General features: G+C 45.2%; 47 protein-coding genes and 2 tRNA genes (1 of these 49 running past the window's edge). 43 read left to right on the top strand and 6 right to left on the bottom strand.

The window, feature by feature from the left end:
* The 5 genes from ONB37_15960 to ONB37_15980 form a co-directional block, all read left to right on the top strand.
* Window positions 1-875 (top strand): hypothetical protein (locus ONB37_15960; GenBank protein MDZ7401652.1); only part of this gene is annotated, 875 nt, incomplete at its 5' end.
* A 180-nt stretch (window positions 876-1,055) separates the two neighbouring features.
* Entirely contained in the window at window positions 1,056-1,247 is a 192-nt protein-coding gene (locus tag ONB37_15965) for a hypothetical protein (GenBank protein ID MDZ7401653.1), read from the top strand.
* Window positions 1,248-2,117: 870 nt separating this feature from the next.
* Window positions 2,118-4,139 carry a hypothetical protein gene (locus ONB37_15970; GenBank protein MDZ7401654.1) on the top strand — a complete coding sequence of 674 codons (2,022 nt, stop codon included), beginning with the start codon at window positions 2,118-2,120 and terminating at the stop codon, window positions 4,137-4,139.
* 103 nt (window positions 4,140-4,242) lie between these two features.
* Window positions 4,243-5,217, top strand: a complete 975-nt coding sequence (locus ONB37_15975; GenBank protein MDZ7401655.1) for an ABC transporter ATP-binding protein — start codon at window positions 4,243-4,245, stop codon at window positions 5,215-5,217.
* A 345-nt stretch (window positions 5,218-5,562) separates the two neighbouring features.
* Entirely contained in the window at window positions 5,563-6,954 is a 1,392-nt protein-coding gene (locus ONB37_15980; protein ID MDZ7401656.1) for a class II fumarate hydratase, read from the top strand.
* Window positions 6,955-7,185: 231 nt separating this feature from the next.
* Here ONB37_15980 and ONB37_15985 read toward each other — a convergent pair whose 3' ends face one another.
* A complete protein-coding gene (locus ONB37_15985; GenBank protein MDZ7401657.1) occupies window positions 7,186-8,781 on the bottom strand; it encodes an alpha-amylase family glycosyl hydrolase in 1,596 nt (531 codons plus the stop codon).
* 228 nt (window positions 8,782-9,009) lie between these two features.
* Complete coding sequence (locus ONB37_15990; GenBank protein ID MDZ7401658.1) at window positions 9,010-11,232, bottom strand: S9 family peptidase; 2,223 nt, start codon at window positions 11,230-11,232, stop codon at window positions 9,010-9,012.
* A gap of 578 nt (window positions 11,233-11,810) precedes the next feature.
* On the opposite strand from ONB37_15990, the gene ONB37_15995 reads away from it, so the two are divergent.
* The 10 genes from ONB37_15995 to ONB37_16040 all read left to right on the top strand — a co-directional run bounded on the left by ONB37_15995 (window position 11,811) and on the right by ONB37_16040 (window position 22,403).
* Window positions 11,811-13,343: a T9SS type A sorting domain-containing protein gene (locus ONB37_15995; GenBank protein ID MDZ7401659.1), complete on the top strand. Its 1,533-nt coding sequence runs from the start codon at window positions 11,811-11,813 to the stop codon at window positions 13,341-13,343.
* 296 nt (window positions 13,344-13,639) lie between these two features.
* Window positions 13,640-13,984 (top strand): integrase core domain-containing protein, encoded by a 345-nt coding sequence (locus ONB37_16000; protein ID MDZ7401660.1) that lies wholly within the window; start codon window positions 13,640-13,642, stop codon window positions 13,982-13,984.
* Window positions 13,985-14,458: 474 nt separating this feature from the next.
* Window positions 14,459-14,842, top strand: coding sequence for a hypothetical protein (locus ONB37_16005; protein MDZ7401661.1), 384 nt, complete (start codon window positions 14,459-14,461; stop codon window positions 14,840-14,842).
* 175 nt (window positions 14,843-15,017) lie between these two features.
* The gene (locus ONB37_16010; protein ID MDZ7401662.1) at window positions 15,018-16,550 is read left to right on the top strand and encodes a hypothetical protein; all 1,533 of its coding nucleotides are present in this window, start codon (window positions 15,018-15,020) and stop codon (window positions 16,548-16,550) included.
* Between the two features lie 79 nt (window positions 16,551-16,629).
* Complete coding sequence (locus ONB37_16015) at window positions 16,630-17,637, top strand: hypothetical protein (GenBank protein MDZ7401663.1); 1,008 nt, start codon at window positions 16,630-16,632, stop codon at window positions 17,635-17,637.
* A gap of 8 nt (window positions 17,638-17,645) precedes the next feature.
* Window positions 17,646-18,659: a hypothetical protein gene (locus ONB37_16020; GenBank protein ID MDZ7401664.1), complete on the top strand. Its 1,014-nt coding sequence runs from the start codon at window positions 17,646-17,648 to the stop codon at window positions 18,657-18,659.
* Between the two features lie 73 nt (window positions 18,660-18,732).
* Complete coding sequence (locus ONB37_16025) at window positions 18,733-19,659, top strand: ribokinase (GenBank protein MDZ7401665.1); 927 nt, start codon at window positions 18,733-18,735, stop codon at window positions 19,657-19,659.
* Between the two features lie 254 nt (window positions 19,660-19,913).
* Window positions 19,914-20,180, top strand: coding sequence for a hypothetical protein (locus ONB37_16030; protein ID MDZ7401666.1), 267 nt, complete (start codon window positions 19,914-19,916; stop codon window positions 20,178-20,180).
* A 268-nt stretch (window positions 20,181-20,448) separates the two neighbouring features.
* Entirely contained in the window at window positions 20,449-20,682 is a 234-nt protein-coding gene (locus ONB37_16035) for a hypothetical protein (GenBank protein ID MDZ7401667.1), read from the top strand.
* 158 nt (window positions 20,683-20,840) lie between these two features.
* Window positions 20,841-22,403 carry a T9SS type A sorting domain-containing protein gene (locus ONB37_16040; GenBank protein ID MDZ7401668.1) on the top strand — a complete coding sequence of 521 codons (1,563 nt, stop codon included), beginning with the start codon at window positions 20,841-20,843 and terminating at the stop codon, window positions 22,401-22,403.
* Window positions 22,404-22,488: 85 nt separating this feature from the next.
* On the opposite strand, the gene ONB37_16045 is transcribed toward ONB37_16040, so the two are convergent.
* Window positions 22,489-23,286 (bottom strand): MBL fold metallo-hydrolase, encoded by a 798-nt coding sequence (locus tag ONB37_16045; protein ID MDZ7401669.1) that lies wholly within the window; start codon window positions 23,284-23,286, stop codon window positions 22,489-22,491.
* A 116-nt stretch (window positions 23,287-23,402) separates the two neighbouring features.
* The gene (locus tag ONB37_16050) at window positions 23,403-23,963 is read right to left on the bottom strand and encodes a hypothetical protein (GenBank protein ID MDZ7401670.1); all 561 of its coding nucleotides are present in this window, start codon (window positions 23,961-23,963) and stop codon (window positions 23,403-23,405) included.
* A 176-nt stretch (window positions 23,964-24,139) separates the two neighbouring features.
* Between ONB37_16050 and dcd the strand changes: the two genes are divergently transcribed.
* The 26 genes from dcd to ONB37_16180 all read left to right on the top strand — a co-directional run bounded on the left by dcd (window position 24,140) and on the right by ONB37_16180 (window position 50,129).
* Complete coding sequence (gene dcd, locus ONB37_16055; GenBank protein MDZ7401671.1) at window positions 24,140-24,679, top strand: dCTP deaminase; 540 nt, start codon at window positions 24,140-24,142, stop codon at window positions 24,677-24,679.
* Window positions 24,680-24,743: 64 nt separating this feature from the next.
* Window positions 24,744-25,418, top strand: a complete 675-nt coding sequence (locus ONB37_16060; GenBank protein ID MDZ7401672.1) for a cytochrome c biogenesis protein — start codon at window positions 24,744-24,746, stop codon at window positions 25,416-25,418.
* 379 nt (window positions 25,419-25,797) lie between these two features.
* Window positions 25,798-25,872, top strand: a tRNA-Arg gene (locus tag ONB37_16065).
* A 93-nt stretch (window positions 25,873-25,965) separates the two neighbouring features.
* A complete protein-coding gene (locus ONB37_16070; GenBank protein MDZ7401673.1) occupies window positions 25,966-26,640 on the top strand; it encodes a tetratricopeptide repeat protein in 675 nt (224 codons plus the stop codon).
* A 114-nt stretch (window positions 26,641-26,754) separates the two neighbouring features.
* Window positions 26,755-27,213, top strand: a complete 459-nt coding sequence (locus ONB37_16075) for a ribosome maturation factor RimP (GenBank protein MDZ7401674.1) — start codon at window positions 26,755-26,757, stop codon at window positions 27,211-27,213.
* 34 nt (window positions 27,214-27,247) lie between these two features.
* Complete coding sequence (gene nusA / locus ONB37_16080; protein ID MDZ7401675.1) at window positions 27,248-28,510, top strand: transcription termination factor NusA; 1,263 nt, start codon at window positions 27,248-27,250, stop codon at window positions 28,508-28,510.
* Between the two features lie 96 nt (window positions 28,511-28,606).
* Window positions 28,607-31,462: a translation initiation factor IF-2 gene (gene infB, locus ONB37_16085; protein MDZ7401676.1), complete on the top strand. Its 2,856-nt coding sequence runs from the start codon at window positions 28,607-28,609 to the stop codon at window positions 31,460-31,462.
* A 117-nt stretch (window positions 31,463-31,579) separates the two neighbouring features.
* Complete coding sequence (locus tag ONB37_16090; GenBank protein ID MDZ7401677.1) at window positions 31,580-31,861, top strand: DUF503 domain-containing protein; 282 nt, start codon at window positions 31,580-31,582, stop codon at window positions 31,859-31,861.
* A 298-nt stretch (window positions 31,862-32,159) separates the two neighbouring features.
* A complete protein-coding gene (rbfA, locus tag ONB37_16095; GenBank protein ID MDZ7401678.1) occupies window positions 32,160-32,513 on the top strand; it encodes a 30S ribosome-binding factor RbfA in 354 nt (117 codons plus the stop codon).
* The gene (truB, locus tag ONB37_16100) at window positions 32,510-33,196 is read left to right on the top strand and encodes a tRNA pseudouridine(55) synthase TruB (protein ID MDZ7401679.1); all 687 of its coding nucleotides are present in this window, start codon (window positions 32,510-32,512) and stop codon (window positions 33,194-33,196) included. Before rbfA ends, truB begins: the two co-directional genes overlap by 4 nt.
* 29 nt (window positions 33,197-33,225) lie before the next feature.
* Entirely contained in the window at window positions 33,226-34,158 is a 933-nt protein-coding gene (locus ONB37_16105) for a bifunctional riboflavin kinase/FAD synthetase (GenBank protein MDZ7401680.1), read from the top strand.
* Between the two features lie 81 nt (window positions 34,159-34,239).
* Window positions 34,240-34,509: a 30S ribosomal protein S15 gene (rpsO, locus tag ONB37_16110; GenBank protein MDZ7401681.1), complete on the top strand. Its 270-nt coding sequence runs from the start codon at window positions 34,240-34,242 to the stop codon at window positions 34,507-34,509.
* A 308-nt stretch (window positions 34,510-34,817) separates the two neighbouring features.
* Window positions 34,818-35,768, top strand: a complete 951-nt coding sequence (locus ONB37_16115; protein ID MDZ7401682.1) for an ABC transporter ATP-binding protein — start codon at window positions 34,818-34,820, stop codon at window positions 35,766-35,768.
* Window positions 35,768-36,556: an ABC transporter permease subunit gene (locus ONB37_16120; GenBank protein ID MDZ7401683.1), complete on the top strand. Its 789-nt coding sequence runs from the start codon at window positions 35,768-35,770 to the stop codon at window positions 36,554-36,556. The genes ONB37_16115 and ONB37_16120 overlap by 1 nt, the downstream gene beginning before the upstream one ends.
* Complete coding sequence (locus ONB37_16125; protein ID MDZ7401684.1) at window positions 36,553-38,097, top strand: GldG family protein; 1,545 nt, start codon at window positions 36,553-36,555, stop codon at window positions 38,095-38,097. Before ONB37_16120 ends, ONB37_16125 begins: the two co-directional genes overlap by 4 nt.
* A 10-nt stretch (window positions 38,098-38,107) precedes the next feature.
* The gene (locus ONB37_16130) at window positions 38,108-39,439 is read left to right on the top strand and encodes a DUF4340 domain-containing protein (GenBank protein MDZ7401685.1); all 1,332 of its coding nucleotides are present in this window, start codon (window positions 38,108-38,110) and stop codon (window positions 39,437-39,439) included.
* A 51-nt stretch (window positions 39,440-39,490) separates the two neighbouring features.
* Window positions 39,491-41,569, top strand: coding sequence for a polyribonucleotide nucleotidyltransferase (gene pnp, locus ONB37_16135; GenBank protein ID MDZ7401686.1), 2,079 nt, complete (start codon window positions 39,491-39,493; stop codon window positions 41,567-41,569).
* Window positions 41,570-41,938: 369 nt separating this feature from the next.
* Window positions 41,939-43,060 carry an alanine dehydrogenase gene (gene ald / locus ONB37_16140; GenBank protein MDZ7401687.1) on the top strand — a complete coding sequence of 374 codons (1,122 nt, stop codon included), beginning with the start codon at window positions 41,939-41,941 and terminating at the stop codon, window positions 43,058-43,060.
* 84 nt (window positions 43,061-43,144) lie between these two features.
* The gene (locus ONB37_16145) at window positions 43,145-43,348 is read left to right on the top strand and encodes a hypothetical protein (protein ID MDZ7401688.1); all 204 of its coding nucleotides are present in this window, start codon (window positions 43,145-43,147) and stop codon (window positions 43,346-43,348) included.
* A gap of 87 nt (window positions 43,349-43,435) precedes the next feature.
* The gene (locus ONB37_16150) at window positions 43,436-44,206 is read left to right on the top strand and encodes a polysaccharide deacetylase family protein (protein ID MDZ7401689.1); all 771 of its coding nucleotides are present in this window, start codon (window positions 43,436-43,438) and stop codon (window positions 44,204-44,206) included.
* 69 nt (window positions 44,207-44,275) lie between these two features.
* On the top strand, window positions 44,276-44,635 hold the full coding sequence (locus tag ONB37_16155; protein MDZ7401690.1) for a MerR family transcriptional regulator: 360 nt from the start codon (window positions 44,276-44,278) through the stop codon (window positions 44,633-44,635).
* A 92-nt stretch (window positions 44,636-44,727) separates the two neighbouring features.
* A tRNA-Pro gene (locus tag ONB37_16160) sits at window positions 44,728-44,802 on the top strand.
* Window positions 44,803-45,062: 260 nt separating this feature from the next.
* A complete protein-coding gene (locus tag ONB37_16165; protein ID MDZ7401691.1) occupies window positions 45,063-46,085 on the top strand; it encodes a C-terminal binding protein in 1,023 nt (340 codons plus the stop codon).
* A gap of 638 nt (window positions 46,086-46,723) precedes the next feature.
* Window positions 46,724-46,999 (top strand): hypothetical protein, encoded by a 276-nt coding sequence (locus ONB37_16170; GenBank protein MDZ7401692.1) that lies wholly within the window; start codon window positions 46,724-46,726, stop codon window positions 46,997-46,999.
* 626 nt (window positions 47,000-47,625) lie between these two features.
* Entirely contained in the window at window positions 47,626-48,711 is a 1,086-nt protein-coding gene (hisC, locus tag ONB37_16175; protein MDZ7401693.1) for a histidinol-phosphate transaminase, read from the top strand.
* A 14-nt stretch (window positions 48,712-48,725) separates the two neighbouring features.
* A complete protein-coding gene (locus tag ONB37_16180; protein ID MDZ7401694.1) occupies window positions 48,726-50,129 on the top strand; it encodes an amino acid permease in 1,404 nt (467 codons plus the stop codon).
* 839 nt (window positions 50,130-50,968) lie between these two features.
* Here the strand turns inward: ONB37_16180 and ONB37_16185 are convergent.
* Both ONB37_16185 and ONB37_16190 read right to left on the bottom strand, forming a co-directional pair.
* Window positions 50,969-51,373 carry a hypothetical protein gene (locus tag ONB37_16185; GenBank protein ID MDZ7401695.1) on the bottom strand — a complete coding sequence of 135 codons (405 nt, stop codon included), beginning with the start codon at window positions 51,371-51,373 and terminating at the stop codon, window positions 50,969-50,971.
* A gap of 791 nt (window positions 51,374-52,164) precedes the next feature.
* Window positions 52,165-53,550: a sodium:alanine symporter family protein gene (locus ONB37_16190; GenBank protein ID MDZ7401696.1), complete on the bottom strand. Its 1,386-nt coding sequence runs from the start codon at window positions 53,548-53,550 to the stop codon at window positions 52,165-52,167.
* Window positions 53,551-53,947: 397 nt separating this feature from the next.
* Here ONB37_16190 and ONB37_16195 point away from each other — a divergent pair, with 397 nt between their 5' ends.
* Entirely contained in the window at window positions 53,948-55,357 is a 1,410-nt protein-coding gene (locus ONB37_16195; protein MDZ7401697.1) for an SPFH domain-containing protein, read from the top strand.
* Window positions 55,358-55,781: 424 nt separating this feature from the next.
* A protein-coding gene (locus ONB37_16200) for a pyridoxal phosphate-dependent aminotransferase (GenBank protein ID MDZ7401698.1) crosses the window boundary here: on the top strand, window positions 55,782-57,671 show its 5' portion. Its footprint extends 471 nt past the window's final position; only the first 1,890 of its 2,361 coding nucleotides appear in the window; the start codon lies at window positions 55,782-55,784; its stop codon lies beyond the right edge, outside the window.

Consider the following 57,671-nt stretch of genomic DNA (forward strand, 5'->3'; position numbering starts at 1 on the left):
CTTCCCCTGCACTGGAACTGCCAGCCATCGTCACCCACGAGCTGAACAAATTATTGCCAGGCGAAAAGCTGGAGAGCGCCATTGAAAAAATCGTCTGCGGCTACCTGCATGCGACATTTGAACCAATGCAGATTGATATCCCAAGCTTTCAACAGGAATCGTTGGATAATGAAAAAGTCAAAAATATCATCGATCTCCTGCCGCAGGAGAAGGATTTAGCCGATTGGCTCTCGCCCAAAAATAGCGCCATCCTGTTTGAAGTGCTGAAGCTGGACAACCTGCCCCTGGAGTCGGTCGTGCGCCTGTACAACAGCCTGCCCCGTTTCCCAGCAATTCGCCAGCGGGCAATCGCCGCCATCTATAAAGAACTGAACACCTTTGACGAAACCGAAGTGACCGAGCAACTGAACGATCCTTCTGAGGAGACGTTCTTCCTGAAAAATGTACTAAGCTTGAATTCAATGAACAAATCTCCGTTCCTTCTGCCCGAAGCGTTCAGCCAATTTCTGCCATTTGCAGTAGATCAGATGAGTCACCACCTGCTGGTGCAGCAATTGGTGCGGATGAACGAGCAGCACAACTACCTGCCCCCAGACTTTTCCCACTTTTTCGACGCCACGGTTCGGGATCGGCTCACGCAATTGGAAAACAGATTTGCCGAAAAATTGCCCTCCTGGGATAAAGATCGCAACCTGATCTCCTGGCACATCAACAAGATCATCGAAGCCGAGCCCGCCAGGTTCATCATCATCGACGGCTTGAGAGCGGACTTTTACGCTGTCCTGCGAAACCAGCTCTGCCAGCACGCAGGACTGCACCTGGTGGAAGAAACTTTCTGCCTGTCCCTGCGCCCCTCGGACACGGAAACCTTTTAGCAATTCCTCGACGCCCATCAATTCTCCTACCTGAAAAGCATCGAGCGTGACTACAACCTTTCCCGCTTCAAAGAGCGCTTTTTAGCCCCGCACGAAGAACCGAATTTCTATATCATCAATTTCCTGGAAGAAAAACTCCACTCCGACAAAGGCAACCTCATCGATTTGCTAACCGAATTCATGGAACGATTGAAGGCATTCCTGTTCTCCATCCTTTCCCAATTGAAACAGGACGATGTGTTTTATCTCTCCAGCGATCATGGATTTGTCAAAAGAACCGATTATCGTTATAAAGATACTCCTCGGGATGGGCATGAAGGGGATGGGGTGTGGGAGAGGATCTTGGCGGTGGGGAAGTTTAAGAAAATTTGAAGAAAGTATTTTTCAGAGCTGGTATAAGATAAAAATTTGGTTGTAGTGAAGTTTGGGAGTGATGGAATATTCGGCATATTAGCCTCTCTCAACCAAGAAAAATGTGTTGATTTTTTGGTTTAATTTTGCTATATAAGGGGGCCGAAAAAGTTAAGAGATAGCGCACAAAAATGGTCGTTATATCACATCCGAAGCAGGGTTTTGGATAACCAAGTGTTCCTTTCAAAAAATCGATGCGCTGTCAAAATATGCACAAAATTTTTGTCATTGAACTCTTTCTTGTCAAGGAAATCAGTTTTCGAATTGCTATTGATTTGCTGAAAACAATCGGTGATGATTTTCTGCACTTTTGGGACAAAAACACAAAACCTTGTTTTCAGAATTCAGTCTATGAAATCGGCGATGCGCCATAAGTAGAATTTCTAGGAAAAAGTCACCTCCAATTTGTTGGGCCCCATAAACATCCGCAGATGTGATAAATTGAAATTGCAAAAATAGCTTTTCGTATAACTAAAGATGTTAATGGCCATTTGTCAAAAAGATGCATATGGGATAAAAATAATTACATGCAAATGATACGATTTCCAGCTTTGATCCAACCAATATCTGTCCATTTCCTAAGAATGATCTCATCGCAGTTGACATCTCGCACGGAACTTAATTCAGTTTTAAGCTTCTTTGGAATAATTTCTGCGAATCCGACAAGCATTTTTCAATCTTACAGAACAAACGATTATTTAGTCTTATGGCTTTTCTATTAATTTCAGCTTATCTTCTTTTGTTCGGTGGTTTATGATATAGGAGTGTTAGTGAGCTAAACAAGATTTAATTACCGTGAGCAAATTGATTCTGTTAGGAAGGATTAATGCAATGATTGATGCACAAGAACATTTTCACTTCGATGATCCTCGACAGGGACCAGTCGATGTCCGAACGAGATTGGCTCGAGTGAACTATTTTTTTCTAGGCAATGGTCATATCCAAGCGGCCGTTCAGTTTGCTCCTGCGGGCGAGGGCACGCGCTTGGGGCTATTGATCATGAATCCAGATCGGCTGGGCAAAAAGCGCCAGGCACTGACAATGCATCCAACAAGTGGATTGCAGCAAACGATGCTTCAGTTGGCAGCCGAAGGTAATGACGAAAGGCTCGATCCGCAATCGCTTCAGGCCAATTGGCATCTGGATTTTGGTATACCAGCGGTCGAGGCGAAGTGGAAGAGCAGAAATTTCCAAGTGATCGAGCATTTTTACTGTCCAGATCAATTTACCCCAGTGCTTGTTCGAGCAATCAGGGTAACAAATATCTCGGGCTATGAACTGAATGTTTCATTGAAAACTGGGGTCTTGGATCAAGAGATCGGACTCGAAGCAAAATTGCAGCCCAATGAGACCCGTCAGCTTTGGATGAGTTATACGCTGGAACAAAATGGAAGCGCTGTTCGGGTAAAGCTCGGCGATCATTGGCCAATTAGTGCTGAAGCAAGGTCCTATTGGGAAAGAACGGCGCAATTTGATAGCAACTCAGAATTATTAAACCACTATTTTCAATCGGCCAAAGTACAGCAAGCTACCACAATCTCCAGTCGTGCTGTGGTTGATGCCAGCATTTGGCAATACAATGGCGAGTGGGTGCGCGATCATTCCATGATGGCGATCGGTTTGATGCTGGCGGGACATCATGATCTGGCTCGTCACTTGTTGACTCGGCTATTCAGCGATTTTGTGACTGAGCAGGGAGATACAGTGGATTCCAGCCAGAAACGACATTTGGATGAAGTGGAATTGGACCAGAACGGAATTCTCATTTATGCGTTGAAACAATATGTGGCATGGACTGGGCAGACGGATTTGGTTCGCGAGCTCTGGGACAGGATCAAAATTGCCATAGAATTCCCATTGCAGAATTATTTTCGACACGAACCATCGGGGCTGTTGATGAACCAACGGGAATATTGGGAGCGCCATCGGATTCACGGCATCGAAACGGGGATGGAACTGGCCTATCAATTTTGGGTTTCCATGGGATTAGCCGCGGCTGCTGATCTGGCCCGATTGATTCATCGGCATGCCGACGCCGAGCGCTGGGCACGGGAAGCTGAGCGGATCAAGCAGGCGATGCTCGCAGATGCCAGATTTAAATTATCAGACCACAGGGGATTGATCAAACGTCGGAAAGCAGATGGAACGATTCAGGAGACCATCACGGCTTTGCCCGAAGCGCAATTGCCGAACGAAGTGCCGCTGGCTGGTCCTGGGGTCCATTGGCTGAATCCAGATACCAGTTCGGCCCTACCGATTGCATTTGGTTTCATTGACCCAGGCTCGCCACTATCTGAAGCAACAATGAACAATTTGGAGACGCTCTGGAATCAGTCATGGCAGCTCGGCGGCTACGGCCGTTATCATGTGAGTTCAGAGCCTGATTCCCCCGGGCCTTGGCCATTTGCCTCGTTGTTCATGGCTCGTGCATATGTGGAAATGGCGCATTATGATCGCGTTTGGCGGATCCTGAATTGGCTCGATACCTTGCCTGGCAGCCGTTCTGGTTCGTGGTTCGAGTTTTACGGGCCGAGACTCGCGCCGCCATTTCCCCAGGTGGGGATCACCCCATGGACCTGGGCTGAAATGCTCATGCTATTGGTCCATCATATCATCGGTCTCCGGCCTGAATTAAGTTGGTTTTGGCTCCGACCACGGCTGCTACCTGGCCTCAATCATATCGACGCAGAATTCCCGCTGGGACATCAGCGATTGCATTTGAAAATCCAACGAGCCAAGCATGAAGGCAAAGCAGGATTTCGATCGAATTGCCCAATGATCGAAATCTCAAAAAACGAAGCTAAATTTTTGTGCAATGGCAGCGATATTTGGATCGAGGCAATGACCACATAAGAATGATTTTTGGATATGCTTTTTTGAGTCCGTTTTCGGTGAATTTTTTAAAAATCTCAATACTGAAACCCTATCAACCATAGCATCATGAGGATTGGATAATATGCCGAATAGCTGCTTGCTTGAAATAAGAAATCTGAAAACCTATTTTTATACCTCGGACGGATTGGTGAAAGCGGTGGATGATGTGAGCTGGGAGGTGGGTGCTGGCGAAGTGATTGGATTGGTTGGGGAATCTGGTTGTGGGAAGAGTGTCACAGCTTTGTCGATCTTGCGTCTAATTCCAGATCCGCCAGGCAAAATCGTCGGCGGAGAGATTCGGTTTCAAGGATCAAATTTGCTATCGCTATCCCTCGATGATATGCGAAAAATTCGCGGCAATGATATTTCAATGATTTTTCAGGAGCCGATGACGTCGCTCAATCCAGTTTTTACCATCGGGGATCAGATCGCTGAGGTGCTCGAACTGCATCAAAAAATGAGCAAAAAAGCTGCCATGGAAAAGGCGGTGGAAATGTTGAAACTGGTCGGAATTCCTTCACCCGAAAGAAGAGTGAAAGAATATCCTCATGAATTGAGCGGTGGCATGAAACAGCGGGCGATGATCGCCATGGCGCTCGCCTGCAATCCAAAGGTGTTGATCGCCGACGAGCCGACCACGGCGTTGGACGTCACCATTCAAGCACAGATCTTGGATTTGATGCTAAAACTCAAGATGGAATTGAACACAGCGATAGTGTTGATCACTCACGATTTGGGCGTCATTGCGGAGATGGCCCAGAAAGTAGTAGTTATGTACGCCGGCAAAGTGATGGAACAAGCTGAAGTCACCGAAATTTTTGATCGTCCCCTCAATCCCTATACGCAGGGTTTGTTGAATTCCTTGCCCAAAATAGATACTGCTCGCAAGCAACGGCTGAATGCCATTCCTGGTATCGTGCCGAGCCTCTACGATTTGCCCAAGGGGTGCAAATTCTCGCCGCGTTGTCAATACGTGATGGAAATTTGCCACCAGTCTGAGCCGGATTTGAAAGAAGTGAACCCAGGACATTTTTCAAGATGCTGGCTGAACCAATAAATGGGTATCGGGGCAAGTGGGTAATTATTGAGTATTCTATAATCACACAATTAGGGAATCTGAGGGATCCGCTGGTGATCAAAGCAATTTTTAGGGGACCGGAATGACGAAATGGTAGAAATACAGACCCATTTAGCTTGAGAGAAATTTGAGCAAGCTGGCTTTGTGCCAGCTTTTTCATTTCTAATTTTGAGTACTGAACACTGCTTACTGAATACTGAATACTGATTACTGATTACTGGTTACTGATCTTTCATCACTGATTATTAGAAAACCAGGAACATTATTCTTTCTCAAAAGTGAATAAGTCTAATTTTCCTAACAATGAGATAAAAGGAAGTATCGATGAACGAGTATCGAATCGAGCTGGATTCGCTGGGCGAAGTAAAGGTTCCGCTGAATGCTTATTATGGTGCCCAAACACAACGAGCTTATGAAAATTTTCCGATCAGTGGCCATCGCTTGCCGCGCGAGTTCATTCGGGCGCTTGGGATCATCAAGCGAGCGGCGGCTGAAGCGAATATGCGATTGGGATTATTAGATAGAAAGATCGGCAATGCAATTGTCGCAGCAGCCAATGAAGTAATAGATGGGAAGTTCGATGATCAATTCGTGGTGGATGTCTATCAGACTGGATCAGGGACCTCCACCAACATGAATGCCAATGAGGTGATCGCCAACCGTGCCATTGAGCTTTTGGGCGGCAAAATTGGAAGTAAAAATCCCGTTCATCCCAATGATCACGTCAATATGGGGCAATCCAGTAATGATGTGATCCCGACAGCCATTCATATTGCGGCACTCGAGAGTATCGAAAAAAATTTGCTGCCAGCGCTACAAGATTTGCAAGAGGCGCTTGATCAAAAAGCTCGAGAATTCGATGATGTAGTAAAGATCGGTCGCACCCATTTGCAGGATGCGGTGCCCATGCGTTTGGGCCAAGAGTTCAGCGGCTATGCATCGCAGATCGCTCATGGCATTCAGCGGATCATGAATGCCAAAATGAATCTGAGAGAGCTGGCATTGGGGGGAACAGCCATTGGTACCGGGTTGAACACCCATAAAAAATTCCCAGAATTAGCAATAAAAAAGATCTCGTATTATACTGGCATAGCGTTTTGTTACAATGTCAATCGATTTGAAGCAATGGCCTCGCGGGATGCGGTTGTTGAAGTGAGCGGGCAATTAAAAACAGTGGCGGTTAGTCTGATGAAAATCGCCAATGATCTGCGCTGGCTTAGCTCTGGGCCGCGCTGCGGAATTGGAGAAATCACTTTGCCAGCATTACAACCAGGCAGTTCAATTATGCCCGGTAAAGTCAACCCTGTGATACCAGAATCGATGATGATGATTTGTGCATCAGTTATCGGGAACGACACTGCGATCACCATCGGTGGGCAACATGGCAATTTCGAATTAAATGTGATGATGCCAATGATGGCCTATCATCTGTTGGAATCGATCCGATTGTTGAGCCATGGCTCGCGGAATTTGGTAGATCGATGCATTCGGGGGATTGTGGCCAATCGCGAGCGCGCTGCTTCGCTGGTTGAAAACAGCCTGGCTATGGTGACAGCTTTGGTCCCGAAGATCGGCTACGACGCTGCTGCCAAAATCGCCCAGCAGGCCTATGCGACGGGTAAGACCATTCGTCAGGTCGCGTTGGAGATGCGTTTGCTCCCTGAAAATGAATTGAATCGTTTGCTCGATCCCATGCGGCAAACTTATGGGGAGTAATGGATAAACCTGGTTCGATCGCGCGGCAGAGCAATGATTGAATTCAAATGATGGAATAGCGGAATCATGAAACGCTTGAATACTTTTAAAGCTAATGTATCTTTCCTCAGCTTTTTAAAATCATCTATGCTATCAGGAAATGAAAGATCCCAAGGAGTGTAGACCGAAATAGCGACACAATTTTGATTTCTGGTTGTTTTAAAATATTAAGTTCATAGTATCCCAGCCGCCTTACAGTTTAAACACCGCTGATGAAATACCTTGCATTCGAAGCCTTATCGAATTTTTGCTTAAGAAATCGATAGAGGCATCCCCAATCAGCAATTCGGCCTGGGAGAGTTTTTCCAGTGGAACGGTCAAATCGATTGGACGATCTGCAGGGTGAATTGCTATTAAGAAGCGCTCATCCCCAGTACCTCGCAAATAAACGAACGGATATTGAAATGGCTTGGCATGGACCAATTCCAACCCTCCATTACCTTGCAGCGCCGTGTATCGCTTGCGCAGTGCAATCAATTGCTTGACGTGATGGAGCAGGGAATTGGGTCGCTTTTTTTGGTCTGCGACAGTTGGCCGATTGGGATCAGGGTCAATGGGTAAATAGAGCTGATTGGACGCTGCACTAGAGAACCCTGCGTTTATTGAATTGTCCCATTGCATTGGCGTTCGCGAACCGGTTCTAGCATACCCCCCTTCTTTCGATGGCAATCCTTCGATGTAGCGCATCCCAATTTCATCGCCATAATAAATAAAAGGCACGCCAGGAAAGGTCAACAGGAAAGTGAAGATCACTTTGAGATCTTGCTCGCTCCTGCCGGCGCGAGGACGTTGGAAATCGTGGTTGGCGCTGGGAATAGAAATATAGCCATTGGGACAATTGACCCAATGTTTGAGATATTCTCCAAGAAACTCCGTGACGCTACCCTGTCCGCGGGCGTCAAAAAAAGGATTTTTGCCCTTAAAACATCCATACTCATTGAAAAAAAGCGATGGATAGCCTGGCGCATTGAAATGGAACATGAAATCCACATGGAATCCAGCGTCGATTGCCAAGCGTGGATAACCCCATTCGGCGATCAGTGCAGCATGGGGATAATTTTGATCCATCCAGTGACGAACTTCGCGCCAAAGCTTGGTGATTTCAGTTTTATCAGGATCGTTTTTAATTAATGATTCTGCCATGTCAACCCGAAAGCCATCGGCGCCAAGATCCAGCCAATATGCCATGATCTTGTATAGCTCTTTTCTGGTGGCCTGTGGACCAGGCGCAGTCACTGGCTGCTGCCATGGCTGCTTCGGATCTGGGTGGGCATAGCCATAATTTAGCGCGGGTTGACAATAGAAGAAATTGGCCGCATAAGCGCCGTCGCGCTCCGCATATCCAAGGATAAATTTCATTTTGTCCTCAACGCGATCCCAGGTGGAGTCGGTCCAGATGTACCGATCTGAATATTCGTTTCGCTCATGACGACATGAGGCCTTGAACCAAGGATGCTCGATGGAAGTATGTCCTGGAACAAGATCGAGGCAGACCCGAATCCCCCGACGATGGGCCTCGTCCAACAACCGTTTTAAATCCTGATTGGTCCCGTAGCGCGGCGCTATCTGATAATAATCGGCAACATCGTAACCCGCATCCTGGAAGGGAGATACAAAACACGGATTGAGCCAGAGAGCATTCACTCCCAGCCAGTCGAGATAATCCAGTTTTTCGATGATTCCTTCCAAATCGCCAATCCCGTCCGCATTGGAATCATAAAAGCTCTGAGGATAAATTTGATAGAAAATCGCTTGATTGAGCCATTCAATTGCATCCTGTTTTATCATTAGATCGTTACCTTTATTTATAGATGTGTCATTTAACGGAATTAAATTGTCTCAAACGACGAATGTTCGTTCAGAAAAAATTTAAATCGGTGTCCCAAAAGCATCATCATATATCGACTGAAAAAAAACAACCACGCGTTCGTCTGAACGATCCAACCGAAAATATCATATTTTTTGGCAGAGATTTTCGCACAATTTTGCAAATGAAGCTTTGAAAGAGAACCGTCATCACAAATTTTTCAGCCAGAATTCCAGCATGGTTTTGTACAAATGGATCCTTGCTGGCCGATCGGAGATACCGTGCTGTCGCATGGGGTAGATCATCATATCGAACATCTTGCCGGCTTTGATCAGTTCATCAGCAAATGCCCAGGCGTTCTGAATATGAACGTTATCATCATAGGTACCATGAACCAATAGCAGTCGGCCAGAGAGATCTTTGGCGCTTTTTACGAAAGAAGTTCTCTCATAGCCCTCAGGATTGTCTTCAGGCCGTTTCATTGTTGCTTCGGCCCATTTACTGTCATAGTAGTGCCAATCCGTAACAGCCGCGACCGCGATACCAGCTTTAAATTCTTTCGAATGGGTCATAGCGTTCAAAGTAAAACTTCCGCCGCCACTCCAGCCCCAAATGCCCACGCGTTCGGGATCGATCCACGATTGGCTTTTGAACCATTTTACCGCATCGATCAGATCATTCAATTCTCCCTCGCCCGAAGCATTATAGAGAATCGTGTTCTCCAGCTTCTTACTGATCCCAGTGGCGCTGCGATTGTCCACTTTGGCGACCAAAAAACCATGATCCACCAAGATCTGGTCGTAATAGATCGAACTGCTCCAAGAATTGACCACGGTTGGAGCAGATGGACCGCCATATACTTCGAGGATAATCGGATATTTTTTGTTAGGATCAAAATCACTGGGTTTCAGCAGCCAAGCTGGCAGAGGAAAGCCGTCTTTAGCGGGAATAGTGAACAGCTCAGGGGTTTGAATCTGAAATTTTGCGATCATCTCTGGTTTTGAATGACCTAGCTCTTTAACCAATTTGCCAGTGCTTTTGTAAAGCTTTAGTGTGGGAAGTTGCGAGACGCTGGAATGTTGATCCAGATAAAACTTTTGGCCTGGGCTAAAGGAAATTACATGCACCCCATCCTCCTGAGTCAATCGCTGCATTCTAGATCCGTCGAATTTGATACGATACAGATGTCGCTCGATGGGAGATTTTTCCATTGCGGTGAAATAGACGGTTTCATGTTTTTCATCGATCGCAACGACAGCCTGGCCTACCCAATAAATTCCAGAAGATGCATGGACCGACCAATCTCCTTTGGTTATCTGGTTTATCAGTTTGCCGTCCATTGAGAAACGATATAAGTGATCATAGCCATCTCGCTCAGAGGCCCAAATGAAATGCGGACTGGTTTTCAAAAAATAGAGATCGTTGTGAATATTGACCCATCCTGGATCTGTTTCGGTTAAAATATGAGCGGCTTTGCCAGTATAGCGATCGACAAAATAGAGATCCAGCTTGGTCTGGTCCCGATTCATGGTTTGCAGGCTAAATCTTTTGTTATCTGGCAGCCATTTTATGCGAATAATATATTCATAGCAGCTATCAGCCAGGTCCACCCGGGTTGTTTTTGGCGCATCGATTTCGATCACTCCCACGCGGACAACAGGATTTTTGCCCCCAGCTTTGGGATAGCGCTGTTTCAATAGTGATGGAACATTAGGTTTAAAATCGACGAAATGAACGACGCTGACCGGGGATTCATCTGTTTGGAGATAAGCAATGGCTTTTGAATCATCAGACCACCAGTAACCAATATCTTGCCGGCCGAAAATTTCCTCCCAATAGACCCAGGAGAGCGTTCCGTTCAGCAAGGTTTCAGAACCATCGTTGGTCAGGCGCTTTTCACTCTTGTTTTTGAGATCATAAACAAATAAATCGTTGTCTCGCACAAACGCCAGCATCGCTCCATCGGGGGAAAAATGCACCGATTTTTCTTCAGTCGCAGTTTTCGTGATCTGTTCAAATTGAGCGCTCTTAAGATCGAGCAAAAAGATATCACCATTGATGACATAAAGCGCTTGTCTCCCAATGGCGTCAAATTCATCGGGGAAACGCACGGATTTTGGTGCATCTTCCCCAAGGAGTGTTCTCAGGCTTTCCAGCGCTCGTTCGCGATCAAGCATGGGAATTCGTTGGCCCGATTTGGGATAAAAGCGCTCGAATGTTCGCAATGACTCTGGTTGGGAATTATCCAGTAACACCAGCGTTTCATCGCTCAGCCAGGTAAAAGATGGCAGCGCAGTAACCTGTCGGCGCTCTGGGCCATAGATCCATTCCACGGTTAATCGGTCCGATTCTTGACAAAAAATAGAATAAGAGATAAGAAGAGAAAAAAGCAGCGTTGCTTTAACAGCGGATTTGATGTGAAGATTTTGCATTTGATTTTCCCTTTAAGAATATAATTTAACCTAAAACAAAGTGTACAAATTGAGAATATATGACTATCACTCCAGCTAATGCAGAAGTCTTGTTCATTCTGATCAATTGAAAGCAAAAAGACGCGTGCCGTTGCAAAAGTAAAACATGGTTTTATAATTTGCCTCGGTTTATTTTTCTTATCATGGTGTTGAATGCTGCGCAATTGGATGATCAAAGAAAAACACTTGAAAATATAAAAAGTTTTTTTAAATTAAACAACAATCATTATTGCTTTTTATTGAAACAAGTCCTAAAATGAATAGATTTCCTCGTCCGATCTTTGATATTCAAGAAGGTCAAATTAGATAGGATTAAGAATTTCAAAAATAGATGACGAATCTTGATGCGATTAATAATCAAGCCCTAAATAGCCATTAACCCTGTGAGTCAAGCCTCAAGAAGATTGGTTTCACTTACGACATGCCAGCATTCTAATATTTATCAAAGCAAATCATACCGGTGATTGGCTCAAGAATACCAGATCGCAACAAGTCAAGAAAATAGTAATTTCTCGATAATTAAAAATGGAGGTACTGAAATGAAGGGTTGGTCCGTTTTTTCCGTGCTTATTATTCTTATCTCTTTTAATCTGAGCATGGCATCTGCTCAAATCTTAACTTGGGAACGCCAATATGGCCAACCAAACCGCGCTGAACTCGCATGGGACATTGTAGAAACGGCGGATAATCACTTTGTGATTTGTGGTTATACTTTAGGAAAATCCATATGGGATTTGGATGGTTGGATCATCAACATCGATTCCTCTGGTGAGCTAGTTTGGACAAAGCAAATTGGGAGCCAGGGAATAGGAGCTGGCACGGATTTCCTTACCTGTATTATTCTAAATAATCAGAATGAACTTGTCTTGACAGGAAACCGATATACCTTTCGTTATGGCAAGCAGGTATGGTTTCTGAAGATCAATACCAATGGTGAGGTACTTACTGAAAAATTGATAGGAGGCAAAGCAGAAGATAATGGCCATAAGATCATTCAAAATCATGATGGGAGCTATATGATTATTGGTGACACAGAATCCTTTGGTACTCAAAATGGGGGAAAAGATATCTGGCTGCTGAAGTTAAACTCTCAAGGCGATACATTGTGGACGAGAACTTATGACCTGGGAGCTGCTGATATGGCGACGGGAATTATTCCATTCAGAAACAACCAATTTTTGATCGCTGCGGTGAGCTGTACTGATGATTGTGGGGGAATGTTCCAACAAGGATTTGCGACCTATTTTGTAATAGACTCGGTTGGCAATACACTGAAATCGATTAATTTCGCTGAAGGTCCGAAGAATAAGTTCTCGGACACTTATCCCACTGCCGACGGTGGCGCAATCATTACTGGTGCGACCAGTAGGAATGATAAATTCCCAAGCGAGGATATTTGGCTTGTGAAATTGGATTCCAATGCGGATATAATATGGGCCAAAACCATTGGAGCTTATCGGAGGTATGACGGCGGGCATAGTATTATTCAGAGCAATGACGGCTGTTATTATTTGGCTGCTTACTCACAAACCTTTCAGTCACCTGATATGGACTTTGATAACTGGTGGTTATTAAAATTAAATGCTGCTGGTGATACTTTGTGGACACGCTGGTGGGGAGGTCCATCGAATGACGCTCCTCATTCAATTATTCCCACTTCGGATGGGGGAATCATTTTGGCAGGCTGGCGGGATGCCAATTCGAACCCACTTTACAGTCTATCGATCGGGAACGCTGATTTCTATGTCATCAAGATCGATCCGAGGGGAATGATAACGGGTTTCAGAGACGTTTCCTCTCAACCACCCGCCTTGTTCGATTTATATCAAAACTATCCCAATCCGTTCAATCTCACCACAACGATTCGCTTCTCGCTTCCTCAGCGTAACTATGTCACATTGAAGGCCTTTGATGTTGTTGGCAGAGAAGTGGCAACGTTAGTGAGCGGAGAATTGAATCCTGGCGAACATGCGGTCGACTTTAATGCAACAGATCTGGCAAGCGGTGTGTATTTTTACAAATTGCAATACGGAGAGTCGGTAAAGACGAGAAAGTTACTGCTGATGAAATAGATTTAATATAGTTATTGCGAGCGGCTTGTCCAGCGAATGCAGGCCTATATTACCCATCAGGGTTATTCGGTTAATATCAAGCGCATCAAACGCTTGCTGCGGTTAATAGGGGTGAAAGCGATTCGTCATAAGCCTAATATGAATAAACCACAGCACGGTCATAAAATATATTCATATTTAATAGACTAGCAATCAATTACTGACATCAATCAAGTTCGAGCAGCGATACAACCTATTTTCCCATGAAATCAGGCTTTTGATATTTAGTGGTCATTGCGGACTGGTACATTCGTTAGGTGTTGTCCTGGCAGCTTTCCATTAGTCTTGACTCCACTTTTTATGTGGATCTATTGGACGAAGCCTTGGAATGCGGTTGTCCCGAAATTGTTAACACGGATCAAGGCAGGCAATTTGCCTGTGACAGCCATAACAGTCACGTGACTGCGAACCGAATTAAAATCAGTATGGGTAGCAAAGGCCGAGCCATTGACAACGTTCTCAATAAACGGTTATGGCGAAGCCTCAAATATCAATACGTCTATTTCAAAGCTCCAGAAGCTGGCGAAGAACTCGATCATGGATTAGATGATTATTTTAATTTTTACCATAATGAGCGCGCCCATCAATCATTAGGTTATTAGGTCCCAAGCGCCATTCATTATAAAATATATAAAAATTGCTTGACAGATTGGGATAAAATTGCTAAATTGAGGCCAAGCCCATAATATCGCGCATTACGGGATGAATGATTCGTTCTAAACTTTTAACTTATTTTTCCTCTATTTCTGCCCACACATTAGGGAGTTCTGAAGAGGCGGGTATGAATTACATTCTTTCAGTTCGTACAGGGGCTTAAAGCGAAATAGCAGTCATGGACCATTTAATCAATCAAATATATTTCAACAGGTCAGACAGTTGGTTGAAACGGCATGGCGAATAGAAAACGATCTTCCCATGCGTGTGACAGGCCAGGAGGGACTTAAGGATATACGGATAGTTGAAGCTATAGAAGAATCATTAAAAAACTGGGGGACAAGAACTTTCATTTGGAGATATTCTTATTGCCTGTTTTTGCAATTCCATTTAATACCAGTCTAACCCGATAACCTGAACGTATGAAAAAAGCAAGCATTCCTTCAATATTCTTTCCGCTGCCAGCTTTGATCGTTGCTTCTCTTTTCATTGCAAATCAAAGTTTTGTAAATAACGGTAACCCTTTAGAGAAATTAGAATCATCTGATTTTCTCATCATTTATTCCCATGGGCTTCCATCCAAAACTATCTCCGAAATCAGACCTGAAGAGGTGGAGGCTTTAACTACGGCAACTCCCTTGGATATCAATAAAAAAACTATCGCTAAGCAAGTTAAAGTGGAATTTAGGTTCAGCGGCTATAAAACACAACTGGCAGTACCTGGAGAAATAAATCACACGAAAGATATCTTGCATTACAAAATGCTGATAATAAGAAGCGGTGTCAGGTTCTGGAATATGACCTGAGAAATGAAGCGAATGATTGATATTTTCCTGGGCAGGATTTACATGGCTTCAAAAATGGTAAGAATTAAAAAGTTTGTGCATGAGATGGAGTCCAGTTTTCGGAATAAATCATTTAATATATGACAGAGTCAATTTGAAGAAACATTAAAGTTTATTAACCATAACTAGGTTTATTATGAAACATGTTATCCGTCTTTTAATTCCGGTTTGGATATTGTTTGCTTGTGCTGGCATCAGAAGTGACAAAACCAGTGGAATCCAAACCATTCATCCAGTTGAAATCGATGATCCGATTGCAAATCCTTTTATGGGCTGGGGATTATGGGCCGGCTCACATGACTTCGGCGGACCTCATGGCAGCGGAGACTCGGAAAGAGACTATTCTGTTGCGGAAAATACAACAGGATTCGGGGATGATGCCCCTCTATTCAGTTGGATAATTGTTGACTGGGACTGGAGGAGGCTGGAACCCAGGGAAGGGGAATATCACTGGGAAAGTTTTGACTCTGTCATTACTTACTGGTCTCAGCGGAACAAGCAGTTTGTAGTCAGATTCTGGCTTACCGACAATCCCGGATGGAATGGAGTAGAAGGCGCACCTGTGCATCCCGAATGGATCTATGAGAAAGGGCTTAAGTATGTTACTTATAAAGGAGAAGCAGGGGTCATTCATCGCCATCCCGATTATAACGACCCGTCGTTCAGAAAAATATTTCTTCCTGCCCTCGAAAATCTTCTGAAAGACTTTGCCCGCCGATATGACAAACCAGGTACACCAATTATTTATCTGCAGACCCAGGGTTATGGAAGCTGGGCAGATAATGCAACATGGTATTCAAGATACAAGTTTCCCTCGTTACAGGAGAAACATGACCTGCTTTACGATATTATCAGGTTGTACCAGGGGGTTTTTAGACACATTCGTCTCATGCAGTTCGGAGGAGGCGACTGGGATAAGAATGAGCTTAGTTTCAATGATGACCATCTTTATAGAAAAGGCCTTGAAAATGTGCTGGGGAAGAAAGATAATTTCGGATTAATCTGGACAGGTTTTATAGACCATATTGGACGCCAGGATTATGAAAGAGACATAATGGAAACCTATTGGAAAACAAATCCGATTATTGCAGAGGGAAATTGGAATTACCGCGACATGGTCAATCTGAGAACAAAAGGAACACTGGAGGAAAACCTTGAACTGGCACTTGACTGGCATGCTAATTTTACTCATTATTATATGGCTGCTGAAAGCTACAAACTTGCGATGCAAAGAGACAGGAAGGTACTGGAAAAAGGACTGAAAAGCGGCGGTTTGGGATACCGTATAGTTCCTGTCTTAATTTCTTATCCGGAGGAGCTTGAAGAAAAACACATTTTTATTATAAAAACCAGTTGGGTAAACAGAAATGTGGGAAGATTATATGAGCGGAGATTGCTTAAAATATTTTTTACTGATGATACTGGCAAAGATGCCTGTACATTTCTTTATAAAGGATTTAATATTACTCAACTGGTTCAGGGAGAAACTTACTCGATTATCGGTTCATTTCCGACAGAATATAAATCCCTTAAGCCTGGCAGATATAATGTATTAATTGCGCTGGTTGATGAGCAGGAAAAAGCGGATATTCAACTGGCAATTGAAGGAAATGACGGCAATAACAGATATAAGGTCGGCAGTATCAATATCATTCCGACAAGGGAATAAAAGAAATTGCCATGAAAGTAGCTATTATACATTGACAAAAATCCCAACTAATCACTGACAGAATATAGGGCCAATAAATATGGAACAACTTCTATCCATTCTGATTATATTTCTTGCTGGAATTTTTCAGGGATCTTTCATCCTGCCCATGACATTGGTAAAACAATGGAAATGGGAAAACACCTGGCTGGTATTTTCATTCTTTGGAATGATTGTACTGAATCTTATTATGGCCGGGATTTTTATCCATGAATTATCCCGCGTTTATGCTACAGCTCCATTCAAAGATTTATTTCTGCTTGCCCTTTTCGGATTGGGGTGGGGTATGGGAGCTGTATTGTTCGGTATTGGCATGGATAAACTGGGTATGGCACTGGGATACCCCATCATCATGGGCCTGGTTGCCAGCATGGGAGCGCTGCTTCCCCTGTTTATACTGCGTTCAGGCGATATACTGAAACCTTCCAGTCTGATGCTGATTATCGGAGTCATTACCGCCGTTATAGGTATCATTTTATGTTCAAAGGCAGCTAACCTGAAAGAAGGGAGTGCAGCCGAAAAAAGAAAAAATGAACGTCTGACCGGCGGTATAATAATCGCCGTTGCAGCCGGATTATTGAGCAGCCTCCCTAATATCGGGTTTGCGTTCGGTTCAACCATTGCACAGTCCGCAATTGATGCAGGAACATTTCCAGCTATGGCAGGAAATGCTGTGTGGGCGATCTTTTTTTCCATAGGGTTTGTTCCCAATCTTGTTTACACCGTATTTCTGATGATCAAGAACAGGACCCTTGGCATGATGATTTCAGCATTTAATATCAGGAATATCGGACTTGGTTTACTGATGTCGGTTTTGTGGATCGGCAGTTTTTACCTCTATGGCTATGGTTCCTACAGTCTGGGCAGGCTGGGAAATATCGTAGGATGGCCATTATTCATTTCGCTTTCTATAGTTGTCGGTAACTTGTGGGGAATATGGCGTGGTGAATGGCGAGGCAGCCCTGTTAAGGCCAAAGTGAGACTTAATATCGGACTTATAGTCCTGGTCATCGCCATGATTCTTTTCGGAGTCAGCAACCTTTTATAAAACGGGAAATGAGTAAGAGAGTTTTAATTAAGAAGCTAATTGCCGGTAAGCCAGTTGAACGGTGCGGATTATGGATCGGGAGTCCCAAACAGGAAACCGTTGACATGCTTAATCGGGCAACAGGCACAAAGGGTGAAGAGGCTTTACATCTTTTTTTTGATGATGATGTGCGGTGGATAACGCCCCAATATGTTAAATCAACTTATCAGCATCCTTCGGGAATTGCCATGCGATACTGGAAAGATGTTAATCCGCATGCCATGGCAGGGGGGTTGCTTACTGGTGCCGAAACAACGAAAGATGTGGATGCCCTGATATGGCCAGAGGTTCAGTATTTGAATTTTGATGAAACACTAAAGAAACTGGAGGCGGTCGGAGATGTGTATCGCCTGTCGGGCTTTTGGGCACCTTTTTTCCACGACCTGACCTACCTTTTCGGAATCGAAGAACTGTTAATAAAAATGCTGGTTCAGCCCGAACTGGTAAATCGTGCGCTGGAACATGTTTGCAATTTTTACCTGGAAGCTAACGAATTGTTTTATGCAAAAAGCAAAGGTGCAATCGATGCTCTGTTTTTTGGAAACGATTTTGGCGGACAAAACGATCTGTTGATGGCTCCTGAACAATTTGAAGCATTCTTTTTGCCATGGATAAAAAAGTTTGCTGACCAGGCGCACCGCTTTGGTCTGCAGGTTGTGCTTCACAGTTGCGGGTCGATCTACAGGATTATTGACAAACTTATAGCAGCAGGAGTGGATGCGATTCATCCGATTCAGGCAAAAGCTGCCAACATGGATGCAGATTATCTTGCTGCAAATTTTAAAGGCAGAATAGCCTTTATCGGCGGAATTGATACTCAGGATATTCTTCCTCACGGAACACCGCAGCAAGTTTATGACGAAGTAATCAGAGTCAAAAAGCTGCTTGGCAATAACATTATTATCGGGCCAAGCCATGAAGCTCTTTTGCCTGATGTTCCATTTGAAAATATAAAGGCCATGTGTGATGCGGCAAAAGCTTGAAATATTTACCAATAACCTCAGGATTGAAGAATAAAAAAATGATTGCAGATTCTAACCATCAGTTGGTGCTCAGATGAATAGAAAAAAAATAGTTGTGGTAGGAAGTTACATTGTCGCCCTGGTCATGGAAACCGACCGTTTCCCTGTAAAGGGTGAAACCCTCATGGGCAGGAATTTTAGGCAGACATTCGGCGGGAAAGGTTCAAATCAGGCAGTGCAGGCTGCACGTCTGGGAGCCGATGTTTTTTTTGTCGGGAAAATCGGAAATGACTCATTCGGACATGATTTTTTGAACCTCTGTAAAAAGGAGGGAGTGAACCATGAATATGTTTTTGTTCACGAAAGCCTGCCGACAGCTACCGGGTTTATAATCTGTGCTGGAGGTCATAATATTATTACCATTGATATTGCAGCCCTGAACGATTTTAACAGCAGGGATATTGACCGTGCATCTCATCTTTTTACGCTGGAGAGTGTTACTGTTATACAGCTCGAAATTCCTCTGGAAACAGCCATCTATGCTGCAAAAACAGCCAGAATTAATAACTCGGTTGTTGTTTTAAATCCGGCACCTGCCAGAAACCTGACTGGAATGGATCTTTCCTGTATTGACTTCCTCACTCCAAATGAAACAGAGGCACGGATCTGTGCAGGTCTGGCTCCTGATGACCCGTGCAGTGACTATGAAGTTGGTAGGAAACTTCTCGCTCTTGGATGCAGGAACGTGATTATTACTCTTGGCGAAAAGGGTAGCCTATTGCTGAACCGGAATGAAGAAATCATGATTCCTGCTTTTCATATTCCTCAGGTTGTAGATTCTACTGGTGCAGGAGATGCTTTTAATGCTGCTTTTGCGGTCGCAATTGCTGAAGGGCTAAGCGAAAAAGAGGCCATGCGCTTTGGAAACGCAGCCGGAGCACTGTCCTGCACCAAGGCAGATACTATACCATCATTTCCATCCCGAAAGGAAATTGAACGATTTCTGAATAATATGCATTAAATAAAAGCCTTCTACATGACCACTGTAAGTCGCATAAAGACCAAAATGTGGGGCAATTGCATTTTACCGACTATTTTATTTTGTTGATGTCGATAATCAGAATTTATTTTCATAATGCCCATTGAGACCGACGTTGAATGCCTTCTGGTGGAAGAAGTTTACACTCACTGGCAAACCACAGGTGATGAGGCTTATCTTAAGCGTTGGCTACCGGTGCTTGCAAAAGGAATGAAGCACGAAATGTCCGATCCTTCATGGAAGGTAAGATCCGGTGGATGAAGTCGCTGCTGGAAAAGTATGATATTGATGTGCCCATCTGGAACATCGAGGGAGGCGGCCCATTCAAGCTCAGGCAGGGACGGCGATCCGCCCATGGCGATAGTGCTTTTGGCTGTTATACGGATCAAGAAAATGCCGAATTTGTAGTCAAGATGCATGTCATGGGCGCGGCCAATGGCATCGAACGGTTCAACTGGGGCGTCAGAGAAGGTGCGGAAAATGGCTACTGGAATGGTCCCTGATGCAACATGGCGCTGGTCAAACTGGATGGACAGAAAAAGCCCTCCTTCTACAGTTTTTAACTCTTGCGGGAGAAATTCAGGGACTTTACCGCGGTGAAGGATTTGAGCCGGGATAGCATTAAGCTGTATGAGTTTACGATCGGCAATCAAAGAAAATGCATCGCCTGGCTGCGCAATACTTCTTCTCTTGTGAATGTCGATCTGAGCTCTCTACTTACTGCTTACTGCCGTTGGTTCAACGCTGAAGATCGAAGATTTTGTTACCGAATTGAATTCGGATGGTTCGCCTATTTTCCATGAGTCGATTTTAGCACCTATCCAGGCCGAGCCTCTGAGCAATACACCGGTCATGTTGGGCAATCCTGCTACTCATGTCAGTTATACCTCCAATGAGCCGCCGATGAATTTTAAGCTCGATCAAAATTTTCCCAATCCATTTAACCCAGCTACAACGATTCGTTTTAAACTACCCCAGGGTTCGCAGGTGACCCTGAGAGTGTAAAATGTTCTAGGAAGAGAGGTAGCGGTGTTGGCAAAAGGTAGATCAGGTGCCAGCTACCATTCACTACGATTCGATGCGAAAGACTTGCCCAGTGGAATTTATTTTTACTGCTTAATGACACCTATGTTTACCCAAACTAAAACCATGGAGCTTATCAAATGAACAAACTTTTTTCACGAACTTTGTTCCTATTGATCGCGCTTTTCTGGAACTCGATGAGCTACGCCCAATGGATGACGCATCACCAGGCTGTGGCGCAACCGAACGTTCCTAAACCGACGGTCAATTTGCCCATGACCGATCCGCGCTTCGGAACAACGCTGATTCGGATCACCGATGCTCGGGCATCGGGTTACGCTGGCGTTGTGCCCCAATACTCGAAACGCCAGGCCTGGAATGCCGATGAATCCCGCTTACTGCTATTCACCAGCGATGGTCTTGCGCTCCTCTACGATGGCGCTACCTATCGATTCATCCAGGTGCTCCATGCCGTTTGGGGCGAAGATGTGTTCTGGTATCCGATTGATCCAGCCATAATTATCTTAGCACAAGATAATGCGCTTTTTGCCTATCATGTGGAATCGGGTAGTCTCAGGCTGCTCTGTTCCTTTCCCGAATATACATTCATTAACACCCGTGGGGAAGGAAATTTAACCCGCGATGGCCGCTACTATGCGTTTGTCGGTCAAGTCTATGATGAAAACGTCCAGGTAACCTATTTCAAAGATCTTGTAGTCTATGATCTGGTGGCCAATCAGATAGTTGCGAAACTCAGGCTACCAGGGACATTGACTGATTTCGACTGGGTTTCGATTTCTCCTTTGGGGAATTATGTGGTGGTGGACTATGCGACCAGTAATACAGGTCGGTTCGAGGGGGTGGAGGTTTATGATCGAAATTTCAATTTTCTCTGGCAAAAACCATTAGGTGCAGGACACAGCGATCTTGGTATCGACGCCAATGGCGATGAAGTGCTGGTGATGGCTTATTATGACGATCAAACCAACAGCAACTTTATCAAAAAATATCGACTGGCTGATGGTCAGGAAACCTCATTGCTCGAGGTTTCCTGGCAATTTGATTGCCATATCTCCTGCCAGAACCAGGCTCGCTCCGAATGGTGCTTCGTCAGCACGTTCGATGGCGAGGCGCTCTTGACTGACGACAGCCTTTCCTGGCTGCCCTTCGAAGACGAAATCTTTGCGTTGAAGCTAGACGGAAGCGGCGAAGTTCAGCGCGTCGCCCATCATCACAGCCGCCGCTTTTCACCGACTACCCCGGATCGCGACAACAGCGTTTACTGGGCAGAACCGCATGCCACGGTAAGCCGCGATGGTGGACGCGTCCTTTTTGGCAGCAACTGGCGCGAGGATATTGAAAGCGATTCCAGCGTGGATAGTTATGTGGTTGATTTTCGTGCCTGGATAGGCGTTGCCGAATCGATGCTCTTGTTACCCGATGAAATATATCTGGCGCAAAACTACCCCAACCCATTCAATACCAGCACAGTCATCAGTTATCAGTTGCCAATATGCAGTCAAGTGGAACTGAGCATTTTCAACCCGTTTGGGCAAAAAGTTGTAACGCTGGTTTCAGAGAAACAATCGGCAGGCATTCATAAATTCATCTGGGATGCTAAAGGGTTGACAACTGGAGTCTATTTCTATCGGCTTGAAGCAAACGATTATGTGCTGGTCAAGAAAATGATTTTGATAAAATGATTACAAAACGACTACTACCCTAAAAAATTGAAGGTTGTGTTTCAAAAATTAGAGTCCAAGTAATGAGAAATTGGCACAATTGATTCTATAATTGATTTAAATTAAAACTCATTCCATCGCTGGCAGCAATGACAGGGACTTCAATTTTTTCAGTCATTTTCTTTGCCACTTCCCAAGGTTTGGCGTGGATCATGGTCATACCAAAATGGGTGATAATGGCAAATTTTGGTCGAATTTCTCCGATAATTTTTTCAGCATCGGCAACAGTCAAATGAAGAATTCCTCTCTCGCGATCATTTTTATCCTCATAGCGAACCACATGCAAAATTAACAGATCAGAGTTTGCATAGGCATCAATGAGGCCAGCGAAATAAGCACTGTCTACGATATGAGAAATCACACCTAAAGATGTTATGATTTTTAAACCATAGGTTTCTACTGGATGATCATGAGCGATGGGGGTTACGAGCTTTATGTTTTGGGTTATGTTAAATTCGGCTCCAGTGCTCATCAATTCAATTTTTGAAAGATACGGGCGAACATAGCTGAAAATCACTGGCTCGCCAGAGAGCGCCTCCGAGGGTACGACAACGATCCGATCTTTATGTCGGCCACTATCGGTCATTGCTTCGATCATCACATTCATATCAGTTGAGTGATCGATATGGCAATGCGTGAGCACGATCGCTTTCAATTTTTCTGGGCATAATTTTGGACGACTCGCACAGCATTTTACAAGCGTTCCTGGCCCTGGGTCTAGCAGAACGTCGTCTCCTTTGATGTTCATCCAAATACCCGCAGAACTCCGCAATTGCCGAGCAACTACATACCGAGCACCTGCAGTGCCGAGGAATTTAATAAAATTACTCTCCACCTTCGCCATAATTAAGATCAATTTATTTGATAATTTTTGATGGCGACTAATTGCAAATTAAAATTGGTAGATTCCAAATAATGAAGCTGCTGTGAGAAATGGTTAACTTGATTACTCTGAAGTGATTAAGCAGTCATTTTCTCTAATTTTTGAATTCTTTGCTCGTGGTCTTCCAAACGAAGCACGTGGCGGTTCAAAGCACTATCTACCGCTGCTCTTTCGGTTCGATGATTGGTAAGTTCCTTGAAAACTTTATCAACAGCATCGAGGACCAAATTGAATTTCGTGTCGAATTTTTCTTCAAGTCGATCGAGCCGATAATTGATTACCTTAAGCTCATTTTTAATGGCTTCGATGTCATTCGTGTTTTTTAAAACTTGGGTTGCAACAACCTCTAAAGCTTCCCTGGTTGCCAGCTTAGCGACTTCCTGTTTAAGTTCTTCCTTGGTTGCCAGTTTAGCGACTTCCTGTCTGAGCTCTTCTTTGGTTGCCAGTTTAGCGACTTCCTGTCTGAGCTCTTCTTTGGTTGCCAGTTTAGCGACTTCTTGTCTGAGTTCTTCTTTGGTTGCCAGCTTAGAGACTTGATGGTTAAGCTCCTCTTTCGAAGCTAGCTTCTTGGTTAAGCGATCTTCAAGATCGAATAGATCTTTTTGAGTGACAGGCTTTTCTTGTGTGGGATATTCCATCTTAGATGACCTTCGCATTTCTAACAATGAAATGACGGGAGGATTTAATTCATTAAAAGATAAATCAATTTATTCAAAAAGTCAAGGTATTTTTGCATGAACTTTTAGCTTGCTTTTATGGTAAAAGATGCTTAATTTTAGACGATTACTAAATTTTATAGGAGAAAAATTTTGTAATGATCCTTTCAGACAAAACCATTCGACAATATTTAAAAGATGGAAAGCTGGTTATTGAGCCACTGGAAGATATCCAAATTCAACCAGGCTCAGTTGATTTCCGTCTGGGAAATCATTATCTAAAAATCGCCCAACATCGGACGGCTATTCTGGATCTCGTCACAAGGCCAGAATATGAAGAACTCATTCAGGATGAGGTGATTATCCCACCGCACTCCTTTTTGTTAGCGACGACGCGAGAATTTGTGAAATTGCCGAATGATCTAACTGCCTTTGTTGAAGGCCGCAGCTCCATCGGTCGCTTAGGATTATTTATTCAAAATTCTGGCTGGGTCGATCCTGGGTTTGAAGGGGAAATCACCATCGAATTATATAATGCGAATATTCTGCCGATAAAATTGGTCTCAGGGATCCGTATTTGCCAACTTGTGTTTGCGAAATTAGATCAACCTGCCGCAAATCCTTACAGTGGCAAGTATCAGGGACAGCGAAAGGCGACCGGCAGTCGAGTTATGGAGGATGTCGAATTCCATAAATAGCGCATAGATCAATATTGAAGCTGAGCGAATCAAAATCAATCTTTAAAAAATTTTGGTGAAAGAGATGGTTATTAGAAAAGTTGTCTTATTCATCAGCCTGGTTTTGATGGTTTTGAGTATTACTGCGGTTTTCTATTATGCACCAATTGAGCGGACAATGGGGGTTGTTCAAAAAATATTCTATTTTCATGTTGCTTCCGCGTGGACTGGTTTTTTAGCATTCGGAGTGGTTTTCGTTTGCAGCATATTATTTTTGTGGAAAAAAAGAACACATTTCGATCTTTGGGCAATTAGTTCTGCCGAGATCGGCGTAATTTTTACCAGCTTGGTGCTCATTACAGGGCCGCTGTGGGCCAAACCAGTCTGGAACACTTATTGGACTTGGGATCCACGATTGACTACTACCCTAATTCTCTGGCTTATTTATTTAGGCTACCTTTTACTTCGAAAGATGATCACATCACCTGAGAAAGCTGCGAAAATCGGTGCAGTTTATGGGATCATCGGTTTTATTGATGTGCCCATTGTTTATTTATCGATCCGATTGTGGCGCACATTGCATCCTGGGTATGTCATGATCATGGCTGGTAAGGGCGCTGGTTTGGATCCCCACATGTTTCAGACTCTGATGGTTTGTTTGGTCGCATTTACATTTCTGTTTATCACGCTATTGATCTTGCGGGTTGACATTGAGAGACTAACAAATCGTATTGAACAAATAAGGCAAATTTCTCATTAGAGGGTAATAATGAACAATATTACTTTTTTAATTTCAGCCTATGTATTGCTATGGGTTATCCTATTCGGTTACGTATTTGTGATGTTCCGTCGGCTGAAAAAAATAGCTCAGCAGATAGAAATATTAAAGTCAGAAGATGCTAAAAACAAATAATTGTCTGGTATGAAATTTCGCTTCATGTTTACAAACAGCTCATTTTAACAAAAGGAAGCTTGGGGAGAAAGATAAGGATTCCGTGGCCTCCAGACGCTAAAGCCCCAAAAGAAAATAAAAATAGCAGATGGAAAGCCATAGATTTCCTAAATTCAAAACATCAGAAAAAAGGCTTGACAATTTGAATTGAATTAAATATATTTGACGGTTTTAATATGGGAAAACCGCCCCTGTAGCTCAGTTAGGATAGAGCAGCGGTTTCCTAAACCGCGTGCCGCAGGTTCAAGTCCTGCCAGGGGCACTCTCGATTAAATGGCAAGCGCATGCTGAATTGAGCCTGGTTGCCCTAATTCATAAATAAAAATTATCGATAAAATGAAAAAGGACCAATGAGATGTTAAAAGCACGAAAGCGGATTACAAAAAGACAAATTAAAGAGGATAAGTTTGTCACATTTTACTTTAAAGCCCAAGATTTTATTCAGCAAAATTTGAATAAAGTACTGATTGGCTTAGGAGTCTTTGCTGCGATCATTTTAATTACGTTGTTGATTATCCGCAGTAAGCAGTCCGCAGAACTAAATGCCTCTGTTAAGCTTGCTGAAGCAAATTCCAAATTAATGCGAGGTGAATTGCAGCCAGCCATTGATATTTTGCTGAACATGAGCGAGGATTATAGCGGAACGCGAAGTGCTGCTCGCGGTGTATACCTGTTGGCCTACTCTTACTTCCAAAAAGGTGAGTTCGACAACGCAGCCAAATATTTTAGAAAGTATCTGGACGATTATGGAGATGATCCCATCCTTAGCAGTGCTGCATACTCCGGTTTAGCGGCTTCTTTGGAGCAGCAGGGAAAATTTCAGGACGCAGCCCAAAACTATGAAAAGGCAGCAATCAAATATTCGACTCATTTTAGCGCACCCCAACAGTTAATGGATGCGGCGCGGTGCTACAAATTGATTAACCGCTTTGCTGATGCAAAGAGGTGTTATGAAAAACTTATTGAGAAATATCCGAACTCAGCACTTAAAAGCGACGCCGAAATGTTGTTGGCAAAATTAAAAGGATAAAAAAGAATCATAGCAAAAATTTCTTGCAAATTAAAAATAAATTTATTATATTGTTTATTTAAAGTGGGATGATTCTCCCACTTTTTTATTGTTATAAGCGAGATAAATCTATTAATGGATGCGATTCTGCTAAATGAGATCAAAAATCTAATCCTGCCAATTTTGACATCGCACCAGGTCGATTTTATCGATTTGGAGCTTAAAGGCAGAGTGGGCGCACAGGTATTGCGCGTTTTTGTGGACACAGATGGTGGAATTACGCTGGATCAATGTGTGATTTTAAGCCGAGAAATCTCAGATGCCTTGGATCGCCGCGATATTCTACCTGGTCGTTATCGATTGGAAGTGTCATCTCCAGGTTTGGATCGTCCATTAAAGTCAATGAGAGATTTTCAAAGAAATCTGGGTCGCCAAGTGAAGATCAAATATCTGGATGAAGGGGGGAATAGCGTCACTGTGATCGGGCAAATTGAGGGAGTCGATGATGATGCCGTTGTTATTCTGGAGGATGACCAGCAGAAGAAAATTACTATGTCGAAAATTCTGTTAGCTAAAATTCTACCAGTATGGTAGCGATCATTCGTGTTTAATCAGGAGATTTCGGTCTATGAAGAGTGAAATTGTTGAAGCCTTCAATCAAATTGTCAAAGATAAGAATATCGATAAGGAGCTTTTGAGTGAGATCCTCGAAAGCATCATGTATTCGATCGTAAAAAAGAAATACGGTACGACGGACAATTTTAATATTTTCGTCAGCATGGACAAGGGGGAGATCGAGATCTGCCAGATTAAAACGATTGTTGAAAAAGTAACTGATTCGGTGACTGAGATCGATTTGGAAACTGCCCGAAAGGTTGAGCCTGATTTGGAAATTGGTGATGAATTTTTAGACATCATCGACCCCTCCACCTTTGGCAGGCGATTGATCATTTCTGCCAAACAGAATTTAAATCAAAAAATCCGAGAGGCCGAAAAGGAGAGCATTTACGCCGAGTACGTAAATAGAATAGGAGAAATCATCATTGGGAATATCCGGCAGATAAATCGGAATGATGTCTATTTGAACGTAGATCGGGTAGAGGTTGTTCTCCCAAAGAAAGAACAAATCCATAATGAAAAATATCGCCGCGGTGAAAATCTCAGGGTCATTATTAAAGAGGTCAATCGGACCAGTCGTGGCCCTGAGATTATCGTTTCGCGAGCTGATCCCAGTTTTTTAATCCGACTATTTGAGTTAGAGGTTCCGGAAATATATGATGGAATCATCGAAATTAAAGGGATTGCCCGTGAGGCGGGGGATCGGACCAAAATCGCTGTTTACTCGAACGATAAGAGAATCGATGCGGTGGGTGCTTGCGTGGGTATGAAAGGAGTTCGGATTCAATCGATCGTGCGGGAGCTGAATGATGAGAAGATTGACATCATTAATTGGTCAGCGGAGCCAGAGATCTACATTGCTCGGGCGCTAAGCCCAGCAAAGCCAGTCAAAATCATTATCGATGAAGAACATAAAAAAGCTGTGGCAGTAATCCCAGATCATCAGATTTCATTGGCCATTGGCAAAGGGGGGCAAAATAAGCGGCTGGCATCCAAATTGACTGGTTATGAAATTGAGACCATTAAAGAATATGATTATTCGCAAGTGATTTCAGAAGGGAAAGCCAAAGAGGTTCAATTGACGGAAATTGAAGGGTTACCGACATCATTGGTGTCAAAACTTATCGCAAGTGGTTATGAAACGCTCAAGGATTTGATGGAGGCCGATCGAGAGGCGATCCTTAAAATCCATGGGATTGGTCCCAAGACCATCGAACAAATATATGCGGTAATCGAAAATTTGAAAGGAGGCCATCAAAAAGATACTGAATAAAATTTTACTGGTCATGAGCAGCAATTTGATTGCTCCGGCTTTTGTGGTAAGAATTAAAACGAGCAATAATTCTCATTCAGATTGGAGTAGATTAATTTGAGTAGCAAACGTCGTATACATCAAGTCGCCAAAGAGTTCAATATCTCGATCGACGAATTAATGAATTTTTTGATCAAGGCCAATTTTGATGTCCATAGCCCCATGAGCCCTGTGACGGATGAGATGTATCAGGAGGTGGCGAAGAAATTCAGTCGGGACATCAAAGTCGTTGGCGTCGATGAAGATATTCGGCAGAAGCTCAAAGAGAAAAGGGCGATCGAGGAAGAAAAGAAACGTAAGGAGCTTCAAGAATATGAGGAAATGCTGAAAATTTCCGAGATGGTGAGGACTGAGATCCCGAAGCGCCGCAAGCAGGAGGCACAGAAGCCCTTGCCGATTCCAACCACTCCAACTGAAGTAGAAGAGAAGCCGAAAGAAGCTCCATCGATAGTGGTTCCGCCGAAGCCAGAACCATCAGAGGTTTCTATGCCAGAGGAGCCATCACTGGGAGTGGTAGAGCCCAATTTGCCAGCTGAGCCAGTCCTCGTCCAACCGGAAGAACCCGTGGCAGAAGCCCCTTCCGTTGAACCCGAGTCCATTTCCATTGAACCAGCGCCGATAGAGTCTGTTTTGCCGGAGCAGCCCAGTGAACAGGTTCCTGAGGTCAAATTAGAAGCTGTTACTACTGAAGCACCTCAGATGCCTGAAAAAGTAGAAAAAGCTGAGAAAGAGAAAACTGAAAAGGAACTCGAAATCGATTTAATTCGAAAGATCGATGCCAAGCGGAAAGAGCGGCTGGTGGTCACTCCCGAAGGGGAACTAAAACCGAAACGTCATAAGAAAAAATTAAAGAAAAAAGAACGACTGGCATTAATTCAAGGTGAGTCGGAGCTGGATCTTGATGAACTTGAAATGCCAGTAGCTCCTCGGAAGAAGAAAAAGAAAAAGAAGAAAGCTGAACGACTGCTCGAAGCTGAGCTCATCGAGAAACCCAAAAAGAAGCTCAAGAAGAAAAAGAAATTCATTATCAGTGATGAAGAAGTTGAGGAATCGATTCGCCAAACGTTTGCGGCGCTGGAGGAGACGACCCATCATCGCAAACGGCGCAAGAAGGTGAAGGAATCCGATGAGCTCGCTCCTGAGGAGGACAATGTCCTCAGGGTCATCGAATTCATTACTGTGGCAGACTTGGCTCGTGAGATGGAGGTTGAGACCAGCGAGGTGATCAAAAAATGCATGGAACTGGGGATGTTGGTCACCATCAACCAGCGTCTGGATGCAGAGACCATCCAAATCGTTGCGGATGAATTTGGTTACCAAGTCGAAATTATTCCCGAGTACGGCAGCGAGCTGTTCGAGGAATTGGAGCAAGAAGATGACGAATCTCAGCTTCAGCCGCGGTCGCCAGTGGTGACAATTATGGGACACGTCGACCATGGCAAGACTTCATTGCTTGATTATATTCGCAAAAGCAATATCATTCAAACAGAGGCGGGGGGAATTACTCAGCACATTGGTGCCTATCGAGTGGGTGTCGATGGCAAAATGATCACTTTTCTGGATACGCCGGGACATGAAGCTTTTACCGCCATGCGAGCTCGAGGTGCCCAGGCGACCGATATCGTCGTGCTGGTCGTGGCTGCTGACGACAGCGTCATGCCCCAGACCGTTGAAGCCATCGATCATGCCAAAGCTGCTGGAGTTCCAATTATTGTGGCTATCAATAAGATCGATAAGCCCAATGCGGATCCCGAAGCCATTAAGCGGCAATTGGCAGAGCATGATGTGCTGGTTGAAGAGTGGGGTGGAAAATATCAATGTGTCGAAATTTCTGCGAAGACAGGTCAAAATATCGACAAATTGTTAGAGAGCATTCTTATTGAAGCAGAGATTCTGGAGCTCAAAGCAAATCCGAATCGCTTGGCCAAGGGCGTCGTGATCGAGTCCCAACTTGATAAGGGTAAAGGGGTCCTTGCAACGGTATTGGTCCAAAACGGCACGCTGAAGATCGGCGATCCTTTTATTGTCGGCCAACATTACGGCAAAGTGAGAGGCTTGTTCAATGAATTTGGACAAAAATTGAAAGAAGCTGGACCCTCTGTGCCAGTTCGGGTGATTGGTTTTTCTGGACTGCCCCAGGCTGGCGATACCTTTATTGTGCTTCCATCTGAACGCGATACCAAGGCGATCAGTTTGGAACGACAACAGATCCGGCGCGAACAGGAGCAACGCTATTTTAAGCACATCACCCTCGATGAAATTTCAAAACGGATCAAAAAAGGTGGTGTGAAGCAGCTTTCGTTGATCATCAAAGGCGATGTGGATGGTTCGGTAGAGGCGCTTCGGGATGCGTTTGCTAAGCTCTCTACCGATGAGGTGAAAGTGGAGATTATCCGAAAGGGAGTGGGTGCGATCACTGAGTCCGATGTGCTATTGGCCAGCGCTTCAAATGCGATCATTATCGGCTTCCAGGTGCGGCCGACCATCAATGCTCGCGAATTGGCCAAGAAGGAAAATATCGACATTCGGCTCTATCGCGTGATTTACGATGCGATTGCCGACGTGAAGAGCGCGCTGGAAGGGTTGTTAGAGCCCACTTATGAGGAGGAAAGCCTGGGCACATTAGAGGTCCGAAACACGTTCCGTATTCCCAAGGTTGGTACTGTGGCTGGCTGTTATGTGCTTTCTGGGAAAGTGTCTCGAAACGACAACATCCGCTTGTACCGCGAAGACAAGTTGATCTATGAAGGGCGCATTATTTCGCTAAAGCGATTTAAAGACGACGTTCGTGAGGTGGTCAGCGGATTTGAGTGTGGAATTGGACTCGAAAACTTCGATGACATTAAGGTGGGTGATATCATGGAAGTTTACCGAGTAGTCGAGGTAAAACGAACCCTGGCCGCAGCAAGTTAGCTTTGCTCCATGATATCAATGATGACCTTTTATTGAAAGCCATTTACACGGCTCCACATGATATGCATGGATGAATCAAAAAACGCACATCATATTACGAACTGGATGAGAAGTGAGATGCTGGTGGGTGTTGGTCAAATAGAGCTTTATATCCCAGAGAGCGGATCATTAAAGTCGAAACGGTTCGTCTTGAACAGTATCAAGACCCGAATTCGAAATAAGTTTAATGTGTCTGTGGCTGAGGTGGAGAACAACGATAAATGGCAACGGTGTTCCTTGGGTGTGGCTATCGTGTCCAATGATCGGAAAATCATTGATAGTACCTTGAACCAGGTTGTTTCATTGATTGCGAGCGATGTTCGTGTAGAAGTTATTGATCATTCCCTGGAGATTTTTTAGCCTGAAATGCCAATTTGACCTTGTCAATCTAATTCAATTGAACTACAACCCACCTCTCTCTCATTTCGGCTGCAGGAAGAAATCTTTGGGTCCGGAAATTTCATTGCAACCAAATCGTTCGCTATGTTCAGAAGGATTACCACACAACGAGTTTAATCATTCGTATTTGTCCACAAGTTTGGTTTGATGCTGCAATAAGTTGTCTGAGCCAGGAAGTTTTTCAGCAAAGTTTGATTCTAAATGATGGGTTGAATTGCATAGGAATTTGTTGAAAAAGCCGACATAAAAAAGTGCTGTCATGAAATACAAAAGATCACAACGCGTGTCTGAGCTCCTCAAGCGAGAGATCAGCCAGATCATTTTTTTTACGCTCAAAGATCCTGCAATAAAACCGGTGACAGTCACTTTTGTTAAAGTGACTGATGATTTAAAGCACGCCAGTATCTATTATCGGGTATTGGGTGATGAATCAGCTAAAGCTGGGGCGTCGAAAGGTCTGGAGCGAGCCAAGAGATTTATTCGATTTGAGATTGGGCAGCGCACTGAATTGCGGTTTGTCCCAGAAATTGAGTTTTTCTACGATGAAGGTTTAGATGAGGCAGCGCGGATCGAGTTGCTATTGCATCAGATCAAAGAGTCGGATGTTTCATGATATGGTTAGAGAAACCGTTTGATTTTGAAGCAGGCGTGATATTGAATTTTTACAAGCCAGTGGGTCCGAGCTCATTTTGGATGGTGAAACAAGTAAGAAAATTGATTGGCGCCAAAGTAGGGCATGCGGGCACGTTGGATCCTTTTGCAGAAGGTGTATTGTTGCTTTGTAGTGGCCGAGCGACCAAACGAGTTCAACATTTGATGGCACTCCCGAAAGAGTATATCGGCGAGATCGAGTTTGGGGTGATCACAGATACGGATGATTTGACCGGCCGGATCATTGAGCAGCGTCCAGTTCCGAAATTGACGGCTTCAGAAGTGGAACAGATTTGTCAGAGGTTCGTGGGAGATATTTATCAAATTCCGCCTATGTTTGCGGCGAAAAAATGGCAAGGAAGACGCCTGTACCAATTAGCTCGGAATGGCCAGGTGGTCGAGCGAACGGCGAAATTGGTCCATATTGATCAGATTAAGTTGCTATCCTTTGACGGGACGATTGCCAAAATTGAAGTTCGGTGCGCGAAGGGGACCTACATTCGGGCATTAGCGCGGGATATCGGTTTGGCTCTCGGATGTGGTGGAAATTTGAGGTCTTTGATTCGCACAAAAATTGGAGAATTTGATATCGCGAATGCGATGCATTTGGAGCAGTTTAAACTCCTATTAAACTCACCACGATGATAGATTGCAACGAGTGACGTAGCTTTGGCATGAAGATCTTTCGAAATCTTGATGATGTTGAACATGAAGCGAATTGTGTTATAACCACTGGAACTTTCGATGGAGTCCATCTCGGACATCAATCGATCATTCGGACTTTGCACGAATCCGCCAGCCAGCGCCAGGGGTGTGTTACGATTGTTACATTCGAGCCGCACCCCCAATTTGTCGTCAAGCTTGCAGAGAAAAATGGTCTGCGATTGCTCACGACCATCGAGGAAAAAATCGATATCTTAGAGCAGTATCAAATTGACCGATTGATCATTATCCCGTTTGATATCAAATTTGCTCAACTCAGTTCGCGGCAGTTTATTGAACAAATTTTGGTGAACAAGATCGGCTTCCAGACGATCGTGATCGGCTATGATCATGCATTTGGGAAAGATCGCCAGGGCAATTTCGAGGTGCTAAACCAGCTCAGTCACCAGTACAATTACGAGATTGTCGTTTGTCCACCATTTACATTGGATGGTGTCATCATCAGTAGTACCAAGATTCGTAAGCTATTAGCAAGCGGGGCCGTTGAGCAGGCCGCCCGATTTTTGGGCAGAAATTATCGGATGGCTGGCACGGTAGTGCCCGGTGAAGGAAGAGGGAGAACGCTCAATATCCCGACGGCGAATTTATCGCCCGTCTCCGAACAAAAGTTGATCCCTCAGGACGGCATTTATGCGGTATGGGCAAAGTTGCAATCAGAACGATATCCTGGGGTCTTATATATCGGAAGCAAGCCTACGTTTGCTTATCAGCATCAGACCATCGAATTGCATATTTTGGATTTTTCTGGGAATTTATACGGCAAAAAAATCGAAATCGAGTTTGTTTCGCGAATTCGAGATGATCAGCAGTTCGACTCCGCGAGTCAGCTTGTGGAGCGGATCGAGCGGGACAAAGCGACCGCCCGAGCGATTTTGGGCTTGTAAAAGCCTTTCGTTTTGCGAAAATCATTAAGTTGGATAAAATCCATATCTGTTTTTTTGATTAAACTTTGTTAGGAGAGAAATATGACGCTTACCAAAGAAGCAAAGCTCGAGATCTTCAAGAAATTTGGTAAAGATGAGAAAGATACTGGGAACACCAAAAGCCAAATTGCGCTGCTAACCCAGCGAATTGTGCACTTGTCAGAGCATCTGAAAACCCAGCCCAAGGATCATCATTCGCGCCGAGGACTGCTGAAGCTGGTTGGACAACGAAAAAGACTCCTGCAATATTTGCAGCGACAAAATATCGATGAATATCGAAATTTAATCGAAGCATTGGGCATCCGAAGATAAATTCATTTTTTTTCTCTTGGGATCAATTTGGCTGTGATTTGAGCAGCTTCCTTGAAGATAAGAACCCAATCTCATTAGCGCCCATCATATAAATTTGGTTTGTTTCAACGGTCGTCGGATTGTCAATGATGATGGCTCGCAAACCATGATGGGAGTTGCATCAGATGGGTAGAAAAAAGATTTTGAATAAGACAGGAATCAACGATTGCCAATGAATCGCCATACGTTTTCGCATTCATATTCGAGTTATTAATAGATCGCGTTGCTAAGATTGGTTGCTTGAGAATTTGAGGAGGTGTTTAGCCCCGTTGATTGAGGTCCAACAGCTTACGCGCTACTTTGGTCAGGTAGCTGCAATTGAAGATGTGTCATTTCGCGTGGAGAAAGGGGAGGTATTGGGGTTTCTTGGTCCAAATGCCGCCGGAAAAACCACGACTATGCGGATCCTCACTGGTTTTCTCCCCGCTTCTCGAGGCAGCGCGAAGGTGGCGAATTTTGATGTATTTGAAAATCCCTTGGAAGTAAAAAAGAGAATTGGCTATCTCCCAGAACATCCTCCTTTGTATGCCGAGATGACCGTGGCCTCATTCCTCGATTTTGTCGCCAAACTGAAGGGAATTGCGCCGCGGGATCGAAAGCAGAAGATTAAGCTTGCCATTGAGAAAACTGGCCTCAACGGTCGCGCAGATACCATCATTAAAAATTTGTCGAAAGGTTATAAGCAGCGGCTGGGATTAGCCCAGGCGATTATTCATGAGCCCGAGGTGCTGATCCTCGATGAGCCCACGATTGGATTGGACCCGATCCAGATCATCGAGGTTCGCCAGTTAATTCGCGAGCTTGCTGGCAAGCATACGGTAATTCTCAGCACCCACATTTTGCCAGAGGTGAGCATGACCTGCCAACGCGTGGTGATTATTGATCGGGGCAAAGTAGTTGCAGAAGATCGGCCCGAAAACCTTATGGCCAAGCTGAAAGGCGCAGAGCAGGTCACTCTCATCGTTGGTGGACCCTTCACTGAGGTCCAGCAATGCCTATCGCAAATTCCTGGCGTGACCCATGTCACGCTGGCCGAACCATTGGGGGATAACAAAGCCAGTTACGCTGTAACGAGTTCATTACATCAAGAGATCAGCAGCGAGCTTGCGCGGACGATTGTGAATCATGGCTGGGATCTTTATGAACTGAAAAAAGCCGAGATGAGCTTGGAAGAGGTATTTTTAAGATTGACCACAAATGAACAGGAGGTAATGAACTAGTGGCAAAAGTGTGGGCGATTTTTGAGCGCGAGATGAAATCTTACTTTGTAGCGCCCATTGCTTATGTGGTCATTGCGCTGTTTATCGCTATCGTGGGCATTTTTTTCTATTTGATCTTAGCTTCGTTCGTGCAACGGTGCTACGAAATCGACCTATATGCCCAGCAATGGCAGCAGACAGCGCCAGCCATGAACCTCCATGAATGGGTTACGCGGCCGTTTTTCGGCAATATGGCAACCATTGCCCTGATGATTTTGCCGCTGATTACCATGAAATTATTCGCGGAAGAAAAGAAAAACGGTACCATAGAGCTTTTGCAGACCTCGCCGATCACGACAGCTCAATTGGTGCTCGGAAAATACGCGGCCGCCGTGGCGCTCTATTCGACGATGTTGGCGATCACGCTGATTTATATGCTGTTTTTGTTTCTTTACGGCAAACCAGAGATCGCTCAGATTTTCTCTGGATATTTGGGCATGTGGCTGATCGGGAGCAGTTACTTGGTTATTGGCCTATTATTTTCAACCTTCACTGATAATCAAATTATAGCAGCCGTCAGCACGATCGCGGTGATTTTGATGTTCTGGGCGATCGGCTGGGTTACTGATTTTCTAAGCCCTGCATTGGGGAAGTTCATCGGTCAACTTTCATTGATTGAACATTTTGAAGACTTCGAAAAAGGGGTAGTCGACTCAAAGCATATTGTCTTTTATCTCAGTTTTATCTTTATGGGATTATTTCTCAGTTACGCTTCTCTGGAATCCAGCCGCTGGAGGGGCAGCCGATGATTCAATGGAAGCAATACTTGCCGATCGCCGCGCTGATCTTGATCGCATTGATGCTGCTGGTCAATTTAATTACCCAGCAATGGTCAATGATTAGCTGGCTGGCGCTGACGCTTGCGGTGGCATCCTTCGCCATCTATTGCTGGCTGGAGCGGAAAACAGTTCGGCAATGGATCTCCACCCGATCGTTCCGTTACGGCAGCAATACTGTCGCATTGATTATGATCGTTTTGGGCATTCTGGGGCTGGTCAATTTTATAGCGGGGCGACATAATTTTCGCTGGGATACCACTCAGGCTAAATTGTTCAGCCTGTCACCACAAAGCAAAAAATTAGTGAAATCGCTCAATCATGAGCTGCACGTCAAGGCGTTCTTTCGGCCCAGCTATCAACAACCGATTCGAGACCTGCTGGAGGAGTACGCCAATCAATCGAAACGGTTTCGCTACGAAATCATCGACCCAGATGTGAATCCCGATCAAGTGAAACGCTATCAGATCGAAAATTATGAGACACTTGTTTTAGAGTACGGCAATAAAATCGAGAAAATTACCAAAGCGACTGAGCCAGATATCACGAACGCTTTGATCCGAGTGATGCAGGAGGGAGAAAAAAAAGTTTATTTCACCACCATGCATGGAGAACCGGAACTTGATGACGAGGAACGAGGAGGGCTCCATCATGCGAAAACGAAATTGATTGCAGAGAACTATCAAGTCGCCACCATTTTCTTGGCCGAGCACCAGCAAATTCCCGATGATTGTTCGGTGTTGATGATCGTTGGGCCGAAAAAAGATCTATTGCCAAATGAATACCAGCTGATTGAGCAATATCTTAATCGCGCCGGGCGGCTAATGGTGCTCCTGAATCCAGACCAACCTGACCTCAGGGCTTTATTGAGCTCATGGGGATTTGAAATCGGCGATAATACGGTTATCGATATTTCACCGATGGGACAATTGTTCGGGGCGGGATACGCGGCCCCGTTGGTGACCAGTTATCCAGAGCATGAGATCACCCGTGATTTCAATTTGATGACCCTATTTCATCTGGTTCGATCAGTCACTCCAGTGAATCAGCCCCGGGCTGGGATCACAGTTTCGTCATTGGCTCAGACATCAAATTTCCCCAATAGCTGGGGGGAGACGCGATTGACCAGCCGGGTCAAATTCGATGAGGGGCAGGATTTGAAAGGTCCGGTATCTATTGCTGCCGCAGCGGAGAAAGAGGTGAAGTTGCAAGTTCAGGGCTCTGACAATGACACGACGGCCGCGGTACGCAAGGCCCGAGTGGTGGTGTTCGGTGATTCGGATTTCATAACCAATGGTTTTTTTCAATTTCAAGGCAATGGGGATCTATTTCTGAATGCTGTCAATTGGCTGGCTGAGCAGGGAGAACTGATTGCCATTCGACCAAAACAGGCTGAAGATAATCGGATTTCGTTGACGACCCAGCAATCGCTATTAATTTTCTGGCTTGGGGTTGTGTTTCTGCCATTGTCCATCCTGATTATTGGGGTGGTAATCTATGTGCATCGAAAATGAATGATTTCCCATGACATCGCGACGATTGATCATATTGCTATTACTATTTTTGGGACTCGCGGCTTACGCCTATTTTTTCGAGGTTGAAGGTGGCAAATGGCGAGAGGCGAAAAGGGAAGAACAGCAAAAATTAGTTCAAATCGATGTGGCTCGGGTCACCAGGCTCACGCTTTTGCCCAGCAACATCGAAATCCGAAAGGTCGATTCGCACTACCAGATCCATTCGCCAGTGGTTACAGACGCGGATAGCCTTACAATCGCGACAATTTTGGACAATCTGCGCTGGATGAAAAAAGGGAGATTTGTTTCAGACAATCCCCATGATCTGGCCAAGTTCGGTCTTGTTCCCTATCAACAGGCGATGGTGATCCAACAAGGCGATCGAATTGATAGTTTATTTATTGGGAATAATAATCTGGATGGCAGCGAATGCTACTGTCGAAAAAATGGCTCAAACCAGGTGTTTCTGGTTCCAATCAGTCTGAAAAATAGCGCCACCAAATCGTTATTCGATGTACGGGACAAATCTATCCTCAAATTTGAGCCCAAAAATATCGCCAGCGTGATGATCACCAATCAAGGCAAAAATTTTCAGTGCCAGCGAGATCGTCAATGGCGGTGGTGGATCCGAGAGCCGATCTCGGCCTTCGCAGATGAAGATCGGTTGGACGCCATGCTCAATCAACTTGTTGATGATAAAGTGAAAGAAATCGCATCGGAAACCAGCGATGAGCTGGCAAGCTACGCACTGGATCGACCCTGGCTGACCATCACGCTATACGATAGCTCGAATCATCCCAAGGGTCGGTTGGAAGTGGGTAGGCGACAGAATGGCCAATATTATGCCCGAGACCCGAATCGTCCAGCCGTGCTGCTGATCGATTCGAGTCTGGTGGCGCGGTTAAATGTTTCTCTATATGATTTGCGAGATAAAACCATCGCGAATTTTGAACCAGATAGCGTGACGACGATTCTGTTGCAACGTCCAGGGCTAATATTCCATTGTCGCAAGGATAGTCTTGGGCGCTGGGTGATGCTTCAACCCGATTCCGCGCTAGCGCGCTCATGGAAGATCAACTCTTTGCTATATAAGATAAAGGATTTGAAGGTGGCTCAGTTTATTGATCCGCCATATCGTTCGGATCAGCATTATGGTTTTGATCGGCCTGAAATTCAGCTCAAATTGATGAAAGGAGAAAGGATTTTGGCGGATTTTATCATGGGAAAAGCAGTTGATGATAAGATCTGTCTAAAGAACCAGCTAACCAAAGCGGTGCATTTGGTAAAACAACAAGCTAAACAAGAGCTGTCCGTTGTGGCAGCGGATTTTACAGATAAATAAGGAACAAGGAAAATGACAGAACAAGTTTCAACAGCAATAGGAGGGGGGACGATGATAGTTCGAAAGGAAATGACCTGGGGAGGAAGAACGCTCAGTATCGAAACTGGCAAAGTGGCGAAACAGGCCAACGGGGCCGCCGTGGTCCAATATGAGGGGACCGTCGTTTTGGCAACAGCCGTAGCGACCCGCAAGCCAGTCGAGGGGAGTGATTTCTTCCCATTGAGTGTGGAATATCGAGAGAAAGCTTATGCAGCGGGAAAAATCCCTGGTGGCTATATTAAGCGGGAGGGACGACCAAGTGATAACGAAATTTTAAGTGCGCGGATCATCGATCGACCCATTCGACCACTGTTCCCTGATGATTTTCGCAACGAGGTGCAAATCATTGTGATGGTGCTCTCAGCAGATCGAGAGAATGACCCAGACGTGCTCGGGGTGATCGGCACCTCTGCGGCCTTATCTATTTCTGATATCCCATTTCTCGGCCCAGTGGGCGCCGTTCGCGTGGGGAGGATCAATAAAGAATTTATCGTCAATCCAACATACAGCGAATTGGAAGAGAGCGATATGGATTTGGTGATCGCTGGGACAGAGGATTCGATCGTCATGGTAGAGGGTGAATCGCGCGAAATCAGTGAAGATGATATGATCGCGGCCCTTGCATTTGGCCATGAGCATATTAAAAAAACGGTGGCTTTACAGAACGAATTGATCCGTGAATGTGGCAAACCCAAAATGGCCTACCAAGTGATCAAGGCTGATGAAGCGCTGGTAACTGCAATTCAGCAAATGGCGATGCCCAGGTTGGAACAGATTATGGCGATCCAAGATAAGACGCAGCGCTCTAATGAGTTATTCAATCTGTTAGAGGAAGTGCAGGCCGCGTTAGCTGAGCAATTTCCAGATTCAGAGATATTGATCAAGGAAGAGCTGGAGAAGATCCAACGGAACCTGGTCCGGAAGATGATTCTAGAGCACAATATTCGATTGGATGGCCGTCGGCCTCACGAAATTCGTCCCATCACCTGCGAAGTTGGTCTGCTACCTCGCACCCATGGTTCGGCATTGTTCACGCGCGGGCAAACTCAAGCGTTAGCCGTTACCACGCTGGGAACCAAAATGGATGAACAGAAAATGGATGAGCTGGAGGGTGAATTTTCGAAGAGCTATATGTTGCATTATAATTTCCCGCCGTTCAGCGTGGGAGAAGTGCGCCCCATTCGGGGGGTCGGTCGTCGCGAGATCGGACATGGCAATCTGGCCGAACGGGCGATCAAAAATGTGATCCCCAGCGATACCATCTTTCCCTATACGATCCGAATTGTGTCGGATATCTTGGAATCGAATGGCTCCTCCTCCATGGCGACCGTATGCGCCGGTTCAATGTCCCTGATGGACGCAGGCGTTCCGATCAAAGAGGCAGTGGCCGGAATCGCCATGGGGCTGGTGAAGGAGGACGATCGCTACGTCATCCTGAGCGATATCCTGGGGGACGAAGATCATTTCGGAGACATGGATTTCAAGGTCGCAGGGACGGCCAAAGGGATCAATGCGTTTCAGATGGATATCAAGATCAAAGGATTATCCTTGGAAATTTTGCGAGAGGCGTTGGCCCAGGCCAAACAGGGGCGGCTTCATATTCTTGACGCAATGAATAAAGTTATCGATAAACCTCGGCCAGAGCTCTCCGCTTATGCGCCCAGAATCTTAACGTTCAAGGTGGATAGCGAATATATCGGCACCATAATCGGTCCCGGTGGCAAAACCATTCGCGATATCATCGAAAAGACCGATGTCGCCATTGACATCAGTGACGATGGCGTGGTCACGATCGCTTCAGTGGACCCAGAAAATGGACGGAGGGCCAAAGAAATGATCGAGAACATGATCCGACAGCCGGAAGTGGGCAAGGTCTATACTGGAAAAGTGAAGCGGATCATGAATTTTGGCGCCTTTGTGGAGATTCTCCCAGGTAAGGAAGGATTGCTCCATATTTCCCAGATTGAAAATCGTCGGATCGAGCGGGTAGAAGATGTGCTGAAGATCGGAGATGAAATTCAGGTCAAGCTGATGAAAATCGATGAACAAGGCAAAATGGACCTGAGCCGCAAAGTGCTGTTAGAGCGATAGTCCGTTTCAGCCGCCGGTCCGATTTCGGCGCATAGCTCCATGGATTCTTGAAGCCAGCTCAGCAGAAGCAACCAGCGAAATTCTTATTGCATTGCAAACGATTTGCTTTGTTCTCATTGGTTTTGAGGCGCTGAGGCAAATGCAGCGGCTGGCTTTGCAATCAAACTCATCCAGGTTGTAGAGATCGACGGTTGAAATTCGTTCTGTGATCATCTGTCGCAATGAGGAAGTTTCATCTGCACTTTCAATTTCGGTCTATTTAAACGGCAATTATGAGTTAGATGTTTGAGATGCAAAGGAATGTTTCTTTAATCACTCTATGGAATCTAATACACTTTTCACAATTAACATTTTTAGGAGGGATTGATTATGGTTATTGGTGTGCCAAAGGAAATCAAGGCGAATGAGAATCGAGTGGCGGTACAACCCTCTGGCGTTGAGATTTTGCGACAGCATGGTCATACAGTGCTAATCGAAACCAAGGCTGGCCTCGGAAGTGGTTTTGAAGACGATCATTATAAGAAAGCTGGGGCGCAGATCATTGCCACCCCTAAAGAGATTTATGAGAAGGCCGACATGATTATGAAGGTGAAAGAGCCCCTGTCATCTGAATATGGTTTAATTCGAAAAGGGCAGATTGTATTTACATATTTTCATTTTGCGGCCTCCCGAGAGTTGACCGAAGCGATGATTAAGAGCCATTGCATAGCGATCGCCTACGAAACGATCGAAAAAGCGGATGGGAGTTTGCCGTTGCTCAATCCGATGAGCGAAGTGGCCGGTCGGTTGTCGATTCAAGCTGGGGCGCGATGCCTCGAGAAAACGTTCGGCGGACGTGGCATCCTATTGGGTGGCGTGACTGGTGTGGCGCCAGCGAAGGTTGTCATCATCGGCGGCGGCATCGTTGGCACCAATGCGGCGCAAATGGCGGCTGGGCTTGGCGCGAACGTGACGGTTCTGGATATTAACATCGATCGACTGCGATTCCTCAATCATGTGTTGCCGGCAAACGTGACGACCATGATGTCCACCCCAGAAAACATCCGGCAACAGATCGCCGATGCCGACCTGGTGATTGGAGCGGTGTTGATCCACGGCGCCAAGGCGCCTCATTTAATTACACGCGACATGTTGAAGTTGATGAAAAAAGGCTCAGTCATCGTGGATGTGGCTGTGGACCAAGGCGGCTGTGTCGAAACGATCCATCCCACCACCCATGCAGATCCTACCTATGAGGTCGATGGCGTGATTCATTATGGGGTCGCCAATATGCCAGGCGCTGTGCCAAAGACTTCGACGATCGCTCTTACCAATGTTACATTGCCTTATGCTGTTGAGATCGCAAATAAAGGCTACCTGGAAGCAATTAAAACCAATCGCGAGATCGCCCTGGGCGTAAATGTAATTTTTGGTAAGGTGACCTATGGCCCAGTGGCTGAGGCATTTAATCTGCCGTATACGCCATTGGAAGAAGTGATTAAAAATCTATAAGCGTATAGCCCAGTCCTTTTTTAATTTTTCGATCTCATTCCGCTCATTTTGGTTAATGATCAAGTCATCCCTCTCGATAGAGAGATGGATTGCACGGGTCAACACTCATGTGTCGCTGATTTTGTGGAAGTGGAGTTCGATCTGACTGAGGTCGATGAAGGCGATCATGGATGCGGTCGCAGAGCAATTCGCGTTTTTTGTAAGGGAATATATCTTGATTCAAAGTTCGAGCCGGGCGATTTTTCGGCTGATGAATCAAGTGGCGCTGCGACCGCGACGGATATTTAAAAATAGATGATCTGGAGCAACTTGATAGCCTGTGGCTATGCGGGATTGATAAAGTCCGTTCCATTTGATTGGGCGAGGAGCAGTGTTGTGAATGTTCCGATTTTAGCATATCATAAGGTCAGCGATCGTTTTGAGTGGAGCATTAATTCCGTCTCCCCTCGGGCTTTCAAGAGCCAGATACAATTCTTGGTGGACCATCATTTTTATACTATTTCCCTGGAGCAATATTTTGATTCCAGCATAGAAGTGGGTCCTACGCGTCGCCCTATTATCATCACATTTGATGATTCGGACGAGTCGGTGCTATTGCACGCTTTCCCGATTATGCAAGCGGCTGGGTTTCAGGCGACCCTGTTTATCGTCTCTGGTTATGTGGGACATTGGAATCGGTGGGATGCGAATTTAGGAGGCATATATTCGAGACATTTGAGCTGGGATCAGATTAAACTACTGGTCCAAGCTGGCTGGGAAGTTGGATCGCACACGGTGAGCCACCCTGATCTGGTCTCTCTCTCTAATAAAGAGTTGCAAAACGAGTTGAAAGGATCTCGGGAAGTGATCGAATCCAAATTAAACCAGCGTGTCCGATTTATTTCTTATCCTTTCAATCGATTCGATCGTCGGGTGATAGATGTGGCTCAGCAGGCTGGCTACTGCGGCGCTTGTGCGCTCTGGGTATCCCAACGTTGGAATGATCTGCCGTGGCAGTTTCGAGTGCCCCGGCTCGGCGTTTATCGTATCGATTCCCTGAGCTGGTTCAAAAAAAAGCTCGCTGCTTCGTGGATGGAGCGCTTCAAGCAACGCCTCATTAGCCTTGCTTCCCACGGGACGATCTGGTATAAACGGCTTCATCGCTAAAAAAATTTGTTGCTTTTTTATGAAATAATTCTTATATATATGCACGAAAATTTGCTGGGCACCAGCAATATGAAATCAAACTCAATAAAGAAGCTTTATTATTCGATCAGCGAAGTCAGTAAAATTACCGGGCTGAAGCAATATGTGCTGCGCTTTTGGGAGACGGAGTTCGAACAATTGAAGCCAGCAAAGAACCGGGCTGGCAACCGCATTTATCGGTTGAGCGAAATCAAGCTGATTTTTCTGATCAAAAAATTGTTGTATGAAGATAAGTACACCATAGAAGGGGCTCGTCAGAAATTAAAAACGCTGATGCCCATCAAACCATCTCAGTTGGATATGCCGTTTCCAGAAAACCAAAATGACGTGATTCGTTCTTTAAAACAAGATCTTCAAGAGCTTCTGGACATTCTGGATGATAAGAAATAGCAGCGAAGCGAAGTCCCATCGTTGAGAAGACAGGCGATCCAGTCTGAAAATTGCGGTAACGGCTTGATGATGGGACTGTATCAGATGATTTTCGGGGCGTAGCGCAGTCCGGTTAGCGCACTTGACTGGGGGTCAAGGGGTCGGTGGTTCAAATCCACTCGCCCCGACGAGCAGGGGCAAAATAACATTTTGCCCTTTTTTATTTGAATGCGTTCCGAATTATTCATCCAATGCGATGAAATTCAGTGGTGCCTCTTACCTCAAGACATTTTAAAGTAAGCAGTACGGTTGATCGGAACCCATCTGAAAAATGCTCCAATCGGAAAGAGCAGAACGGAACAACCCTCTCTCGTGTTCGCAAGGATAGAAATTGTAATGATGCCAGCAATTTGCACCGATTCACGGAATGAAAGAAAAAAAGAAAATAATGGAAGCAAAGCTTCAGCGAACCTGGCGGGTGGTGGTGACCGATTATATCGAGCAAGATCTCGATTGGGAGCGCGCGCATTTGGCTCATTGGCGCGAGATCGAGTTTGAAGCTTTTCAATTGAAACAAGCGCCCGAGGCGGAAATTATCCCAGCCGTCAAGGATGCAGACATTCTCGTGGTGAATATGATGCCGCTCCCTCGCCGCATCATTCAGGCGCTCGATCGTTGTCGCCTGGTCATCCGTCATGGTGTCGGTTACGATAATATCGACGTGGCTGCATTGACCGAACGCGGTATTCTGTTCATCAATGTTCCAGATTATTGCGTCGAAGAAGTGGCTGAACAAACGGTGATGCTGCTTTTGAATTGTGCCAGAAGGTTCGCTTTGCAACAACAGGCCATGCAACAATCGGTCGCGAGCGGAGAGTGGCAATTCAAAGCCGTGACGCCCATCTACTGCCTGAGCGGCAAAACTTTGGGCATTGTGGGCTGCGGCAGAATTGGCAGCATGGTTTTTCGGATAACCAAAGGGTTTCAGATGAGGTATCTGATCTGCGATCCTTATCTGACCCCAGAACGCAAGGCAGAATTAGGGATTACTACGGTTCCTCTGGCCGAGACCTTAAAAGGTGCGGACTTCCTCACCATCCACACACCGCTTACAGCAGAGACTCACCATCTGATCGGTCAAGCCGAATTACGCCTGATGAAGCCATCAGCATTTCTCATCAATACCGCGCGCGGCGGCATCGTGGATGAAGCCGCGCTGATTCGCGCCTGCCAGGAAGGATGGATCGCTGGCGCTGCCATCGATGTCTATGAACATCGCGAGCCGCCCCAGCCTGATTCTCCTTTGCTCAAAATCAAGAATATCTATTTCACCCCTCACCTGGCATGGTATTCGGTCGAATCAGAATGGCGCATCCGAGAAAAAATTATTGAGAACATCGTTCGAATGGTATCTGGCCAGTTGCCCTACAATATTGTGAATCCCGAAGTTTTAAATAAAGTACCAAGTTAAAGATATAATGAAACCAGCTCTAACATACCTCAGGCAACAATTGGGATGATATTTACTTTTTGTTCCAAAAACTTATGACCTGTGTGATATCAAAATCATTCCACCGAACCAAAGTTCAGTCCTCTCTTAAAAATTAGCTTGTATTTAAAAGTTAAATTCGCTATTTTATCATTCAAAAATGATAATCACCTTAGGTTCAAATACTTTTTGCTCGCCCAATAGATAAGTGAATTTGAATCTCAAAAGTCCAATAAAGTCGAATCAAACGGCATGGTAATGATCCCAAGAAAAATTTTATATGAAACTGAATTCCTTCTAAAATGAGATATCGTCTTGATCATTAGAAGGGAAAGCAAAAGCTAATTTCTCAGAAAAGTGGACATTTATTGGTTGGACGAACTTTTTGGTCGAACGAATTTTAATATAAAAAAATATAACCCACCAAGGCAACTGGTCAATATTTTATAGGATAGACATAAAGTGTTTGTAGACGGGAGCGATTCATTTGGAAATCCTCAATTGGGATCATAAATATTCATCTTTGGCTTATCCTGAAACATTTTTGTTTTCGTTTAGCAGAATTTAAAATAATCCCTAAATTTTAGCAGTACATCACCATCACTTAGGAGGACAAATTTATGACAGTTCAAGGCTGGATCGTATTTGCTATTGGGATTCTGTTCATTCTGGTCGGCGGTGGACTCATGGTATACAGTTCATTGTCACGTCGCCAAGCTGCAAGGGCCAGCACCGTCGATCAGGGGATTTTAGAGAAGATCCTCAATTTTGTTCTGAAGGTATTGGAAATCATCGTTAAGCTTATCCCTCAAAATATTATCGCGCAGGTGGGATTTATTTTGATCATCTTGGGCATCGCCCTGGTGGTTTTGCCGTTTTTGATCCCCGGTTTATAAACCCGATCAATTAACTTGCACAAGCCTTGCGCACCTCGATTGTCTGGGAAAGCGCATTTGATACTGGTCTAATCTCATTCTTTAGCGAAAGATCATTTTCCAATGGATCAGTGTCAAAGGCGCATTATGTCCAACAGTAACAGGTTCGTGAGGCTTATTTCTTTTTGGAGTCATCAAATTAAACAAGGATTCAAATATGCAAGCTGTGTGGGCTTTCCCAGCACAGTGGCCTATCAATAGAAGGGTCGCCTCTTTGCCGTCGTCAAAAAAGACTTGATAAGTTGGCTCAGGATTTGTATATTGGCGGTTACTTTCAAGAGATCGCTCCGGATTGCACGTTCAAGTTGTCATAAAAAGCACAATTCGTTGTTCATTGTTATTGAAGAAAGTCAGTTCTCAAGTTTTGATGGAAGTATGCAACATTATGGTTTTTGATTAAATTGATCATTCGTTCGAAAGTCCCTGAACGAATCGTGCAGGGATCGAAAGTCTGACCGAAAAGTAAAAAAGCTGACCACTCGCTTACCCGCTAAAGCCGTCCAATTCCTTGAGATTTAATCTGCACCAAATTTGTAAGCGCCCGGTCAGTGCCTATTTTCGGACAGCCTGTCGAATGAGGTGATGCTATGCCATTAGTTCCCAGCCATATTGAAACATTAGAGCCTTATCAGCCAGGACGGTCCATTGCCGAGATTCAGCGGGAATTCGGCGTTAAAAAGGTGATTAAACTGGCGTCGAACGAGAATCCCATGGGGCCGTCGCCCAAAGCCGTGGAGGCGATGATCGAAAGCTTGAAAGAAATCCATCGTTATCCCAACCCAGCATGTTACGACTTGCGCCGCGCTTTGGCCGAACGCTTTGATGTGACGGTGGATAATGTCATCACCGGGCATGGGTCTGAGGGCATCATGTCCGTCATCCTCCGCACCTTTATGCTGGATGATGAAGAGGCATTGACATCGGAAGGGACATTTATCGGCTTTCGGGTATTGGCGCACTCCCGAGGAATCAGGTTAAAGACTGTTCCATTGAAAGATTATCGCTTCGATTTAACGGCCATCGCCGACTCGATAACCGAGAAAACCAAAATCATCTATCTGGCAAATCCCAATAATCCCACCGGGACCATTTTCACTGTAAGAGAATTTTTGCAGTTTATCGCCAGAGTTCCCTCCCAAGTGCTGATCATCATCGATGAAGCCTATTTTGAGTTTGCCCAACATGATCCCATCTATCCAGATTCGATGAAATATCGACTTGATAATGTCATCACGCTGCGGACGTTCTCCAAGGCGTACGGACTGGCTGGCATTCGAATTGGTTATGGTTTTGCCCATGATCATCTGATCAAGAATTTGATGAAAGTGAAACTGCCATTTGAACCAAGCATCCCTGCCCAAGCAGCCGGCCTCGCTGCCCTGGAAGATAATGAGTTCATGGAAGCGTATGTGAAATTGAGCCGCCGAGGGCTAGAATTCTTTTATGATTTATTCGACCGTTTGGGGATTCGATATTTAAAATCTCATGCCAATTTTGTGACCATTCTATTGGACTCTGAACAGCAGGTAGAAAAATTGAATCACCGGCTCTTATGCCATGGCATCATCGTCCGTCCCCTCAAGGCGTTCGGAATTCCCAATGGGATTCGAATTACTGCGGGACTTGAGTCGGAAAATCGGTTTTTTGCTAAAGTGTTGAAGCGAATTTTGTAAAAGAAGGAAGATGAATGATCTCTCCAAAAGATGGAACGAAAGAGAAGGATCTCTTCTCGGAAGAAACGGAACTGAAGCGCGACCTGGGGCTTCTGGAATCGTTCTCAATCGTGATCAGCCGCATCATTGGTTCAGGAATTTTTCGCACGCCGCAGCCGATTATGATGGCCGTAGCAGCAGTCAGCCTCTTTTATGGTGTATGGATTTTGGGCGGCATTGCGACTTTGTTGGGGGCTTTCTGTTACGCCGAACTGGTGGCGATGATGCCAAAATCGGGGGGCCCATACGCTTACCTCAAAGCCGCTTATCCGCCAGTGTGGACATTCTTGAGAGGCTGGGCCATGTTCTTTGTCTCAGAGACTGCTTCGATTGTGGCTGTCGCATTGGTATTCGCCGAATACAGCAGCTCGCTATTCCAGTTGCTGTTCGGTCATCCGATTGCTTACCCAATTGAAATTCTCATCGCCTTTTCGATCATCTGGTTGCTGACGATGCTGAATTGTTTTGGCGTGTTCTTCAGTGGCGTGCTTCAAAATATTTTTATGTTCATCAAATTGCTGGCGCTGGGAACCATCATTTCATTCGGCTTTGTTAAGGCAGGGAATATGATGCATTTTTCCAGCCCCCTATGGCCAGAGCAATTTGGTTGGGCCACCATGCTGGCTGTAGGGCAAGCCATGCGCTATGGATTTTTCGCTTACAGCGGCTGGGAAGGTGCGACCTATGTCGCAGAAGAGGTGAAAAATCCCCGCAAAAATCTCCCGCTATCGATTATTTTGGGTATCGTCGGCGTGATGTTGCTCTACCTTGCGGCCAACAGCGCCTATCTCTATCAATTGTCCCCTGAGCAGATCAAAGCCTCCCCAGAAGTTGCCACCAATATGATGAACGCTGTCGTTGGCACTGCTGGTGGCATGTTCATTGCGCTGGCCATCGCGCTGAACACATTCGGAAATGTCAATACCCAGATCCTGGTCAAAGCCCGGACCTGGTATGCCATGTCGCGAGATGGATTGTTTATCCCAGTGTTGGCAAAAATTCATCCCAAGTACCGAACCCCCAATCGCGCCATGATCGCTCAGGCGCTTTGGGCAACCGTTTTGCTCATGGGGGCTGCTTTCGCTGGCCGCGCGTATGAAACGATCATTGATTTCTTCTCATTCACTTCATCAATCTTTAACGTCTCAACCTTTGCGGCTGTGTTCATTTTAAGAAAAAAATATCCCAATGCCCCCAGACCTTACCGAGTTTGGGGCTATCCCTTCACACTGATCATCGTGCTGATCATTCAGCTTTGGTTTATGGGGGTGACATTATATACGGCCTTCGTCCCATCGCTTTTGGGTATGCTGCTAACTTGTTCGGGTCTCATTTACTATTATCGAGGGAAGCTTAAGTTATGGTGGCAGAGGCGATAATGAAAAAACTCAAGTTGCCATTGCTTTGACTGACAGGATTATCATCGACTAATGCTTGTAATTAGCATCGGCTAAATACCATTTGTATAGCCATCCAGATGCTATGCCACAATTCTGGTGAGATAATTTCCTTGAGCTGTTCTAATCTGCCATCGGGAAAATCTTGCCTGCGTAATTGCTGGGCAGGCTCAAATTTATTTAAATCTACTATCATCAAAACATGGAATACGGCTGACCCTTGCATGCAAGCACGCAGGGAACTGTTCACAGCACAATAATTTAAATGCCCCAGGCTAAACTCAGGAGCTAATTTTTTTGCCTGCTTAATTAGATAGGTGGGATTATTTTTCAGGAATTCTTCGGGCTCAAGACATTGACCCGAAACTCCTTTTCGATTGGCGATGTAGAAATTGATATAGGTGGCATAACTCTCATGAGTCGTTCTACAATTTCGAGTTAACTTAGCCAGAATCGACTGATATTGAGATGAATTCTCCACATGATGAATCAGATGAGCCTGAAAATGAAGAACAGTACCCTAAAGCGTGTTATTATTCAACTGTCTATGGAAATATTCGTGCAGGGAAATTAGCTCAGGGATGATCGATTGGGGAGCAGGATTAAATTTGACACCCGAATAGGTAAAATGATAGATCCCAAATTGTTCACCTGCTTCAATCTTGAATAACAAATCCTCAAGATTATGGTCGTTGTACTGCAGCATTCATGATCAGCCTGCAAACTATAGCTAAGTAACTAGATGGTTAGGAAGTTATTGTCATTCCCTGGCCTTTTAAGTCAATCATATCATCTTTGAAAAGCAACTAAATTTTGGTTTTTTAGATTAAGATTTGTCCATTGCCCGTAATACTCGTCTCCATCAATCGATATTCCATCTGATTCACAAACCCCATCTCCCTGGCATATTTTTCCTTCGCTGCGGTTACGGCATCATCGATCATGTAATCGCCTTTGATTTCGATTATGGTCCAGCTTCCGTCATTATTTTGCATCAGGAAATCAGGATAATATTTGCGCACGGTTTGGCTGATGGGATCGATGTAGCTGATAAAAAATTCTGATTCACCATGGGTGAGCATGCCTGTGAAGTAGAGTTTATTCACATTGCTTCGTTTTAATAAATCGAGAAAGAAAGTCTTCTCTGTCCCAGAATCGAAACAGTAGTTGTCCAGGTGAAAACTCTTCTGGATAAACTGCGTGATCGATGGTTCGTTATCAACCACCAGCAGTTCTTTTTTCACCAGCCAGGAATAGAAAATGGATTGTTTATAATTCGGTAGAATTAGGTTTGAAGATGGTCAACTATGAAATGCTTTTTATATCACAATAAAACCTCAAATCACAATTCGTACAAACCCGCCTCGGCCGCTGGGCGATCCCAAAATCCTTGCCTTCAATCCGCTGGATGATGGCATCAAAATTCAGGAGGGATGAATAAAAATGTTGTGTTAAGTGCGCTTCAAATTAACTTAAGCAAACGGCAAATCTTCGTAGCTGTTGTAAATCGATTGGGAATAATAGCAGCCCGAAATGAATGAATTCGGCAAATAATTCCAACAACATTTTGCGCTGTAATAATAAGTTAAATTAATCGAGCCTTGAATGCTAGCATGTCAGTAGTTGACAGATTTTATTTATCCCCAATGAGTGAGAAGTACAAAAATTAGTTGAGGCGAGAAAAGAAGCTCCCACAGAATTGAAATCCCACAGAAATGAATTTTGCTAATTTCTGAGACACTCCAATTCTATGGTAGATATACTTCTGCAAAATAGTAAAATTCATGTCATTCCGAACGGATCCGCCAACTGGCGGAGGAGTGAGGAATCTGTATATGGCATAAATATAGCTGATTAACCAGATTTCTCGCTTCACTCGAAACGACAAGATGTTGTATTTTACAGAACTCTAATGGGAGAATAAAAAAAATCGTTCCCCCTCTGATTAATGAAAAGGTTTAATCACCCGAATTACCCTAGTTACCCAATTACCTCAATTACCCAGTTATCCAATTACTTAATCCCCAACTTCATCCAGCCGATCGCTCCATAAAAACTTCCTTGTCTCTGCAACAATCACCCCGCTCAGTAGCAACAGCGAGATCAAATTGGGAATTGCCATCAGTCCGTTGGCAATATCGGCAAAGGACCAGACCGCTGGCATGGTGGCGACGGAGCCGACCATGACCATGACCACCCAAACCAGACGATAAGGGAGAATGATGCGAGTCCCAAATAGATATTCCGCTGCTTTTTCGCCGTAATAGGACCAGCCGAGAATGGTGGAAAAGACGAAGGTGAGCAAGCCAATGGTCAAAACGATAGGGCCGATGACGGGAATATCGGAGAACGCGGCTTTGGTGAGCGCTGCGCCAGAAAGGCCTTTGAGCCATTCATTGGAATTGACCAGCACCAATCCTGTCATGGCGCAGACGACGACCGTATCCCAAAACGTGCCTGTTGAGGATACCAGCGCCTGTCGGACGGGATTTTTGGTCTGTGCGGCAGCGGCGACGATAGGTGCGCTGCCCAGTCCTGATTCATTGGAAAAAAGACCGCGAGCAATGCCGTAGCGGATCGCCTCGCGAACGCCCGCACCGAGAAATCCGCCCAGAGCCGCATGTCCAGTAAATGCGCTCTCCAAAATTAATTTGATGGTATGCGGAATGGTCGAAGCACCCATGATCAGCAAGATGACGCATCCCATCACATAAAACACTGCCATAAATGGGACCAATCCTTCGCAGACCCGGGCAATAGATTTAATCCCGCCGAGGATGACGATAGCAGTAAGGCTCGTCATAAAAACCCCAGTGATCCAGGGCAAATATTGAATCAGCTCGGGGAATCTTGTCGTAATCCAGAGAGAGCCCTTAACTGTTTCAGTGACCATGGAGGCGATGGAGTTGGCCTGCACCATATTGCCAATGCCAAATGCGGTGACTGCGGTGAGAGCGGCGAAGATGATGCCCAGCCATTTCATTTTCAGTCCCCGTTCCAGGACGTACATAGGGCCGCCCGCCATCAAGCCTGATGGGGTGGTGATGCGATATTTGACGGAGAGCACGGCTTCGGCGTATTTGGTGGCAATGCCAAACACACCCGTGAGCCAGGTCCAGAGCACGGCGCCAGGTCCGCCAGCGGCAATGGCTGTGGCAACGCCGACGATGTTGCCCGTCCCGATGGTTGCTGCTAATGCTGTGGTGAGAGCGCCAAAATGGCTGACATCCCCAGCGCCTTCGGTCTGCCGGCGGAACGAAAGTTTAATGGCTTTTCCGATATATCGTTGAATAAATCGCAAGCGAATAGTGAGAAACAAATGAGTTCCAAATAGAAGCACAAGCAGCGGTATTCCCCAGACCCAGTTGCTAATCTTGCTTAAGAGTTGTTCTAAACCTTGCATGTCGATTCCTTTCCTATGAGTTTTTCCGCGGCAATTTGAAACGACGATTACTAATCAGACTGATTTCATCGCTTAAAGCGATGGAATCAGTCTGAGGGCAAATAATAAAAAAATTGTAGCCGAAAGTCAAGGAGAATCTCTAGGGAGATTGTAAGCGTTATGCATGGTCAAATAAAACCGCTGAAGCGATCTCAAAAAATCCATGATGCTGCGAGGAAGATGGGTGAATTACGGTGTGAATAACCAACTTGGATGAATTTGCGTGATGGTCTGAGCAGAAATACTCAAAAAATCTATTGCAAAATAGGTTAATTTTCTCTATATTTGGGCTTCATTTCTATCCGCTAATAAAAAATATCGCATGAGCAATTAAAATAGGAGCACCAAGGAGGGTCTCATGGCATCAACGGTGAACTGGCTGATTATTATCGGCGTTGTGCTTGTCTTGTTTATTCTGATTATTATTGCATTGGCGAAGCAATATCGAAAGGTTGGTCCGAACGAGGTATTGATCATTTCAGGTGGTCGAGTGCGAAAGGTAACAGATCCGGATGGAACAGTGAGGAAGATCGGTTATCGGATCAGTATCGGTGGCGGTACGTTTGTGAAACCATTTATTGAGCAGGTGCAGGTGCTGCCGCTGGAAATTTACACATTGAACATCAAGACCCCGGAGGTCTTAACGGCCCAGGGCGTGCATATTATCGCAGAGGCCACAGCACAAGTCAAGATCAGCAGTGAGGAGAGTGCGATCCGAAAGGCGGCTGAGCAGTTTTTAAGCAGCGGAGCGCAAGGGATCAAAGATGTATCTTACAGTGTGCTTGAAGGCTATATGCGGGCGGTGCTTGGGTCGATGACGGTGGAAGAGATTTATCAGAACCGCGAGAAGTTTGCAGCTCGGGTCATTCAGGAATCGCAAAAAGATTTTGCGCGCATGGGGCTGGAAGTGTTGTCGTTCGCTTTGAAAGATATTAATGACACGCAGGGATATTTAGCAGCGCTGGGACAGCCGCAGATCGCACAGGTGAAAATGAATGCTGCCATTGCTCAAGCTGAGACGGATAAGGAGGCATCGATTCGAGCCGCGCAGGCAAGAAAGGACGGCGATATTGCCAAATTGAAAGCTGAAATTGAAATTGCAAAGGCAAATCGGGATTTCGAGGCACAGCGAGCCCAATACCAAGCGGACATCAATCAGAAGCGGGCATTGGCTGATCTCTCTTATGATTTAGAGAAATATCGCATCGTTCAGCAGATCAAAAAAGAAGAGTCTCAGGTGAAATTGATTGAAAAGGAACAGGCGATCAAGATCGAAGAGATGGAGATTTTGCGGAAGGAGAAAGAATTGGAGGCTTCGGTCAAGAAAGCTGCCGATGCCAAGAAGTATCAAATGCAGGCAGAGGCAGAAGCTGAGAGTTATCGAATCGAGGCGGAGGCCAAAGCGCGCGCGGAAGCTTTGAAACTGCAAGGTCTGACAGAAGCTGAGCTGATTAAAGCCCGCGGCGCAGCCGAAGCCGAGGCAATGAAGCAAAAAGCAGAGTCTTGGAAGGATTATAACGAAGCTGCGATCTATAAAATGATCATTGATGCGCTGCCCGAGTTGGCCAGGGCAGTATCAGAACCGCTCTCTAAGATCGATAAGATCGTCATGGTCGGCGGCGGCGATGGATCAGTCGGCGTCTCGAAAATCACCGAACAAGTGGCCCAGGTGCTTGCCCAGTTACCGACCGTAGTGGAATCACTGAGCGGTGTCGATCTCAAAAAATTGCTAGAAAAGCTGCCAGGGCAGAAGAAAGAAAATGGATAGGGTTCAGTGATCAGTGATCAGTAATCAGTAATCAGTGATCAGTGATCAGTAATCAGTGATGAGGAATCAGTGATCAGGAAATAGCGGTCAGTTAAGAATTGCCATCTGGCAATCATCAATAGCTTGGTTTTCGTCACTGGGGTAGCAATAAATTGGTGTCAAACAAAAGGATTGATTTCATTGCTCCAAGCGATGGAATCAGTTGAGTCACGGAAATAGCACTTAATTTGTATCAAACAAAAGTGGAAAGAGAGATCGTTAGACTCATTATGGAATTGAGGCGGGCGATGGTAACTGGGTTTCAAATGAAGCTTAAGAAGGACAACTTTTTGTTTCTTTGATTCGCTTTTGCCTTTTCCCATTTGCTGTTTTCCTTTTATGTCTTACGTCATGTCATTCTGAAATCCGAAGTCAAGAAGGGAATATGATAGCAGATCGAATTCATGAAATTGCCTATTCTCCGACGTTGCGAATAAATGCCAAGGCTCAGGCGATGCGAGCGGAGGGGATTGATGTCATCGATTTAAGCGTTGGTGAGCCAGATTTTTCCACTCCAGATCATATTAAAGAAGCTGGGAAGCAAGCGATTGATAAGAATTTCACCAAATATACGGCCAATTCTGGGATGCCGGCGCTGAAGGAAGCGATCATTCGGCGCATCTATAATGATCATGGCGTGAAATACGAAAAAGATGAGATCATCATTTCCAGTGGCGGCAAAAATAGCCTCTATAATTTGGCCATGGCGATTTTCAACCCCGGGGATGAGGCGATTATTCCAGCGCCTTATTGGGTATCTTATCCAGAGATCGTCAATTTGGCCAAGGGAACGCCCGTCATTGTGCCGACCAGAGAAGAGAACGGTTTCAAATTAACGCCGAAAGATCTGAGCCGCGCTATCAATTCGCGGACCAAGGCTTTGATCATCAACAATCCATGCAATCCCACTGGCACGGTTTATTCTCGAGAGGAGTTAGAGGAGTTGGCTGAAATTGCAGTGGATGAAGGGCTTTTAATTATATCGGATGAAATTTACGACAAGTTAGTATACGATGGATTTCGCTTTTTCAGTATGGCGGCCTTGGGTGATAAGATCAAACGTCAAACCGTGGTGATCAATGGAGCATCGAAAGCGTATGCGATGACTGGCTGGCGGATCGGCTATGCGGCTGGTCCGAAGGAGATCATCGCAGCGATGGATAAGGTGCAAAGCCATAGTACCTCCAATGCGTGTACGATCTCCCAAAAGGCATGTATCGAGGCATTTGGCGGCCCACAGAATGAGATCAACAAAATGGTGTCCGAGTTTCAACGACGGCGAAACTACATGCATTATCGGCTGACCCAGATCCCGAAAGTCTCCTGCTACAAATCGCAAGGCGCATTTTATTTGTTCCCGAATTTTTCGGCCTATTACGATTATGCTTACGAGGGAACACAGATCCGCAATTCCAACGGGCTGGCCTATTATTTACTGAAAGAAGCGAAAGTGGCGGTGGTGCCTGGGGAAGCTTTCGGTGATGACAAATTCATTCGTTTCTCCTACGCCAATTCGATGGAAAACATCGAGAAGGCTATGGATCGGATCACCGAGGCGATGGCGCGGCTGGTACCGGTCAAAAAGGCGGAGCGAAAGCCACTTAACAATACCGTCACGAAACGAAAGACTTTTGTTGAGGTCGAACCGAATATTAGCTTGGAGATGCGCAATGCGCTGATGGCCGAATCCGAGGCTTTCATGACCTTCGAGGGCTATTACGAGTGGAATGTAAATATCGCCGGGATCGTGATCCAATTGCGCACCAATAGTCCCCATTTGTACGATTTCTGGGTGGAAAATTTCTATCCAGCGCAATTGGAGACCGATTTAGAACCCCACGCGATTATTTATGCAGTGAATTGGATCACTGGTCGTGAGCCACGCGCTTTTTACAATCAAGAATCCAGAACGGCTTTCTATTTCAAATCCGCGTTTTATCCGCAATTGCGCAGCCTGGCGCTGGGTATGGTGGCCGATATTACAGAACGGCTTTATAATTTGCATAGTGTGAGAGCGCAATCAGTGGATATCGGCGGAAAAGGTTTATTGTTAATGGGACCTCCAGGCACAGGCAAGATGGAGCAGTTTGCTGAGCTATTGAAGCAGCCGCAAGTAAAATTGCATTCCAACGATTTTGTGGTCGTCCGTTATATCGGCAGCGAGGCCATCGCCGATACCGTGGAGCGCAAATTTGCGTTCAATACCGATTTCGTCGAGAAATTCCCCCAGATGGTGCCATTGTTCGATCTCAGCAAATGTGAAAATGTAGTGACC

The sequence above is a fragment of the candidate division KSB1 bacterium genome, from assembly GCA_034506395.1.
Classification (GTDB): domain Bacteria; phylum Zhuqueibacterota; class Zhuqueibacteria; order Thermofontimicrobiales; family Thermofontimicrobiaceae; genus Thermofontimicrobium.

What these genes read in the sequence shown, in the direction of transcription:
- ONB37_15985 (MDZ7401657.1), bottom strand. Translation starts at nt 8,781, where the DNA reads ATGATAAAACAGGATGCAATTGAATGGCTCAATCAAGCGATTTTCTAT.
- ONB37_16025 (MDZ7401665.1), top strand. Translation starts at nt 18,733, where the DNA reads ATGAATAGAAAAAAAATAGTTGTGGTAGGAAGTTACATTGTCGCCCTG.
- ONB37_16050 (MDZ7401670.1), bottom strand. Translation starts at nt 23,963, where the DNA reads ATGGAATATCCCACACAAGAAAAGCCTGTCACTCAAAAAGATCTATTC.
- pnp (MDZ7401686.1), top strand. Translation starts at nt 39,491, where the DNA reads ATGATAGTTCGAAAGGAAATGACCTGGGGAGGAAGAACGCTCAGTATC.
- ONB37_15995 (MDZ7401659.1), top strand. Translation starts at nt 11,811, where the DNA reads ATGAAGGGTTGGTCCGTTTTTTCCGTGCTTATTATTCTTATCTCTTTT.
- ONB37_16070 (MDZ7401673.1), top strand. Translation starts at nt 25,966, where the DNA reads ATGTTAAAAGCACGAAAGCGGATTACAAAAAGACAAATTAAAGAGGAT.
- ald (MDZ7401687.1), top strand. Translation starts at nt 41,939, where the DNA reads ATGGTTATTGGTGTGCCAAAGGAAATCAAGGCGAATGAGAATCGAGTG.
- ONB37_16040 (MDZ7401668.1), top strand. Translation starts at nt 20,841, where the DNA reads ATGAACAAACTTTTTTCACGAACTTTGTTCCTATTGATCGCGCTTTTC.
- ONB37_16170 (MDZ7401692.1), top strand. Translation starts at nt 46,724, where the DNA reads ATGACAGTTCAAGGCTGGATCGTATTTGCTATTGGGATTCTGTTCATT.
- rpsO (MDZ7401681.1), top strand. Translation starts at nt 34,240, where the DNA reads ATGACGCTTACCAAAGAAGCAAAGCTCGAGATCTTCAAGAAATTTGGT.
- hisC (MDZ7401693.1), top strand. Translation starts at nt 47,626, where the DNA reads ATGCCATTAGTTCCCAGCCATATTGAAACATTAGAGCCTTATCAGCCA.
- ONB37_16045 (MDZ7401669.1), bottom strand. Translation starts at nt 23,286, where the DNA reads ATGGCGAAGGTGGAGAGTAATTTTATTAAATTCCTCGGCACTGCAGGT.
- ONB37_15975 (MDZ7401655.1), top strand. Translation starts at nt 4,243, where the DNA reads ATGCCGAATAGCTGCTTGCTTGAAATAAGAAATCTGAAAACCTATTTT.
- ONB37_16005 (MDZ7401661.1), top strand. Translation starts at nt 14,459, where the DNA reads ATGAAAAAAGCAAGCATTCCTTCAATATTCTTTCCGCTGCCAGCTTTG.
- ONB37_16105 (MDZ7401680.1), top strand. Translation starts at nt 33,226, where the DNA reads ATGAAGATCTTTCGAAATCTTGATGATGTTGAACATGAAGCGAATTGT.
- ONB37_16190 (MDZ7401696.1), bottom strand. Translation starts at nt 53,550, where the DNA reads ATGCAAGGTTTAGAACAACTCTTAAGCAAGATTAGCAACTGGGTCTGG.
- ONB37_15970 (MDZ7401654.1), top strand. Translation starts at nt 2,118, where the DNA reads ATGATTGATGCACAAGAACATTTTCACTTCGATGATCCTCGACAGGGA.
- ONB37_16195 (MDZ7401697.1), top strand. Translation starts at nt 53,948, where the DNA reads ATGGCATCAACGGTGAACTGGCTGATTATTATCGGCGTTGTGCTTGTC.
- ONB37_16155 (MDZ7401690.1), top strand. Translation starts at nt 44,276, where the DNA reads ATGAAATCAAACTCAATAAAGAAGCTTTATTATTCGATCAGCGAAGTC.
- ONB37_16060 (MDZ7401672.1), top strand. Translation starts at nt 24,744, where the DNA reads ATGGTTATTAGAAAAGTTGTCTTATTCATCAGCCTGGTTTTGATGGTT.
- rbfA (MDZ7401678.1), top strand. Translation starts at nt 32,160, where the DNA reads ATGAAATACAAAAGATCACAACGCGTGTCTGAGCTCCTCAAGCGAGAG.
- ONB37_15965 (MDZ7401653.1), top strand. Translation starts at nt 1,056, where the DNA reads ATGGAACGATTGAAGGCATTCCTGTTCTCCATCCTTTCCCAATTGAAA.
- truB (MDZ7401679.1), top strand. Translation starts at nt 32,510, where the DNA reads ATGATATGGTTAGAGAAACCGTTTGATTTTGAAGCAGGCGTGATATTG.
- ONB37_16165 (MDZ7401691.1), top strand. Translation starts at nt 45,063, where the DNA reads ATGGAAGCAAAGCTTCAGCGAACCTGGCGGGTGGTGGTGACCGATTAT.
- ONB37_16020 (MDZ7401664.1), top strand. Translation starts at nt 17,646, where the DNA reads ATGAGTAAGAGAGTTTTAATTAAGAAGCTAATTGCCGGTAAGCCAGTT.
- ONB37_16090 (MDZ7401677.1), top strand. Translation starts at nt 31,580, where the DNA reads ATGCTGGTGGGTGTTGGTCAAATAGAGCTTTATATCCCAGAGAGCGGA.
- ONB37_16015 (MDZ7401663.1), top strand. Translation starts at nt 16,630, where the DNA reads ATGGAACAACTTCTATCCATTCTGATTATATTTCTTGCTGGAATTTTT.
- ONB37_16030 (MDZ7401666.1), top strand. Translation starts at nt 19,914, where the DNA reads ATGGAAGGTAAGATCCGGTGGATGAAGTCGCTGCTGGAAAAGTATGAT.
- dcd (MDZ7401671.1), top strand. Translation starts at nt 24,140, where the DNA reads ATGATCCTTTCAGACAAAACCATTCGACAATATTTAAAAGATGGAAAG.
- ONB37_15990 (MDZ7401658.1), bottom strand. Translation starts at nt 11,232, where the DNA reads ATGCAAAATCTTCACATCAAATCCGCTGTTAAAGCAACGCTGCTTTTT.
- ONB37_16145 (MDZ7401688.1), top strand. Translation starts at nt 43,145, where the DNA reads ATGGATTGCACGGGTCAACACTCATGTGTCGCTGATTTTGTGGAAGTG.
- ONB37_16075 (MDZ7401674.1), top strand. Translation starts at nt 26,755, where the DNA reads ATGGATGCGATTCTGCTAAATGAGATCAAAAATCTAATCCTGCCAATT.
- ONB37_16180 (MDZ7401694.1), top strand. Translation starts at nt 48,726, where the DNA reads ATGATCTCTCCAAAAGATGGAACGAAAGAGAAGGATCTCTTCTCGGAA.
- ONB37_16130 (MDZ7401685.1), top strand. Translation starts at nt 38,108, where the DNA reads ATGACATCGCGACGATTGATCATATTGCTATTACTATTTTTGGGACTC.
- ONB37_16125 (MDZ7401684.1), top strand. Translation starts at nt 36,553, where the DNA reads ATGATTCAATGGAAGCAATACTTGCCGATCGCCGCGCTGATCTTGATC.
- ONB37_15980 (MDZ7401656.1), top strand. Translation starts at nt 5,563, where the DNA reads ATGAACGAGTATCGAATCGAGCTGGATTCGCTGGGCGAAGTAAAGGTT.
- nusA (MDZ7401675.1), top strand. Translation starts at nt 27,248, where the DNA reads ATGAAGAGTGAAATTGTTGAAGCCTTCAATCAAATTGTCAAAGATAAG.
- ONB37_16010 (MDZ7401662.1), top strand. Translation starts at nt 15,018, where the DNA reads ATGAAACATGTTATCCGTCTTTTAATTCCGGTTTGGATATTGTTTGCT.